General features: G+C 67.0%; 54 protein-coding genes (1 of these 54 cut by a window edge). 16 read left to right on the plus strand and 38 right to left on the minus strand.

From position 1 onward, the window contains the following. From CXQ91_RS10020 to CXQ91_RS10040, 5 genes are all read right to left on the minus strand, one after another. Positions 1-633, minus strand: the beginning of a protein-coding gene (locus CXQ91_RS10020) for a bifunctional PIG-L family deacetylase/class I SAM-dependent methyltransferase (RefSeq protein WP_104173778.1). It extends 735 nt beyond the left edge of the window; the window shows 633 of its 1,368 coding nt (coding positions 1-633); it begins with the start codon at positions 631-633; its stop codon lies off the left edge, out of view. Continuing rightward, entirely contained in the window at positions 627-1,673 is a 1,047-nt protein-coding gene (locus CXQ91_RS10025; RefSeq protein WP_104173911.1) for an acyl-CoA dehydrogenase family protein, read from the minus strand. Before CXQ91_RS10025 ends, CXQ91_RS10020 begins: the two co-directional genes overlap by 7 nt. A 158-nt stretch (positions 1,674-1,831) precedes the next feature. Further along, positions 1,832-2,311, minus strand: coding sequence for a Dps family protein (locus tag CXQ91_RS10030; protein WP_104173779.1), 480 nt, complete (start codon positions 2,309-2,311; stop codon positions 1,832-1,834). Positions 2,312-2,434: 123 nt separating this feature from the next. Further along, positions 2,435-3,112, minus strand: a complete 678-nt coding sequence (locus CXQ91_RS10035) for an O-methyltransferase (RefSeq protein ID WP_104173780.1) — start codon at positions 3,110-3,112, stop codon at positions 2,435-2,437. Positions 3,113-3,200: 88 nt separating this feature from the next. Further along, the gene (locus CXQ91_RS10040; protein WP_104173781.1) at positions 3,201-3,554 is read right to left on the minus strand and encodes a thiamine-binding protein; all 354 of its coding nucleotides are present in this window, start codon (positions 3,552-3,554) and stop codon (positions 3,201-3,203) included. Between the two features lie 112 nt (positions 3,555-3,666). On the opposite strand from CXQ91_RS10040, the gene CXQ91_RS10045 reads away from it, so the two are divergent. Then, the gene (locus CXQ91_RS10045; protein ID WP_104173782.1) at positions 3,667-4,302 is read left to right on the plus strand and encodes a TetR/AcrR family transcriptional regulator; all 636 of its coding nucleotides are present in this window, start codon (positions 3,667-3,669) and stop codon (positions 4,300-4,302) included. Here CXQ91_RS10045 and CXQ91_RS10050 read toward each other — a convergent pair. The 6 genes from CXQ91_RS10050 to CXQ91_RS10075 all read right to left on the minus strand — a co-directional run bounded on the left by CXQ91_RS10050 (position 4,285) and on the right by CXQ91_RS10075 (position 6,969). After that, positions 4,285-4,623 (minus strand): hypothetical protein, encoded by a 339-nt coding sequence (locus CXQ91_RS10050; RefSeq protein ID WP_104173783.1) that lies wholly within the window; start codon positions 4,621-4,623, stop codon positions 4,285-4,287. The genes CXQ91_RS10045 and CXQ91_RS10050 overlap by 18 nt on opposite strands. 13 nt (positions 4,624-4,636) lie before the next feature. Next, the gene (locus CXQ91_RS10055; protein WP_181038846.1) at positions 4,637-4,879 is read right to left on the minus strand and encodes an ANTAR domain-containing protein; all 243 of its coding nucleotides are present in this window, start codon (positions 4,877-4,879) and stop codon (positions 4,637-4,639) included. 101 nt (positions 4,880-4,980) lie between these two features. After that, positions 4,981-5,298, minus strand: a complete 318-nt coding sequence (locus tag CXQ91_RS10060; protein WP_146072321.1) for a hypothetical protein — start codon at positions 5,296-5,298, stop codon at positions 4,981-4,983. Positions 5,299-5,417: 119 nt separating this feature from the next. Then, complete coding sequence (locus tag CXQ91_RS10065) at positions 5,418-5,729, minus strand: AzlD domain-containing protein (protein WP_104173786.1); 312 nt, start codon at positions 5,727-5,729, stop codon at positions 5,418-5,420. Then, entirely contained in the window at positions 5,726-6,493 is a 768-nt protein-coding gene (locus CXQ91_RS10070; RefSeq protein WP_104173912.1) for an AzlC family ABC transporter permease, read from the minus strand. Before CXQ91_RS10070 ends, CXQ91_RS10065 begins: the two co-directional genes overlap by 4 nt. Then, entirely contained in the window at positions 6,490-6,969 is a 480-nt protein-coding gene (locus tag CXQ91_RS10075) for a hypothetical protein (RefSeq protein WP_104173787.1), read from the minus strand. Before CXQ91_RS10075 ends, CXQ91_RS10070 begins: the two co-directional genes overlap by 4 nt. Positions 6,970-7,074: 105 nt before the next feature. On the opposite strand from CXQ91_RS10075, the gene CXQ91_RS10080 reads away from it, so the two are divergent. Together CXQ91_RS10080 and CXQ91_RS10085 are read left to right on the plus strand one after the other, a co-directional pair. Then, complete coding sequence (locus CXQ91_RS10080; RefSeq protein WP_104173788.1) at positions 7,075-7,983, plus strand: ABC transporter ATP-binding protein; 909 nt, start codon at positions 7,075-7,077, stop codon at positions 7,981-7,983. Beyond that, complete coding sequence (locus CXQ91_RS10085) at positions 7,980-9,620, plus strand: ABC transporter permease (RefSeq protein ID WP_104173789.1); 1,641 nt, start codon at positions 7,980-7,982, stop codon at positions 9,618-9,620. Before CXQ91_RS10080 ends, CXQ91_RS10085 begins: the two co-directional genes overlap by 4 nt. Before the next feature lie 73 nt (positions 9,621-9,693). Here the strand turns inward: CXQ91_RS10085 and CXQ91_RS10090 are convergent, their stop codons facing one another. Continuing rightward, positions 9,694-10,593 (minus strand): glycerophosphodiester phosphodiesterase family protein, encoded by a 900-nt coding sequence (locus CXQ91_RS10090; RefSeq protein ID WP_104173790.1) that lies wholly within the window; start codon positions 10,591-10,593, stop codon positions 9,694-9,696. A 50-nt stretch (positions 10,594-10,643) separates the two neighbouring features. Between CXQ91_RS10090 and CXQ91_RS10095 the strand changes: the two genes are divergently transcribed. Further along, positions 10,644-11,984 (plus strand): DUF445 domain-containing protein, encoded by a 1,341-nt coding sequence (locus tag CXQ91_RS10095; RefSeq protein WP_104173791.1) that lies wholly within the window; start codon positions 10,644-10,646, stop codon positions 11,982-11,984. A 9-nt stretch (positions 11,985-11,993) separates the two neighbouring features. On the opposite strand, the gene CXQ91_RS10100 is transcribed toward CXQ91_RS10095, so the two are convergent. The 8 genes from CXQ91_RS10100 to CXQ91_RS10135 all read right to left on the minus strand — a co-directional run bounded on the left by CXQ91_RS10100 (position 11,994) and on the right by CXQ91_RS10135 (position 22,526). Next, a complete protein-coding gene (locus CXQ91_RS10100; protein ID WP_104173792.1) occupies positions 11,994-13,220 on the minus strand; it encodes a nitrate/nitrite transporter in 1,227 nt (408 codons plus the stop codon). A gap of 36 nt (positions 13,221-13,256) precedes the next feature. Next, positions 13,257-14,105 carry a respiratory nitrate reductase subunit gamma gene (gene narI / locus CXQ91_RS10105; RefSeq protein WP_104173793.1) on the minus strand — a complete coding sequence of 283 codons (849 nt, stop codon included), beginning with the start codon at positions 14,103-14,105 and terminating at the stop codon, positions 13,257-13,259. Between the two features lies 1 nt (position 14,106). Then, positions 14,107-14,727 carry a nitrate reductase molybdenum cofactor assembly chaperone gene (gene narJ / locus CXQ91_RS10110; RefSeq protein ID WP_104173794.1) on the minus strand — a complete coding sequence of 207 codons (621 nt, stop codon included), beginning with the start codon at positions 14,725-14,727 and terminating at the stop codon, positions 14,107-14,109. After that, positions 14,724-16,448: a nitrate reductase subunit beta gene (gene narH / locus CXQ91_RS10115; RefSeq protein ID WP_104173795.1), complete on the minus strand. Its 1,725-nt coding sequence runs from the start codon at positions 16,446-16,448 to the stop codon at positions 14,724-14,726. The genes narJ and narH overlap by 4 nt, the downstream gene beginning before the upstream one ends. Continuing rightward, positions 16,448-20,158, minus strand: a complete 3,711-nt coding sequence (locus CXQ91_RS10120) for a nitrate reductase subunit alpha (protein ID WP_104173796.1) — start codon at positions 20,156-20,158, stop codon at positions 16,448-16,450. Before CXQ91_RS10120 ends, narH begins: the two co-directional genes overlap by 1 nt. 146 nt (positions 20,159-20,304) lie before the next feature. Further along, the gene (locus CXQ91_RS10125; protein ID WP_104173797.1) at positions 20,305-21,054 is read right to left on the minus strand and encodes a LamB/YcsF family protein; all 750 of its coding nucleotides are present in this window, start codon (positions 21,052-21,054) and stop codon (positions 20,305-20,307) included. Then, positions 21,038-21,943, minus strand: coding sequence for a hypothetical protein (locus tag CXQ91_RS10130; RefSeq protein WP_104173798.1), 906 nt, complete (start codon positions 21,941-21,943; stop codon positions 21,038-21,040). Before CXQ91_RS10130 ends, CXQ91_RS10125 begins: the two co-directional genes overlap by 17 nt. Before the next feature lie 115 nt (positions 21,944-22,058). Further along, a complete protein-coding gene (locus tag CXQ91_RS10135; protein WP_258073923.1) occupies positions 22,059-22,526 on the minus strand; it encodes a hypothetical protein in 468 nt (155 codons plus the stop codon). Positions 22,527-22,622: 96 nt separating this feature from the next. Here CXQ91_RS10135 and CXQ91_RS10140 point away from each other — a divergent pair, with 96 nt between their 5' ends. Beyond that, positions 22,623-23,957: an MFS transporter gene (locus tag CXQ91_RS10140; RefSeq protein WP_104173799.1), complete on the plus strand. Its 1,335-nt coding sequence runs from the start codon at positions 22,623-22,625 to the stop codon at positions 23,955-23,957. Positions 23,958-24,000: 43 nt separating this feature from the next. Here the strand turns inward: CXQ91_RS10140 and CXQ91_RS10145 are convergent, their stop codons facing one another. The 6 genes from CXQ91_RS10145 to CXQ91_RS10170 all read right to left on the minus strand — a co-directional run bounded on the left by CXQ91_RS10145 (position 24,001) and on the right by CXQ91_RS10170 (position 31,103). After that, a complete protein-coding gene (locus CXQ91_RS10145) occupies positions 24,001-26,376 on the minus strand; it encodes a glycoside hydrolase family 65 protein (RefSeq protein WP_104173800.1) in 2,376 nt (791 codons plus the stop codon). Positions 26,377-26,431: 55 nt separating this feature from the next. Continuing rightward, entirely contained in the window at positions 26,432-27,220 is a 789-nt protein-coding gene (locus CXQ91_RS10150) for an HAD family phosphatase (RefSeq protein ID WP_258073924.1), read from the minus strand. A gap of 143 nt (positions 27,221-27,363) precedes the next feature. Further along, positions 27,364-28,374, minus strand: coding sequence for a LacI family DNA-binding transcriptional regulator (locus CXQ91_RS10155; RefSeq protein WP_258073925.1), 1,011 nt, complete (start codon positions 28,372-28,374; stop codon positions 27,364-27,366). A 175-nt stretch (positions 28,375-28,549) separates the two neighbouring features. Then, positions 28,550-29,167 carry an alpha/beta hydrolase gene (locus tag CXQ91_RS10160; RefSeq protein WP_104173802.1) on the minus strand — a complete coding sequence of 206 codons (618 nt, stop codon included), beginning with the start codon at positions 29,165-29,167 and terminating at the stop codon, positions 28,550-28,552. A gap of 71 nt (positions 29,168-29,238) precedes the next feature. Further along, complete coding sequence (locus CXQ91_RS10165; RefSeq protein ID WP_104173803.1) at positions 29,239-30,459, minus strand: beta-ketoacyl synthase; 1,221 nt, start codon at positions 30,457-30,459, stop codon at positions 29,239-29,241. Between the two features lie 140 nt (positions 30,460-30,599). After that, positions 30,600-31,103, minus strand: coding sequence for a MarR family transcriptional regulator (locus CXQ91_RS10170; RefSeq protein WP_104173804.1), 504 nt, complete (start codon positions 31,101-31,103; stop codon positions 30,600-30,602). Positions 31,104-31,222: 119 nt separating this feature from the next. Here CXQ91_RS10170 and CXQ91_RS10175 point away from each other — a divergent pair, with 119 nt between their 5' ends. From CXQ91_RS10175 to CXQ91_RS10210, 8 genes are all read left to right on the plus strand, one after another. Further along, a complete protein-coding gene (locus CXQ91_RS10175) occupies positions 31,223-32,449 on the plus strand; it encodes an NAD(P)/FAD-dependent oxidoreductase (protein WP_219816510.1) in 1,227 nt (408 codons plus the stop codon). A gap of 114 nt (positions 32,450-32,563) precedes the next feature. Next, the gene (locus tag CXQ91_RS10180) at positions 32,564-32,821 is read left to right on the plus strand and encodes a DUF6458 family protein (RefSeq protein WP_104173806.1); all 258 of its coding nucleotides are present in this window, start codon (positions 32,564-32,566) and stop codon (positions 32,819-32,821) included. Positions 32,822-33,083: 262 nt separating this feature from the next. Then, positions 33,084-33,893, plus strand: a complete 810-nt coding sequence (locus CXQ91_RS10185; protein WP_104173807.1) for a DeoR/GlpR family DNA-binding transcription regulator — start codon at positions 33,084-33,086, stop codon at positions 33,891-33,893. Next, the gene (locus CXQ91_RS10190) at positions 33,890-34,888 is read left to right on the plus strand and encodes a 1-phosphofructokinase family hexose kinase (RefSeq protein ID WP_104173808.1); all 999 of its coding nucleotides are present in this window, start codon (positions 33,890-33,892) and stop codon (positions 34,886-34,888) included. Before CXQ91_RS10185 ends, CXQ91_RS10190 begins: the two co-directional genes overlap by 4 nt. 2 nt (positions 34,889-34,890) lie before the next feature. Beyond that, positions 34,891-36,936, plus strand: coding sequence for a fructose-specific PTS transporter subunit EIIC (locus CXQ91_RS10195; RefSeq protein ID WP_104173809.1), 2,046 nt, complete (start codon positions 34,891-34,893; stop codon positions 36,934-36,936). A 54-nt stretch (positions 36,937-36,990) separates the two neighbouring features. After that, positions 36,991-37,269 (plus strand): HPr family phosphocarrier protein, encoded by a 279-nt coding sequence (locus tag CXQ91_RS10200; protein WP_028270626.1) that lies wholly within the window; start codon positions 36,991-36,993, stop codon positions 37,267-37,269. Positions 37,270-37,574: 305 nt separating this feature from the next. Beyond that, positions 37,575-38,198, plus strand: coding sequence for an SRPBCC family protein (locus CXQ91_RS10205; RefSeq protein ID WP_104173810.1), 624 nt, complete (start codon positions 37,575-37,577; stop codon positions 38,196-38,198). Positions 38,199-38,200: 2 nt separating this feature from the next. Then, positions 38,201-38,467 carry a Rho termination factor N-terminal domain-containing protein gene (locus tag CXQ91_RS10210; RefSeq protein WP_104173811.1) on the plus strand — a complete coding sequence of 89 codons (267 nt, stop codon included), beginning with the start codon at positions 38,201-38,203 and terminating at the stop codon, positions 38,465-38,467. A gap of 113 nt (positions 38,468-38,580) precedes the next feature. Here CXQ91_RS10210 and CXQ91_RS10215 read toward each other — a convergent pair whose 3' ends face one another. Next, the gene (locus tag CXQ91_RS10215; protein WP_104173812.1) at positions 38,581-39,612 is read right to left on the minus strand and encodes a Ku protein; all 1,032 of its coding nucleotides are present in this window, start codon (positions 39,610-39,612) and stop codon (positions 38,581-38,583) included. A 40-nt stretch (positions 39,613-39,652) separates the two neighbouring features. Here CXQ91_RS10215 and CXQ91_RS10220 point away from each other — a divergent pair, with 40 nt between their 5' ends. Further along, on the plus strand, positions 39,653-42,247 hold the full coding sequence (locus CXQ91_RS10220; RefSeq protein ID WP_104173813.1) for an ATP-dependent DNA ligase: 2,595 nt from the start codon (positions 39,653-39,655) through the stop codon (positions 42,245-42,247). A 105-nt stretch (positions 42,248-42,352) separates the two neighbouring features. Here CXQ91_RS10220 and CXQ91_RS10225 read toward each other — a convergent pair whose 3' ends face one another. Further along, positions 42,353-42,607 (minus strand): hypothetical protein, encoded by a 255-nt coding sequence (locus CXQ91_RS10225; RefSeq protein WP_104173814.1) that lies wholly within the window; start codon positions 42,605-42,607, stop codon positions 42,353-42,355. A gap of 74 nt (positions 42,608-42,681) precedes the next feature. Next, on the minus strand, positions 42,682-42,903 hold the full coding sequence (locus CXQ91_RS10230; RefSeq protein WP_104173815.1) for a hypothetical protein: 222 nt from the start codon (positions 42,901-42,903) through the stop codon (positions 42,682-42,684). 580 nt (positions 42,904-43,483) lie between these two features. Between CXQ91_RS10230 and CXQ91_RS10235 the strand changes: the two genes are divergently transcribed. Next, positions 43,484-45,076: an MFS transporter gene (locus CXQ91_RS10235; RefSeq protein WP_104173816.1), complete on the plus strand. Its 1,593-nt coding sequence runs from the start codon at positions 43,484-43,486 to the stop codon at positions 45,074-45,076. A 136-nt stretch (positions 45,077-45,212) separates the two neighbouring features. Beyond that, positions 45,213-46,268, plus strand: a complete 1,056-nt coding sequence (locus tag CXQ91_RS10240; protein WP_104173817.1) for an FUSC family protein — start codon at positions 45,213-45,215, stop codon at positions 46,266-46,268. Positions 46,269-46,279: 11 nt separating this feature from the next. Here the strand turns inward: CXQ91_RS10240 and CXQ91_RS10245 are convergent, their stop codons facing one another. From CXQ91_RS10245 to CXQ91_RS10285, 9 genes are all read right to left on the minus strand, one after another. Continuing rightward, entirely contained in the window at positions 46,280-47,056 is a 777-nt protein-coding gene (locus CXQ91_RS10245; RefSeq protein ID WP_104173818.1) for an SDR family oxidoreductase, read from the minus strand. A gap of 60 nt (positions 47,057-47,116) precedes the next feature. Beyond that, positions 47,117-48,970 (minus strand): IucA/IucC family siderophore biosynthesis protein, encoded by a 1,854-nt coding sequence (locus CXQ91_RS10250; RefSeq protein ID WP_104173819.1) that lies wholly within the window; start codon positions 48,968-48,970, stop codon positions 47,117-47,119. After that, positions 48,967-49,530 (minus strand): GNAT family N-acetyltransferase, encoded by a 564-nt coding sequence (locus tag CXQ91_RS10255; protein WP_104173820.1) that lies wholly within the window; start codon positions 49,528-49,530, stop codon positions 48,967-48,969. Before CXQ91_RS10255 ends, CXQ91_RS10250 begins: the two co-directional genes overlap by 4 nt. Further along, positions 49,527-50,957, minus strand: coding sequence for a lysine N(6)-hydroxylase/L-ornithine N(5)-oxygenase family protein (locus CXQ91_RS10260; protein ID WP_258073926.1), 1,431 nt, complete (start codon positions 50,955-50,957; stop codon positions 49,527-49,529). Before CXQ91_RS10260 ends, CXQ91_RS10255 begins: the two co-directional genes overlap by 4 nt. Further along, on the minus strand, positions 50,954-52,543 hold the full coding sequence (locus CXQ91_RS10265; protein ID WP_374953646.1) for a pyridoxal phosphate-dependent decarboxylase family protein: 1,590 nt from the start codon (positions 52,541-52,543) through the stop codon (positions 50,954-50,956). Before CXQ91_RS10265 ends, CXQ91_RS10260 begins: the two co-directional genes overlap by 4 nt. Before the next feature lie 181 nt (positions 52,544-52,724). Beyond that, positions 52,725-53,156, minus strand: coding sequence for an ATP-binding protein (locus CXQ91_RS10270; protein WP_104173821.1), 432 nt, complete (start codon positions 53,154-53,156; stop codon positions 52,725-52,727). Beyond that, positions 53,156-53,485 (minus strand): STAS domain-containing protein, encoded by a 330-nt coding sequence (locus tag CXQ91_RS10275; protein WP_104173822.1) that lies wholly within the window; start codon positions 53,483-53,485, stop codon positions 53,156-53,158. Before CXQ91_RS10275 ends, CXQ91_RS10270 begins: the two co-directional genes overlap by 1 nt. After that, a complete protein-coding gene (locus tag CXQ91_RS10280) occupies positions 53,482-55,452 on the minus strand; it encodes a glycosyltransferase family 2 protein (RefSeq protein WP_104173823.1) in 1,971 nt (656 codons plus the stop codon). Before CXQ91_RS10280 ends, CXQ91_RS10275 begins: the two co-directional genes overlap by 4 nt. A gap of 180 nt (positions 55,453-55,632) precedes the next feature. Next, positions 55,633-56,316: a hypothetical protein gene (locus CXQ91_RS10285; RefSeq protein ID WP_146072322.1), complete on the minus strand. Its 684-nt coding sequence runs from the start codon at positions 56,314-56,316 to the stop codon at positions 55,633-55,635. Positions 56,317-56,328 lie beyond the last annotated feature (12 nt).

The following is a 56,328-nucleotide window of genomic DNA, read 5'->3' on the forward strand; positions in this document are numbered from 1 at the left end:
GGCCCGCTGCTCGTCCGGCGTCAGCGGCACCCGGACCCATGACTGCCAGGCCTTGTCCGCAGGTGATGCCCACAGCCAGTACCAGACAGGATATTCCAGCAGTCCGTGGCCATCTTCCGCCGCCACTTCCGCGGCCACCGACCCCAGGGCATCGTGGTCCGCGTGGCCGTCGGCGCGGTAGGGCGCCACGATGGCCACCTGATTCGCCGGGCGTCCTGAAGCTGCAATCGCCTCCCGCACGGCGGCGGCGATCCGGTGACGGTCGGCGGCAAGCTGCCCGTCCGCAAGCTGCAGGAACCGCCAGGAAGCGGGCGGTACCAATTCGGACATGGCCGCCCCGAACTCACCGAGCCTGACGGCGGCAAGCTGTTCCGGCGTCGTCGTCCGCGACTCCGGGTGCGACGCCTCCCCCGCAGTACACAGCAGGACGTTTACTGCCGCACCGGCAGCGTGCAGCCGGGACAGCAATCCGCCGGCGCCCAGGGTTTCATCGTCCGGATGCGCTGCCAGCACAATGAAGGTCATGGCCGCGAGTTCGCCCGCATCGAGGGGAAGCTCCGGGAGGACGGCCAGTCCGCTGGCTTCCCACTCAGACTCCGCCGTGCCGGCATCCGCGTGCGAGAAGGTCACCATGACCGGTCCCCTTTCAGCGTCAGGGCGCCCAGCTGGGCGTCGTCCCGCATCGCATGGTGCTGGCGGATATAGAGCGACAGGTCCGCCATGCGTTTTCCGTACGCTTCGTTGAAGGCCAGGGGGCCCGGCCCCAGGTTCTGCGCCACCAGGGCCTGGACGCGTTCGACGGCGGCGGCAACTGTCCCGCGGACGCGCAGGGCTTCGCTCCACGCGCCGGAGCCGGACAGTCCGCCGGAGTCGATCCGCTCCGCCGTCCGCGCGAGGTAGCCGGAAAGGGACGTGATGATCCTGTCAGTTTCGCCCAGATGGGCCAGCGCGATCTGGTCCGGCTCCCGCCCTTTGTCCGCGGCGGCTGCCAGCGCGGAGCTGAAGTCCCGTGCCACGGCCACGGCCCCGCCGAACCAGCAGGCCGCAACACCCATGCCGCCCCAGGCGAAACCGGGACGCTGGAAGTACCACCCCGGTCCACCCACCGGAACGGCGCTGGCCCCGTCGAAGTGCACCGTGCCGCTGGGGATTTCGCGCAGGCCCCTGCTGGTCCACTGCGGGGTATCGCAGGAAACCCCCGGGGCGTGCAGGCTGACGGCGAAGGCGGCCCTGCCGCCTGACTCCGTTCCCGCCGTTGTTCCCGCGCTGCCGCCGCCTCCGCGGGCAACATGCGCGGTCACGACGGCGCCGTCCAGTTGGGCAGCGAGCGAGCACCACGGCTTGGAACCGTTCAGGACGTACGCCCCGGCGCCGTCCGCCACTGCCTCGAGCCGCAGCCCGGGGCCCTCGGCGGCAAACACGCCCCAGGCTGCGTTCGCAGCGTCAGGGACCAGGGCGCCTGCCTGGGACAGAATGGCCACGGCGTCAAGGTGCGGTTCGAGCACCCGGCCTGCCGCCACGTCCACGGCGGTCACCGATGCCAGCAGTTCCCACAGCCGGGCGGTGCTGCCCTCGCCCGGCCGGGGCGCTGTCCGCCCGAGGTCCCGCGCCAGGGCCAGCAGCGCCGGGACATCCCCTACGGCTTCGCGCACTGAACCAAGCAACGGTGCCATGGCGCCTAGCTGGTCCGGCGTGGAACTGATCCGCACCGCCTGCGGTCCCGCCGGAATTTCGCTCCGGCCCGTTAGGCCGCCGTCCCGGCCAGGCCTGCCGGAATCGTGCCTGTCGGAATCATGCCTGTCGGAATCCATTCCGCTCGCCGTTGCGGGTTTCAGTCTTCGTCCGGAGCCGTGACGGAGGCCGCCGGAGTCATGGTTTCGGCGTTCACCATCCAGGCCAACTGCTCCAGGCGGGCAATACCGGCGTGGAGGAGGTCGGCGCTGGTGGGATCTTCCTCGTCAACCTCGTCGTGGACGTCGCGCATGGTCTTCACGGTGCGCTCCAGCCGTGCCGTAATCAGCTTGACGGCGTCCTTAGTGGACGTGAGTCCCCCGGGGAACTGTTCGAGCCGGGTGTCCGAGGACACCGTGGTGCTGCGACCGTCGGGCAGTGCGTGCAGGGCGCGCATCCGCTCGGCCGTCTCGTCCGCAAACAGGCGGACGCTGGTGACGATTTCGTCGAGCTGGAGGTGGAGGTCGCGGAAGTTGGTTCCCACGATGTTCCAGTGCGCCTGTTTGCCCTGGACGTGAAGTTCGATCAGGTCCGTTAGGACCATCTGGAGATTGGCGGCTAGGGTCGGTGAAGCCTTCATTTCTTCCTCCACTGCAGGCGAAGCGGGACGGGTCCGTCCGGCATTAGCTTATTCTAAGCATACTTACCATCTGGAGGAGTCCGCTTCCCCCAGGACGGAAACTGCCGGCGCCCCTCCGCGACGTCAGCGCACCACGGCCAGCGCGAAGCCGTCCCAGCCCTTTGACCCCACGGTCTGCATGACCGTCCCGTCAAGGCGCGGATCCTCCCCCATCATTTCCAGGGCGCTGATAATTCCCGGCGCGTTGATCTCGTCCATGGACGGATCGAGCAGCGCGCCCTCCCACACCACGTTGTCCATCACGATGGCGGTGCCCGGCCGGCCCAGCCTGACGGCCCAGTCGAGGTACTGCGGGTTGTTTTCCTTGTCCGCATCAATGAACACAAAATCGAAGGGACCGCGGCCGTCATCCAGAAGCTGCGGGAGCGTGTCCAGCGCGGCTCCCACGCGGATGTCCACTTTGTGCCCGACGCCCGCAGCGTCAACGTTCGCGCGTGCCACCAGGGCATGTTTGGGGAGGTATTCGCACGTGACCAGCTCGCCGTCGTCGGGCAGTCCCTGTGCCATCCAGATGGTGCTGAAGCCGGCCAGCGTGCCGATCTCCAAGACCCGCCGGGCGCCTGACAGCTGCACGAGCAGCTTGAGCAGCTTCCCGGCGTTGGGCGCCACTTCGATGGGCGGCATCCCGGCCTCGAGGGCGGACGCTACCGCCCGCTTGAGCGGGCTGCCGGGGCGGACCACGACGTCGGACAGGAACTCTTCGACGGCCACCCACTGGGGTTCTGGCTTGTGCTCAATCATGGGCCCAGTCTGGCAGTCGCCGCTCCTCCGTGGGAAGCCTCACGGCAAGCGCCCTCGCCCGGCAGCGCGGGAGCGGTAACTGGTTGTACTAGCCCCCGACGTTGGTGATGGCGTTTTCCAGCCGCTCCACTTTGCCGGTGAGTTCACCGGAATACCCCGGGCGGATGTCGGCCTTGATGACCAGCGAGACGCGGCTGCCGAAGCGGCCCACGGCTTCAGTTGCCTGCTTGACGACGGCGAACACCTCATCCCACTCACCCTCGATGGTGGTGAACATGGAATCCGTGTGGTTCGGCAGTCCGGAGTCCCGGACGATTTTGACGGCGGCAGCGACGGCGTCGTGAACGGAAGCGTCAGCGGACGCACCGCTGGCCGGGGCGGCCGAATCCCCGGCCGGGTGGGCGGGCTGACCGGACGGTGCAACTGAGAATGCGAGCAACATGGACCCAGTCTGCCACAGCGGAATTGGTCGATACATACGTCACATACGAGTACATTCGCCGCTACCAATCAGTAACCCGGGCGCTCAGCCGCAGCGTTGCTAACCTTGAAAAATGAACCTCGCAGTGGAACGCAAGCCCCTCCGTGCGGATGCTGCGCGCAACGTGGACAAGATCATTACGTCCGCCCGCAAGTGCTTCCGTGAGTACGGCCCGGAAGTACCGCTGCAGACCATCGCCGTCACAGCCGGCGTTGGGCCCGCCACCCTCTTCCGGAACTTCGCGGACAAGGAGCAGCTGGTACTCGCCGCGCTCAACCGTCAGCTCCGCCTCATGGTGGACCCGGTGATCGATGACGCCCTGGCCGGACCTGACGCCGCCGCGGGACTCTTCCGCGTGATCGATGCGCTGATGGCGGCCGCCAGCGAGGATGCCAACCTGCTCGGAGCCGTGGCCGGCCGCCGCGGCCTGCTGACCGGAATCACCGGCAGCCTCTTTGAGTCGGTGGCTGTCCTGCTGGGCCGCGGCCAGGGTCAGGGGACCCTACGCACCGACATCTCCATGACCGACGTGATCCGCCTGCTGGCCATGCTGATCGGCGTGGTGGACACCATGGAACCCGGGTCGGACGCCTGGCGGCGTCCCGTGGCGCTGGTGGAGGACGCCATCCGCACCGAACGGCCGCACCGGGCTTTGCCTCCCCAGTCGCCGCTGCCCGGGACGGCATTCGATTCAGTCGTCCTGCCCTGATTCATCCTCCGGCCGGTCCGTGTCTTCGTGCTGCCGGTCTTCGTACACCCGGCCGGCGTCTTCTGAGCCCCGGCTGTAAGGCGCCCTGCCGTCGGGTGCATTGATCTCGTCCAGCCGCTCATTCAGGGCATGGGCCAGGATGTCCCGCTGCAGGGACGGCAGCGCGATGGCACCGTGGATGTACGCCTCAACCTCAAACTGTCCTGCGATTCCGCCGATGCTGAAATACCTCAGCCACAGTTCTTCAATCCCCAACTCGGCATTCCGGAGCATCTCTTCGAACCGAAGCCGCTGCTCATCCTCGTCCTTGCCCAGGGCCAAAGCGCACCCCCGCTCACCGCGGCTGCCGGGTGGAGGACATCAGCTCGGCGGAGACGTCGCGCAGCGACTTCCTCGCACGCCGTGACTCCATCAGGAGGTCCTGCATGGCCGTGTCCTCATCCAGGCCGTGCCGGGCCATCAGGATTCCCTTGGCAACGGCGATGATTTCGCGGTGCGCGAGGGTGCGCTTGGGCCGGCAGCCTTCTGGATTCTCGTCGAAAAGACTCGTCTCGGGGCCGCGGCCCGCGGTTGTCACGGTCCGCCGGTCACGCAGAACCGGATCGACGCAACAACGGGGCCTCCCCACGGGCCGATAACGTCACTGGAACTGATTCCTTCGGTGCGGCCTGGCCCTCGCTAGTCGGCGGGCTTCTCCCCGGGCTCCGGCGCGGCGTCCCCCGCGGGAGCAGCCTCCGCTTCAGTATCTTCTCCGCGGGAGTCCTCACTGCGTGGTTCGTCCTTGGCAGCTGATTCCTTCAGATGGGCCTGCACATGGGCCTCGTGCAGCTGATCCGCTTCCTGCAGGTGCTGCTGGAGCTTCTCCTCAGCGTCCCTGCGGCGCCGGGACATCTCGCGCATCTCACGGGTGGACTCCGACCCGGCCGAGGGCACATATGTCCTTGTTTGGGGGTCTTTGTTGGCAGCAGGAACTACGGGCGCTTGTTCTTCGCTCATGTTCGAATCCTCCCACAGCAGGTTCAACGCCACTAGGGCCTAATGGCCGTCGCCATCCTTGCCGGCCCCCGCTGCGGCGGAATGCGGCGTTGATTCCGGGTCCGCCACATACGCCCGGATCAGCTCCACCCCAGCAGCCGCAGCCCGGCGGCCGCTCCCGCCCCGGCCAGGACCACCACAAGGAAGGGAGCCCGGAGCCACAACGCGATTCCTGCCGCGGCCAGGGCGCCCATCCGGGCGTCGAAGGCCAGCGCCTGGCCGGATGCCACCGCGTTCACGATGGTGAGCGAAGCCAGCAGGCCGATGGTCATGGTGCCCGCGATCCGGGACATCCGAGGGTTGCGAAGCAGGCTGGCCGGGACCAAATAGCCCAGGAGTTTCCAGGCGTAACCAAGGAGGCAGGCAAGCAACAGCCACATCCAAAGGTTCATTTTGCGTCATCTCCCGAACGGGGAACACCGGGGTGGGGATGACTGTGCGGGTGATGGTGCCCGGCATAGGGGTCCACATCGGGCTCCAGGCCTTCGTCGCTGCGGCCGTGGCTGAACCAGCCGATCGCGGCCGCCACTACCGCGGCGATCAGGATGGGAACGCCTCCGGGCACGAACGGTACGGCGAGGACGGTGGCCAGGGCGCACACCACGGCGATGGCCACCGGCTCGCGGCCTTTGAGCCGCGGCCACAGCAGGCCGAGGAAGGCAGCCACGGCGGCGCCGTCGAGCCCCCACTGCTTGGGGTCCCCTAACGCGCTGCCCGCAAGCGCCCCCACTGCAGTGAACACGTTCCAGAGCACAAAGATGCCGATCCCCGCGGTCCAGAATCCCCGCTTCTGCTCGTCAGGATCGGTCTGCCCGGTGCTCGTGGCGGTTGATTCGTCGATGGTGACATGGGCGGCGGCGAACTTGCGCCACCCGCGCGGCTGCAGCAGCGCGTTGAGCTGCATGCCGTAGATGCCGTTGCGCATGCCCAGGAGCGTGGCCGCGCCCATGGCGGCGACCCCGGACCCGCCGCCGGCCACCACGCCGATGAACGCGAACTGCGAACCGCCGCTGAAGAGAAGCAGGCTCAGCGCCATGGTCTGCCAGAAATCAAGCCCGGACGTGACGCCGAGCGCCCCGAACGAGATCCCGTACAGCCCGGTGGCGATGCTGATGGAAAGCCCCACGCGCACGGCCGGGGACTGAAGCAGTTTCATGGCCACAGGCCGGCAACACGTCCGGCGGCGGGCCACCGCAAGGCCGGCTTCCGCAGGCTCCAGGCCCAGAGGATCAGCGGGACCTGCAGCGGGAACCGCGCGGTGTGCACCTTCCGCTGCCCGGGCGTTCCGGCCGGGCCGTAGGCGCGGCGCAGGGCATCGGCATGTCCGGCAAGGAACACCGTGAACATCGCGGTGACGGCGCCCGCGGCGCCTTTGCGGGTGGCCGGGATCAGGAGTCCGACGGCGGCGCCCGCCTCAAGCAGGCCGCTGAGCGCCACCCATTCATCGCGGGTCATGACGGCGAACGGGCCGTTGGGCCGGTCGCCGGAGTCCTCGCGGCACAGGAAATCGGGAACCACCTGGTGGAAGAACGCGGGGTCGCGGAAGTGCTTCATCGCACTCGTCAGCAGGAGTGCGCTCATGGCGGCCGCTGAGAGGGTCTGGGTGGCCCGGCCGGACCAGGTGAAAGGCATGGATCCATGCAACCACAGCCGCTGACGAGCCCGGTAACCGCTGCCCCGCAAGGACAGGACTTTCCGCCCGAGTCAGGACCGGCAACCGGGCGTAGCTTATTGACTATGAGCAGCGTGGTGGAAATGACCGGCGTCGTGAAACGCTTCGGGAGCGTCACTGCCCTCGACGGCCTCGATTTCAGTGTGGCGGAGGGCGAGGTGCACGGCTTCCTGGGTCCCAACGGGTCCGGCAAGTCCACCACATTGCGGCTGCTGCTGGGCATGCTGCGTGCCAACTCGGGGTCTATCCGGGTGCTGGGCCTGGATCCCTGGCACGATGTTGCCACGCTGCACCGCCGGCTGGCGTATGTACCAGGGGACGTTGCGATATGGCCGAACCTGACCGGCGGGGAGGTGATCGACCTGCTGGGCCGGCTCCAAGGCGGACAGGACCGCGCCCGGCGGGACCTGCTGCTGCAGACTTTCGACCTTGACCCCACGAAAAAGTCGCGCACCTACTCCAAGGGCAACCGGCAAAAGGTTGCCCTTGTCGCGGCCCTGGCCACGGACGCCGAGCTCTTCCTCCTGGACGAGCCCACCAGCGGCCTGGACCCGTTGATGGAGGATGCCTTCCGCGGATGCGTCCGTGAGCTGCGCGGGCAGGGCCGCACGGTCCTGCTGAGCAGCCACATCCTGAGCGAGGCCGAGGCCCTCTCGGACCGGGTCAGCATCATCCGCGCAGGCCGGGTGGTGGAGTCCGGGCCGCTCGCGCAGCTGCGGCACCTTACGCGGACGGCCGTCACGGCCGACGTCGCACGCGTGCCCCCCGGCCTGGACCTCCTTCCCGGCGTCCACGACGTTGTGGTGACGGACCACCGGGTGACCGCCCAGGTGGACCCCGCCGGGCTGGCACCGTTCCTGCAGGCCCTGACGGCCGCGGGGCTGGAGGCGCTGACCAGCCAGCCGCCCACCCTGGAGGATTTGTTCCTGCGCCACTACGGCCCGGCAGGATCGTTCGAATCGGCCCGGCTATGAGCAGGACGCTCGCCCGCAGCAGGACGGGCACCGGGGCCGGGAGGCTGGCCGGGACGTTGGCCGGGACCGGCGTCCTGGTGCGGCTCGGCCTGCGGCGGGACCGTTGGCTGCTCCCGCTCTGGATAGCGGGCTTCGCCCTCATGGCCTACTCGACGGCGGCGGCCGGTGCCGAGCTGTACCCCGATGCGGCCAACCGTGTGGCGGCCTCCACGGCCTTGAACGCCACGGCATCCATGGTGGCGCTCTTTGGCCGGATATACGATCCGGCCTCGCTCGGCGCCCTTTCCCTCATCAAATACACGGCCTTTATGACGGCCATCCTTGCGGTCCTCATGGTGGTCCTCACCATCCGGCACACGCGGGGGGACGAGGAAAGCGGGCGACTGGAACTCCTTGGCGGCGGCCGGCTGGGACGCGACGCGCCGCTGGTGTCCGCGCTGGCCATCAGCTTTGCAACCAGCATCCTGACCGGGCTGCTTTCGGCGGGCGCGCTCGCCGTCGGCGGTTTGCCGGGCAGCGGGTCACTCGCCTTCGGTCTGGGCTGGGCAGCTACGGGGATGGCATACAGCGCGGTGGCTGCCGTGGCGGCCCAACTGACGGCGAGCGCCCGTGCCGCGACGGGGTTCAGCATCGGGGTCATCGCCGTGACCTACGGGCTGCGGGCGGTGGGCGACCTCGCCGAACCCGGCCCATCGGTGTGGTCCTGGCTTTCACCGATCGGATGGAACCAGCAAATCCGGGCCTACGCCGGGGACCACTGGTGGGTGCTTTCGCTGCCCCTGACGCTGTGCGCTGCGCTGGTTCCCGTCGCGTTCTTCCTGCGGTCGCAGCGCGACCTCGGCGCCGGCCTCCGCGATGAGCGGCCCGGCCCCGCACGCGGCCACCTTTCCGGCGTCCTGGCGCTCGCCGTGCGGCTGCAATACCGCGTCCTTGCGGCGTGGTGTGTGGCGTTCGTCCTTTTCGGCGTAGTGATCGGCTCGCTGGTTGGCAATGTGGCGGACTTCCTGAGTTCGCCCGGCGCCCAGGACCTGATGCGGGCGCTGGGCGGTCCCCAGGCCCTGACCGATGCGTTCCTCGCCGCCGAGATCAGCATCATGGGAGTCACCGCGGCCGCGTATGGCATCTCCGCGGCCAACCACCTCCGCAGCGAGGAGGCCGCCGGGCACACCGAGGCCCTGCTGGGAACTGCCACCACACGCATCCGCTGGGCCAGCAGCCATTATGCCGTGGCCTTGGCCGGCGTTGCGCTTCTGCAGCTTCTGACCGGCGTCTCCATCGGCATCGGCGCCGCGTCCGCCGTCAATGACGCGGAGCTGGTGGCCCGGTCCGCCGTGGCGGCCCTTGCCCAGATTCCGGCCGCCTGGGTACTGACCAGTGCCGCACTGGCGGTGTTCGGCTGGGTGCCCCGGATGGCAGGGGGTGTGTGGGTACTCCTGCTGGGACTCATTGCCCTAGGTGAATTCGGAGTGCTCTGGAACGCTCCGGAATGGCTGATGGACCTCTCGCCGTTCCGGCATACCCCACTGCTTCCGGTGGACGCTGAGGCGGTTCCGGCGCTCGTGGCCCTCACGGCGGCCGCGGCACTGCTCGGTGCGCTGGGCTACGCCGGCTGGCGGCGCCGCGATCTTGCAGCCTGAGGGCTACTTGGGCCTGAGTGGTACTGCGGCCTGAACGGTACTGCGGCCTGGCTGATCCGGAGCGGCATCCGGTTCAGCTGACGGGGTGGCTGCTTTCCGAGAGCTGGGCCAGCACCTGTGCCGGCCGGTTGGTGGTGATCTCGTGGATCCCCAGCTCCTGGCACAGCTGCACGTCCTGTTCCGAGTCCACGGTCCACACCCTGAACCTGCGGCCGGATTCCAGCCATCGGCGGACGGCGCGGGCATGCCGGCGGACATAGTCGATGCCCGGTCCGGCCAGCCTGACTTCGCAGTCGTTCAGGATCCGCTCGCCTTCCACCTGCGCCGCCCGCATGACGTTCGCTACGGCCCCGCCTGTGATGAGGCCCAGGCCCAGTTCCTCGCGGACTTCGTCCACGGTGATGTCGTCCACCAGCTGGCAGATGAACTCGGCGGGAACGGTCGCGAGCAGGTGCTTCACGGAGTCCGGGCTGAAGCTCATGAAGGAGACACTGACGTTGTCCACCTTGGACGTCTGCGGATCCCAGCCCTCGGAGGCCAGCACCTCGAGCACCCGGTCCTCCAACGCCAGCAGGTAGGGGCTGGGATGTTTTAGTTCAATGGCGAGCCCGATTTCCCGGCCCGCCGCCCGGAGGATGTCCAGCAGATCCGGCAGCGTCAGCAGCTGATCGAACTTCCCGCCGTACCCGAGCGGAATCCGGGCGCCCTTCCACGAGGAAAAATCCAGCAGCCGCAGTTCATCGAGGGTCCGGTCGGCCACGGGGCCGGTGCCGTCCGAGGTGCGGTCCAGGTTCGCGTCATGCAGCAGGACAACGTGCTGGTCCCGGCTGAGGTGGACGTCGCATTCCACCCCGTCGGCGCCCTCCGCAATGGCCTGGAGGTAAGCGGCCCGGGTGTGCTCCGCGAAGGCGGCACTGGAACCGCGGTGGGCGTAGACCAGCGGCCGGGTTGAAGCGGACTCGTCGGTAGTCATGGTGACACGTTAGCGGACACCCGCCACGGATGCGGGGCTAGGCTGGGCACATGCAGGTGAACAGTGAACAAACCACCCGTCCCGCTGCAACGCGCCCGGCGCATGCGGGCCCACCCGCTACCGGTGCCGCCGTCGTCGATCCCGGGCTGGGCGGTGACGCCGAAAAAGCCGCTGCGCTGCGCAAGATGAAGCTGCTGGCTCTGGGACTGCTGATCGTGATGGCAGTGATTTTCGTCTTTGCCTTCGCCCTGCAGAAGCAGTACCCGTGGCTGGAGTACGTGCGGGCCGCGGCGGAGGGCGGCATGGTGGGCGCCCTGGCGGACTGGTTCGCCGTGACGGCCCTGTTCAAATACCCCATGGGCATCAAGATCCCGCACACCGCCATCATCCCGCGCCGCAAGGACCAGATCGGCGCGTCGCTGGGCGAGTTCGTGGAGACCAACTTCCTGTCCGAGCAGGTGGTCCAGGAAAAGCTCGCCTCCGTGGACATCGCCCGGAAGGTGGGCGCCTGGCTGTCCGGTCCGGGCGGCCCCGAGCGCGTGGCCAAGGAAGGTGCCGCCGTGATCCGCGGCGCGTTCAAGGTATTGAACGACGACGACGTCCAGGCAGTGATCGAGAGCATGGTCCGCAAGCACCTGCTCGCTCCGCCGTGGGGGCCGCCGGTGGGCAGGCTCGCCGAGCGGATCTTCGCCGACGGTCACCACCACACGCTGGTGGACCTTCTGGTGGACAGGACGGTCGACTGGGTCAGGGACAACCACGAGACAGTCAGCAGGCTGGTTTCGGACCGGTCCCCGCAGTGGGTCCCGCAGTTCGTGGACGGGCTGGTGGGAGACAAGGTCTACGTGGAAATCCTCAAATTCACCAAGGCGGTCCAGGCCGATCCGCAGCACCAGGTCCGGCAGTCCATCGACACGTACCTGACCGAACTGGCACAGGACCTCCAGCACGACCCCGTGATGATCGCCCGGGCAGAAGGCATCAAGGCCCAGGTGCTGGGCGACCCCGAGGTGCGCGAGCTGGCATCCCGCACGTGGGGCACCATCAAGGCGGCGCTGCTCGGCGCCGTCGACGATCCGCACAGCGAACTGACCGTGAAGTTCAAGGCGGCCGTGCATGACTTCGGCACCCGGCTCGTAGTGGACCCCGAACTGGCAGGCAAGGTCAACGCGTGGATCGGCGACGCCGCTGGCTACCTCGTGAAAACCTACCGCTCGGACATCGCCGGCGTCATCACCGAGACCGTGGCCCGCTGGGATGCCGAGGAGACCTCACGGAAGATTGAGTTGCAGGTGGGCAAGGACCTGCAGTTCATCCGGATCAACGGCACGGTGGTGGGCGCCCTGGCCGGCCTGGCGATTTTCGCGGCGGCGCACCTGGCCTTCGGCTAAACGGAACAGCTACACCGGCACGGCCTTTGCCTTGGTCCGTCCCTGCACCGCGAACACCGTGAACGCCAGCGCCACGAGCGCGGTGACCACAAGCAGCAGCAACCCGATCGAATAGCTGTGCGTCGCGGCGTCGTACGTTGCGCCCATGACCAGCGGCGGGAAGTAGCCGCCCAGGCCCCCGGCTGCACTGACCACTCCGCTGATGCTGCCCACCTTGCCTGGCGGGGCCAGGACGCCGACCCAGGCGAAAACGCCGCCCGCGCCCAGCCCCAGGGCCGCCGCCATGGCGACGAACGTCAGGCCGGCGGGGACTTCGCCGTCGGGCTGCAGGTTCACCACCCAGGCGAGCACCGCGACGCCGGCGAGCGAGGTGACCACGACGGGTTTGGGGCCCACCTTGTCCGCGAGCACACCGCCGACCGGCCTGGCAAGCACCGCGGCGAGGGCGAACCCGGCTGTGCGGGCGCCGGCACCAGCGGGGTCGAAGCTGTAAACATCCCGCAGGTAGGTGGGCAGGTAGGTGGCGAAGGAAACGAAGCCGCCGAAGACGACGGCGTACAGGAAGCACATCTTCCACGTGACCGGGGTGCGGGCCGCGTCGATGAGCTTAGGCAGCACGGGGTCGTCATTACGGGTCCAGCCCGGAGACTCTTTCATGAGGAACCAGATGAGCGCAGCCATGACGGCCAGGAGCCCGGCGATCAGCACGTGCGTCTGAAAGTAGCCGATCCAATTAACGAGGCGTGGATTGAGGAAAGCAGCGAGCGCCGTCCCGCCCATGCCCGCGCCGAAGACCCCGGTGGCGAAGCCGCGCCGGGACGGCTCGTACCAGGCGCTGACAAAAGGGATCCCGACGGCGAAGACCGTTCCGGCGACCCCCAGCAGCAGGCCGGCGCCCAGCACCACCGCGAAGGAACTCAGGGTGCCCCCGATGGCCACGAGGAGGATCGGGAGGATGGTGGCCAGGAGGACAAACGTGAACATGGCGCGGCCGCCGTACCTGTCCGTCAGCGTTCCGACGACGATCCGCCCCAGTGATCCGACGAACACCGGCATGGCTACGAGCACGCCGGTTGTGGCCGGGTTGAGCTGGAGGTTCTGCGTGTAGAACGAGCCCAACGTGGCCACGGAGTTCCATGCCCAGAAGCACACCACGGAGGCTGAGGTGGCGAGCACCAGGTTGAGGGTCCGGCCAGCGGTGGCGGCGGATACGGACGGGGATGCTGCTCCGGCCACGGTGTTCTCCTCTCTGTTCTGTGATCCCGGTGCGGCTCAGCGGTTCCGGGTGTCCCGGTCACGCGTCCCGACCGCGGACCAGCCGCGGCGCGCCGCCGTCCCTGAGGTCCGCGCGGGGGAGGCGCCGGCTCGGCTCCCGGTGCGGTCCCTGTCCCTGTCCCTGTCCCTGTCCCGGGAGCGGTAGACGATATACGGCCGGAAGAGGTAATGCAGCGGCGCCGTGAAGGCGTGGACCAACCGGGTAAAGGGCCAGATGACGAACAATGCCATGCCCACAAGGGTGTGCAGGTGGAAGGAGAACGGCGCCGCTGCCATGGCCGCGATGTCCGGCTGGAAGATGAAGAGGGAGCGGAACCACGGGGCCACCGTTTCGCGGTAGTTGTGGCCGTGCTCGCCTTCGAAAACGCTGGCCAGCGTGGTCCACAGGCCGAACACGATCGCGGCGGTCAGCACCACGTACATGGTCTTGTCGTTCTTGGTGGTGGCCATGAACACCGGCCCGGTGGTGCGGCGGCGGTAGATCAGCAGGAGGATCCCGCCGAGGGTCCCGACGCCGGCGACCCCGCCCACAAGCAATGCGTTGAGGTGGTAGAACTCCTGGCTCATCCCCACGGCCTGGGTCCAGGCCATCGGGATGACAAGGCCGAAGAAATGCCCGGCAATCACGGCAAGCAGGCCGAAGTGGAACAGCGGGGAGGCGATCCGCAGCAGCCTGGATTCGTAGAGCTGCGACGACCGCGTGGTCCAGCCGAACTGGTCGTACTTGTAGCGCCACACCAGTCCGCCCACCAGCACCACCATCATGACGTACGGCAGGGCTCCCCAGAGCAGGATGTCCAGGGCGGTGATGGCAGGTACGGCGGTGTCCTCCGGCGAAGGATTCATCTCAGGCCCCCTTCACGGGCAGCAGGCGCGGATCGTACGGGTCCAGCCCCACGGCTTCGGTGGGCGGCCCGTAGCCGGCCATCCGCATGACGGCCTGCTCGTCCGCCGGGGACTTCCCCGGAAGCGTGGCGCAGATGGCCTGCAGGATACGAGCATGCGGGAGCTCGTCCCGGAGCAGCCCGAAGCGGAGCATCTCCAGGCTCGCCCGGAAACGGGTCAGCAACCCGCGGCCGGCCGCGAGGTCCACCACGGCGGCATATTCCAGGACCATCGGCAGGTAGTCGGGCAGTTCCCCGTGGGTGTCCACCAGAATGTCGCTTTGCCGGTACGTCTTCTTGAAGTTGCCCAGCACCTCGCCGCGGCGCCGGGTATCCCCGTCCGTCCAATAGGACAGGTGCAGGGCGTGGCGCTTGCCGAGGTCGAACTCGCGCACATAGTGGGCCTGGATCTCCATGGGCGGCGTGGACTCCAGCCGGTCCAGGACTTCCGCGAAATCCGCCACGGCCCCGGGGTACTCGGCCAGCGCGGCGCGCATCAGCGGCACCCGGCCGATCAGTTCCTCATCCGGGTAGGACAGGCACCAGGCCGCCGCCAGGTAGACGACCTGCTGGCGCCGCGTCACGGTTGTCCCCCGGCCGGCGCGGTCTCCGCGGGGCCGCCGGGTTTCACGGGTGGTGGTTTCACGGGTAATGGTTTCTCGGGAAAGAGCCCGTCCGGAGCACCCGTGCCGTCCCAGTTCAGCAGGTTCACCCTGCCGCGCAGAGTGGTTTCGCCAGGCGCCGAGCCGGAGGTCTGCCGGTCCCGCAGGGCGTTGAAGGTTTCCACCGCCACCGGAACGGGCTTGCCGCTGGCTTCTCCGAACGGCGAGGAATCCTGCATGCCCGGGCCGCCGTCGAAGTCCAGCGAGCAGCCCATCTCCTCGAGGTCGTGGGCCTGTTCCACGTGGGCCTTGGGGATGACGTAGCGCTCCTCGTATTTGGCGATCGCCATCAGCCGGTACATCTCGTACATCGTCTGCCCGTCCATGCCCACGGCTTCCGGGATGGAGTCGTCGGGGTCGTTGCCCATGCTGATGCCACGCATGTAGGAGCGCATGGCCGCGAGTTTCTTCAGCACCGCGGTGACCCTGTCGGCGTCCCCTGCCGTGAAGAGCTCAGCGAGGTATTCCACCGGGATCCGCAGCGCATCGATGGCGCCGAAAAGGTTGCCGGCGTCCTCGCCGTCGTGGCCCTGGTCGCGCAGCAGATCCACCACAGGGGACAGCGGCGGCACGTACCAGACCATCGGCATGGTCCGGTATTCGGGGTGCAGCGGCAGGGCCACCTTGTACACCTTGGCAAGGGCGTAGACCGGCGAGCGCCGGGCGGCGTCGATCCAGTCCTCGGGGATGCCCTCGGCCCGGGCCTCGGCTTGGACGGCGGGATCGTTCGGATCCAGCAGGACATCCATCTGGGCGTCGTAAAGCTCCTGGGGGTCCGTGACGGACGCCGCCGCGGTGACGGCGTCGGCGTCGTACAGGAACAACCCCAGATACCGCAGCCGCCCCACACAGGTCTCCGAGCACACTGTCGGGAGCCCCACCTCCACCCGCGGGTAGCAGAAGGTGCACTTCTCGGCCTTGCCGGTCTTGTGGTTGAAGTAGATCTTCTTGTACGGGCAGCCGGTGACGCATTGGCGCCAGCCGCGGCACTTGTCCTGGTCCACCAGGACAATCCCGTCCTCCACCCGCTTGTAGATGGCACCGGAGGGGCAGGAAGCCATGCAGGACGGGTTCAGGCAGTGCTCGCAGATCCGCGGGAGATAGAACATAAAGGTCTGCTCGTACGCGAACTTGATTTTGTCCTCGGACTCGCGGCGGACCTTCTCCACGATCGGGTCCAGGTGGCCGTATTCGGTGGAGCCGCCCAGGTCGTCGTCCCAGTTCGCGGACCAGGTGATCTTGGTGTCCTCGCCGGTGATCAGGGACTTGGGCCGTGCCACCGGGAAATCGTCGCCCAGCGGCGCGTCCACCAGGGTCTTGTAGTCATAGGTCCACGGCTCGTAATAGTCCTTGAGCTCGGGCTGGACCGGGCTGGCGAAGATCCCCAGCAGCTTCTTCACCCGGCCGCCGGCCTTGAGCACCAGCTTGCCGCGCTTGTTCAGCTCCCAGCCGCCCTGCCACTTCTCCTGGTCCTCGTAGCGGCGCGGGTATCCCTGCCCGGGCCGGGTTTCGACGTTGTTGAACCAGACGTATTCGGTGCCCGCACGGTTGGTCCAGGCCTGTTTGCAGGTCACGGAGCAGGTGTGGCAGCCGATGCATTTGTCCAGGTTCATGACCATGCCCATTTGAGCCATGACACGCATCAGTACTGCACCTCCTGTGAACGACGTCGGACGGTGGCAACCATGTCGCGCTGGTTTCCGGTGGGGCCAAGGTAGTTGAACGCGTAGGCCAGCTGGGCGTAGCCGCCGATCAGGTGCGAGGGTTTGACCAGCAGCCGGGTCACGGAGTTGTGGATGCCGCCGCGCCTTCCCGTGGCCTCGGACTTCGGCACATCGATGGTGCGTTCCTGCGCGTGGTGGACGTAGACCACGCCGGCGGGCATCCGGTGGCTGACGATCGCCCGGGCCACGAGGACGCCGTTGATGTTTACGCACTCCACCCAGTCGTTGTCCCTGACCTGGATGGCGGCCGCGTCGGCGGGACTCATCCAGACCGTGGGCCCGCCGCGGGACAGCGAGAGCATCAGCAGGTTGTCCTGGTATTCGGAGTGGATGGACCACTTGGAGTGCGGGGTCAGGTAGCGGACCACCACTTCCATGGCCCCGTCCTGGCCGAGCTTCGGTTCCCCGAAGAGGCGGTGCATGTCCAGGGGCGGCCGGTAGATCGGCAGGGCCTCGCCGATGTCGATCATCCAGTCGTGGTCCAGGAAGAAGTGCATCCGCCCGGTCAGCGTGTGCCAGGGTTTGAGCCGTTCGACGTTGATGGTGAAGGGGGCGTAGCGCCGCCCGCCCGTTTCGGAGCCGGACCATTCCGGGGAGGTGATCACCGGGACGGGGCCGGCCTGGGTCTGGGCGAAGGTGATGAATTTTTCCTCGGAGCCCTCCGACAGGTCCGCGAGTTTCCGGCCGGTGCGGATTTCCAGGTCCTTGAAGCCCTGCACCGACAGCGCGCCGTTGGTGGTGCCGGAGAAAGCCAGGATGGCCTCGGCCATTTTCGCGTCGGTGTCGATCGCGGGGCGGCCGTCCGCGGCGCCGCCGAGCATCACGCCGTTGGAGCGGCTGAGCCGCTGCAACGGGCCGGCGAGTTTGTAGGTGACGTTCTTGACCGTGAAGCCCAGCTTGTCAGCCAGCGGCCCGACGGCGGCGAGCTTGTCAGCGATGGCTGTGTAGTCCCGCTCCACGACGGAAAAGATGGGCATGTTCTGCCCCGGCACCGCGGGGATTGACGTGTCCCGCCAGTCCCGGACGATCCCGCCGGGCTGGGCGAGCTGGCCGGGAGTGTCGTGCTGCAGCGGCACGCTGACCAGGTCCCGGCGCACACCCAGGTGGGTTTTGGCCATCCGGGAGAACTCCTCGGCCAGCAGGTGGAACATGTCGAAATCCGTCTTGGTCTCCCAGGGCGGATCGATCGCAGGAGTGAAGGCGTGCACGAACGGATGCATGTCGGTGGAGGACAGGTCGTGCTTTTCGTACCAGGTGGCAGCCGGGAACACGACGTCGGACAGCAGCGTCGTGGAGGTCATCCGGAAGTCCGCGGAGACCAGCAGGTCCAGCTTCCCTTCGGGCGCCTGGTCGTGCCATTTCACGTCCCGGGGTTTGAGGCCTTCGGCGTGGTCCTTGCCCAGAACGTTGTTGTGCGTGCCCAGCAGGTTGCGGAGGAAGTACTCGTTGCCCTTGGCGGAGGAGCCGAACAGGTTGGAGCGCCACAGCACGAGGGTCCGCGGCCAGTTCTCCGGGGCATCCACGTCCTCGATCGCCGGGGTCAGGGTGCGGTTCTTGAGCGCGTCCGCGATGTAGCTCGGGGTGTCCTTCGCGGTGCCGGCGGCGACCGCGGCCTCCGCCTCGTCGGCGAGGTCCAGGGGGTTCCGGTCGAACTGCGGATAGAACGGCATCCAGCCGAGCCGCGCGGACTGGGCCAGCGCGTCCGCGGTGTGCATGCCGTCCAGGGCTCCGGTGGAGAGCGGGGATTTCAGCGCGTCCGCGGAGTAGCCGTCCTGGCGCCACTGGTCCGTGTGCATGTACCAGTAGCCGGTGCCGATCATGGTCCGCGGCGGCCGGGACCAGTCCAGGGCATTCGCCAGGGACACCCAACCGGTGGCGGGCCGCGTTTTTTCCTGGCCAACGTAGTGCGCCCAGCCGCCCCCGTTGCGGCCCATGCAGCCGGTCAGCATCACAAGGGCCAGCACCGCCCGGTAGGTCGTGTCGCCGTGGAACCACTGGCAGATCCCAGCGCCCATGATGATCATCGAACGGCCCTTGGACTCTTCGGCGTTGCGGGCAAACTCGCGGGCCACCCGGATGCAGGCCTGCGCGGGGACGGACGTGATCTCCTCCTGCCAGGCCGGTGTGTAGGGCGTCGAAGCGTCGTCGTAACCTGTGGCCCACTCCCCCGGGAGCCCTTCGCGGCCGACGCCGTACTGAGCCAGCATCAGGTCGAACACGGTGGTGACCAGCTGGCCTTCGACCTCGAGGACCGGCACTCCGCGCCTCAGCACGCTGCCGGCCCCGTTGGCGTCCTCGAAGCACGGCAGCAGGATCTCCGCGCTTTCCCCGGAGACCTCGCGCAGCGACAATGCAGGCTCGATCCCCTCGAGGTCCAGGTTCCATTTGCCCTCGCCGCTGCCGGAGTAGCGGAAGCCCATGGAGCCGTTGGGCACCGCGGGGAGGCCGGTCTTCTTGTCGAACAGCACGGTGCGGAACGCCGCGTCCTCGGCCCCGGACTCGGCCGGGAGGTCCTTGGCGGTGAGGAATTTCGACGGCGTGAGGGAACCGTCGTCGCGCCGTTCCAGCCGGACCAGGAACGGCAGGTCGGTGTACTGGCGGACGTAGTCGGAGAAGAACGGAACCTCGCGGTCGACGAAGAACTCCTTGAGCATGACGTGCCCCATGGCCATGGCCAGCGCGGCGTCCGTCCCGGCCTGGGCAGGGAGCCATTCGTCGGCGAACTTCGTATTGTCCGCGTAATCCGGGCTGACCGTGACCACCTTGGTGCCGCGGTATCGCACCTCGGCCATCCAATGCGCGTCCGGGGTCCGGGTGACGGGGACGTTGGAGCCCCACATCATGAGGTAGCCCGCGTCCCACCAGTCACCCGATTCCGGGACGTCGGTCTGGTCCCCGAAGACCTGCGGGCTGGCCACGGGCAGGTCCGCGTACCAGTCGTAGAAGGACGTCATCACCCCGCCGATCAGCTGGATGAAGCGGGTCCCGACGGCGTGCGAAACCATCGACATCGCGGGGATCGGCGAGAAGCCGGCACAGCGGTCCGGCCCGTAGGCCTTGATGGTGTTGACGTGCGCGGCGGCGGCGATTTCGATGGCTTCCTGCCAAGACACGCGGACCAGGCCGCCCTTGCCGCGGGCCTGCTGGTAGCGGCGGCGGCGTTCCGGGTCCCCCACGATGTCGGCGAAGGCCAGCACCGGGTCGCCCAGCCGGGCCTTGGCTTCGCGGTACATTTCGACGAGGACGCCCCGGGCGTAGGGGAAACGGACCCGGGTGGGCGAGTAGGTGTACCAGGAGAACGCCGCCCCGCGCGGGCAGCCTCTCGGCTCGTATTCCGGACTGTCCGGACCCACGGAGGGATAGTCCGTCTGCTGGGATTCCCAAGTGATGATGCCGTCCTTGACGTACACCTTCCAGGAACAGGAGCCCGTGCAGTTCACCCCGTGCGTGGAGCGGACCACCTTGTCGTGGCTCCACCGGTCACGGTAGAAGATGTCGCCCTTGCGGCCGCCCTCCCGGAACACCGCCCTGCCGTCGTCGGTCTGGTCCCATTTCGTGAAGAAACGCCCCAGCTTCAACATTGCATCTGATGCGGGTCCATCTAACCCCGCATGGGGTCCGGCAGCCATGCCCTCAAGCTTGGGTGCGTCTTCGAGCCGGTGATAGGGCCGAACGGCACTAGAACTGCTCCGGCGCCCTTGGGGGCGCGAACTGGCAGCTAATGACCCCAGATCAGGGATTTGGCGTCATTAGCTGCCAGTTCGCGCTTGTAAGGCTAGGCGAAGGCTTCCAGCTCCACGCCGGCTGCTTCCAGCGCCTTCCGGACGGCCGTTGCCGTCTCGATGGAGCCTGGCGTGTCACCGTGCAGGCACAGCGAATGCGGCTGGAGCCTGATCACGGTCCCGTCCACGGCTTCCACTTCACCATGCACGGCGAGGCGGACGGCGCGCTCGGCGATCTCCCCGGCGTCCTCCAGCAGCGCGCCGTCCTGCGAGCGCGGCACCAGTGTTCCGTCCGGCAGGTAGGCGCGGTCCGCGAAGGCCTCGTGGAACACGGGGTGGCCGGCCTCCGCAGCGAAGGACAGGAGCGCGGACCCCTGGTGGCCCAGGATGGGCAGCCCGGGATCGTACGCATGGATGGCGGCGATGACGGCGGAGGCCTGTTCGGCGTCATGCACCGTGCGGTCGTAGAGCGCGCCGTGGGCCTTCACGAAGTCCACGGATGCCCCGACGGCGTGCGCAACGCCGTCGAGCGCGCCGAGCTGGTACAGCACCGCCCCGAAGAGGTCGTCGAAGGTCATGTCAATGGACCGGAGGCCAAAGCCTGCAAGATCCGGGTACCCGACGTGGGCACCCACGCGGACATCAAGTTCAAAGGCCGCCCGGCAGGTGTCCAGCATGGTGACGGGGTCCCCGGCGTGCAGGCCGCAGGCCACGCTGGCGCTGGTGATAAGCGGGAACATGGCGGCGTCGTCCCCCATGGTCCAGGAGCCGAAGGCCTCCCCCAGGTCAGCGTTCAGATCCAAGGAATCCGCCTTTCAGGGTTGAGTCCCCACCGGGGGTGTTTGTGCCGGTGGGGTTGTCCCCGGCGGAGTCGATTGCGGCCGGCACGCCGGCGCTGCTGCCGGGCGTGTTGCCCTGCGTCGGGTTGCCGGGGGTGCCGGCGGTCAGTTCGCCGGGAATCGTATCCGGCATCGGGCCAAAGGCCTCCTTGGCGCTGGCGACGACGGCGCGTCCCATCACGCGGTTGCCCACACCGCCCACCACGGCTCCGACGCCGAACGGCAGCGCCCGGCCCAGCAGCGCCGTCCCCTGCCGCTGCAGCAGGTTGCGGAGGAATGCCCGCTGGATGCGGTCCCGCACCGAGCCGAAGCCGGGGAATGACGTCTTGCGGGCGAACGCGGAACCCCAGGCGTCCGTGGGGCCCTTGCCCCGGCCGGCGGCCTGGCCGCTGAGGCTTCCGAGGAGGGCAGTCCCTTCCTCGCCCAGCATGATGGCCATGACCAGCGTGCTGGCCTTCTCGGGATCAACCATGCGGATGCCGTGCAGCTCGGCCAGGGACGTGGCGTACAGTGCGGTGGCTTCGAGGAAACCGATGGTGGCTGCCGCGGAAAGGCCCAACGCAGCAACCGTGCCAACGCCCGGAATGACGGCCGTGCCGCCCACGAGGGCGCCGCCGCCGGTCACGGCGAACAGGTAGTCGCGTTCCAGCTTGTCCGCCAGTTGCCCGGCAGTGGCCCGCGGGTGCCTGCGCTGCAGCCGCCGGAGGTTGGCCAGCACCAGCGGGCGCTGGACTTCAACGGCCCGCAGCAGCATGCTGTGCAGTCCTGGCTTTGGCTTGCCTTGGGAGTCGAACACCGCCTTGTGGGCGGTTTTTTGTGCAATCTTCATTGCCGGGTTCTTCCGCATGGCCATCGTCACCTTTCCTGGAACGGGAACAGCCGCCGGTGCCATCAGGGATGGCAACAGTGGTTACTCCGTGCGGGGACAGCTCGTGGCTGCCACTCACCCTTAACACTAGGCCACGCCGCTACATCACCCAGGATTCGGCCACGGCAATATACGCGGACGACGACGGCCCCCGGGGTCCCGGATACACCGCCGGTGAGCCGGGCCATTCCACCCCGAACTCCGACAGCCGACCGGCGCTGCACGGAAGGTATACGTTGCTCAGGGCAGCGCCGCTTTCACCGAGCTGGAAATCCGGCGCCGAGAACTGGCGGCGGTCCAGGACGCCGCTGATCTCCAGCTCCGCCTTCCGCCCCACGGCCCGGAAGCCGCGCCCGATGTCCAGTTCGACGTCGAACTCGTCCTGGGTGTGGGTGATTTCAGTCAGCGGGAAGCGGGCGGCTTCCGGAAAATAACGGGTCAGTTCACTGGCCAGGTTCTCGGCGAAGTAACCATTGGTGCCGTAGCTCCGCCAGCCTTGGCGTGTGGCGATCAGCAGGGCAGCGCCAGCCCCGGGTTGTTGCCGATGTATGCCATGCTGCGGCGCCACGTGCCGGCCGGACTGTTCCCCATGGGCAGAGCCTAGCCCGGCGGGGGCCAACCGTAGCGGCGGCGCGGCCGGACGGAGCAGGCCTAGACTAGCCCTATGCCCGCCCCCAGAGCCCTCCGGCCCTTTGTGCACCGTGAGTACCGCGTGCTGATCGCGGCGCTGGCCGTTTCGATTTTCGGTTCCGGAATGTGGGCCGTTGCCATGGTCTACCAGGTCATCCAGCTCGGCGGCGGCCCGCTGGAACTGTCCCTCGTTGCCACTGCGGGCAGCGTGGGGTTGGTGGCATTCGTCCTGGCCGGCGGGATCGCCGCGGACCGCGTGCCCCAGCGGCTCCTGATCATCGCCGTCGAAGGCACCAACCTCGCCGTGATCGCCGGCATCAGCGGGCTGGCGCTGGCGGGCTGGCTGCAGCTGTGGCACCTGGCGATCGGCGCTTTCGTGCTGGGCGTGGGGGCGGCTTTCTTCTTCCCGGCCTACTCGGCCATCCTGCCCAGGATTCTGCCGCGGGAGGACCTGCTGGCGGCCAACGGCATGGAGGGGACCATGAGGCCCATCCTGCAACAGGCAGCCGGTCCCGCCGTCGCCGGTATCCTGGTGGCCGCGCTGTCCCCCTCGCACGCCGTCACGGGTGTGGCGGCATGCCACCTGCTCGCCTTCATCATCCTCAATTTCCTCGGCCAGCACGCCCTGGACGCCCCCGGCGCCGACGGCGGGACCGCCCCGGAACGGGCCAAGACATCCTTCTTCCACGACCTCCGCGAAGGTGTCAGCTACACCGTCCGCACGCCCTGGCTGCTGTGGACACTGCTCTGGGCATGCATCTCGGTGCTGTTCCTGATCGGGCCCATCGAGGTGCTGCTGCCGTTCGTCGTCCGCGACCAACTGGGCGGCGATTCCCGCATGTTCGGTTTCCTGCTGGCTGTGATGGGCGTGGGCGGGGCGGGCGCTTCCCTGGCCACGGCCTCCTTCCCGCTGCCACGCCGCTACCTCACGGTGATGATGGTCTCGTGGGGTGCCGGCAGCCTGCCGCTCGCCGCCATCGGGATCATGGACAGCTTCTGGATGGTTGCGGCGGCGCTGTTTATCTTCGGGGCCACCGGCGGCCTCGGAATGGTCATCTGGGGGACGCTCCTACAGCGCCGCGTCCCCCCGCACTTGCTGGGCCGCGTCTCCAGCCTGGACTTCTTCGTGTCCCTGGCCCTGATGCCCATCTCCATGGCCCTGGCCGGACCCGCCGCGGCAGTGGTGCCCACGTGGGTGATCTTCCTGGTGGCCGGCGGCGTGTGCCCCATCATGGCGGTGGTGGCCATGATCGTTGCCCGGATGCCGTCCGACGAGCTCTCGCATCCGCTGGACAGCAGTTCAGAAAATCCGGCGCCCGTGGACAGCCCTTCGCCGGCGGACAGCCCGAATTCCGTGGACAGCCCCTAGGCGGGCTGTCCACGGTCCGGCCACGGGATTGCTCCGGCCGCTTCTAGCTCTGGCCCGCGTACGTGTGGGCGCGGACGATCGGGATGGACGACGTCGGCAGGCCGCTCGGGAAAACGGTGGGCTCCGGGGCGCCGACGGGGGCCAGCGGCACCCGGGCAACGTCGCTGCCCACGGTGAGAATATCGCCGCGGACGTTGACGTCCAGGGGTTCGCCCTCCCGGATGCTGAGGCCGATGGACCCCTGCTCCAGCTCAACCAACAGCCGGCGTCCCTGCACCTTGAGGTGGAAGGACAGCCCCTCCCATTCGACAGGCAGCCTCGGGTCGAAGTACGGAACGTCGCCCTGGTCGCGAAGGCCCGCAAAGCCGCTGACCAGCGAACTCCAGACGCCGCCGGTGGAGGCGATGTGCACGCCGTCGATGGTGTTGCCGTGGGTGTCGTCGAGGTCGATGAAGAGCGCGTGGGTGAAGTGGTCCAGCGCGGCCTTCCCGTAGCCCACCTCGGCGGCCATGATTCCCTGGACGCAGGCGGACAGGGTGGAGTCGCCGGTAGTGATCGGATCGTAGAAGTCGAACGCCCGCCGCTTTTCCTCGGCCGTGAAGTCCTGCCACTGCAGGAACATCGCCAGCACGGTATCTGCCTGCTTCAGCACCTGGTGCCGGTAGATCACCAGCGGGTGGTAGTTCAGCAGCAGCGGGTACTTGGACCGGGGCGTAGTCCAGTCCCACGGCTCCAGCGTCATGAAGTCGTTGTCCTGCGAAAACACCTCGAGGTCTTCGTCGTAGGGCAACTGCATCCGGTTGGCGGCCTGCTCCCAGAGCTCGCGTTCGGCGTCGTCGATCCCCGGGTGGTCAAGCGCCGCCGCGGCGCGCAGGTTGAACCGGGCCATGACGTTTGTGTAGAGGTTGTCGTTGACCACGGCCGTATACTCGTCCGGGCCGGTTACGCCGTGGATGTGAAAGAGCCCGTCCTTGCCGAAGAAGCCGAGGGAGACCCACATCCGGGCGGTTTCGATCAGCAGCTCCGAGCCCATCCCGTGGTTGAAGTCCGCGTCGCCGCTGGCCCACATGTACCTGTTGGTGGCGAAAGCGACGGCGGCGGCGATGTGGAACTGCGCGGTGCCGGCGGCGTAGTAGGCGCTGGCTTCGAGCCCGTTGATGGTGCGCCACGGGAATAGCGCGCCGTCCACGCTGAGTTCCTTGGCGCGCACCTTGGCGTCAGGCAGCATGTCGTGCCGGAACTCCAGCACCTGGCGCGCGTTGTCCGGGTTGGTGTAAGTCAGGTACGGCATCAGGTACACCTCCTGGTCCCAGAAGTAGTGCCCGTCGTAGCCGGAGCCGCTGACACCCTTGGCCGGGATGCCGGCAACGTCCGCGCGGGCGGTGGCCTGGGCCAGCTGGAAAAGGTTCCAGCGGATGGCCTGCTGCAGCTCGGGCTGGCCTCCCACCACGATGTCCGTGGTGGCCCAGTAGTCCCGGAAATACGTCTCGCTCTCGGCGAAGATGGCGCTGACGGGCTGCAGGGCGCTCTCGGCCGCTTCGGAGGGATCCTGCGCCGACCCGCCGTCTACTGCTCCCTCGCGGAAGGCCCGCGCCACGGCGTAACTGGCGCTCTTCTCCAGGCGGAAGGGCCGGTCCTCGCTCACGGCCAGGACGTACCGGACGCTGCTGTCATCCTGGTCCACCAGGGTCTCGAAAGGCTGCACTTCGGCCGACGTCCAGTGGTCCACGGCCAGGCCAACACGCTGACGTGACTCCGCGGCTTCCCAGGACAGGCGCAGTGAGCCGTCGCCGCCGTCGAGCCGTACCGGCAGCAGGACGCGCCCGGCGTGCCGTCCGGCGCGCCGCGGATCGTGCGTGGAGTGGTCTTCCACCGGCTGGTCCTGGCGGTTGATCACCGAGGATGTCACATCCGCGTACACGTCCCGGTCCGGCGCCACTTCGAGGGTGACGCCCATGGTGCCGCGGGACTGGTAGCCCACGGCCCGGCGCTCCGTGGTGGTCACGGTGGCGCCGGAACGGCACTCCCAGGTGATCCGGCATTCGTAGATCCCGGTGGCGAAGTCCACGGACCGGCGGTAGTCCAGGACCGTAGATTCGCTGAGGCTCAGCGTCTCGCCGTCGATGATCACCGTGAAGTTGTTGACGTCGGGGATGTAGAGGATCCGCTGGCCCGTGCGGGCGAAACCGAAGGCATTCTCTGCGTGCTTGATGTCCCAGGTTTCGTGGAAGCCGTTGATGAAGCTGCCGGGAAGGTCTGCGTCCGCGGCGGCCCAGTGGGCGCCGCGGATGCCGAGATGGCCGTTGCCCAGGCTGAAGAGCGTCTCCAGGGTTCCGGCGTTTCCGGGCAGGTGGACGGTCTCCACGAGCTGCCAGGGGTCGTTCGGGAAACGGGCGCGGTCAGAGGTGATGAGTGCCATGGCTGTTGGGGTTCCTTTTGGCGTTGTGCAGGTTCGGGGGTGGGGGCTGGCCGGGTTAGAGGAGTTCGTTCAGGTCGTCGACCACGAGTGTGGCGCCGGCGTCCAGCAGCGTCTGGCGGCCGGCTCCCCTGTCCACGCCGATCACCGAGTGGAAGCTTCCGGCGCTTCCGGCCTGGACGCCGGACACGGCGTCCTCCACCACGACGCACTCGTCGCTGGGCAGGTCCAGCAGCTGCGCGGCGTACTCGTACGTCGCGGGGCTGGGCTTGCCGGGCAGGCCTGCGGCCGCTGCCACGACGCCGTCCACCACCACCGGGAAGTGGTCCGCCAGTCCCGCTGCCAGCAGTACCGCCGGGGCGTTCCGTGAGGAGGAGACGACGGCGACCTTGAGCCCCAGCGCCTCCGCGGCTGCCAGGAAGCGCACCGAGCCTTCGTACGGTGCCACGCCGCCGGATTCGACGATGTCGTTGAAAACCTTGTTCTTGCGGTTGCCGAGGCCATGGACCGTGTCGTTCGCCGGGTCGTCATCCGCAGGGCCCTCGGGCAGCACAATGCTGCGCGACGCGAGGAAGTCCCGGACGCCGTCGAACCGGGGCTTGCCGTCGATGTGGTCGAAGTAGTCGCTTTCGCGGTAGCCGTCCGCTCCGGGAACAGCCTGCAAGTAGCCGTCGAAAAGCTCCTGCCATGCGCGCTCGTGGACGATCGCCGTGGGGGTGAGCACGCCGTCGAGGTCGAAGAGGATGGCGGAAGCGCCGGTCCAGCCGCGGCTGCTGCCGTTGCCGGCAGTGGTGTCGCCTGCGGCGGTGCTGTTGCCTGCGGCGGTGCTGTTGGAGAGCTCAGTCATGCGGTACTCGGTGTCCTTTCAGACGGGGTGCAGGGGACGTGCGTGGATACTGCCGGGTTTGGTACGGAGCGGACCGTCCGGCGACGGCCGGAGGGCGGAGTCGGGCGTCGATGCCCGGGAATGCATGTGCTTGGCGTTTACGCTCAGCGTTTTCGTCGCGTGCTCTTGCGTTCAATCAGCTTGGTATCCAGCACATGGCTGGCGGGGGCGGTCAGCGGCCCCGGACGTTGGAGTCCCTCAATCAGCAGGTTGGCTGCAAAGGCGCCCTGATCGGCTACCGGCTGGGCCATTGTGCTCAGGCCCAGGAACCAGCTCATCTGATGATCGTCTATTCCTATGATGGACACGTTTTTGGGCGCTGACAAACCGAGGTCCCGTAAAGCCATGAGGGCGCCGAAGGCCGTCTCGTCGCAACCGGCAAAGATCGCGGAGGGCATTCGGCGGTTTTCGATGAGCTCCGTCATGGCCCGGCGGCCGCCTTCAATGCTCGAGCCGGCGTCCATCACCAGGTCAGGATCAACGGTCAGGTCATGCTCGGCAAGGGCGCGCCGGAAGCCGTTAAGGCGGTCCGTGGCCGTGACCACCGAGCGTGCTCCGGGTTCGCGTCCGGACAGGATGGCCAGGTCCCAATGGCCAAGCCCCAGCAGGTGGTTGGTGGCTTTCCAGGCCGCGTCCTCGTTGTCGATGCCCACGTTGTCCCAGGGGACGTTATGCATGCCCACGCTCGCAACGGCCAGCCCGGAGGAGGCCAGGGCTTCGATTTCGTCGTCGCCGAGGGCGATGTTGAGGAGCAGGACGCCGTCCACGCGCTGGGACAGGCCGTCCAGGTCTCCGAACACCTTGCGGTGCACGCTCGGGGTGTTCCGCAGGCTGATGAGGACGGTGTCGAAGCCGCTGTCCTCGAAGACTTCCTCGGCCGCTTCGACGGCCTGGGCGAAGAACCAGACGGTCGCAGTGGGCGCGATGATGGCTACGGACCCCGTGATCCCGCCGGCCAGGCGCGACGCCGCGGAGGATGCCTTGTAGCCGAGCTTCGTGGCGGCATCCGCCACCTTCAGCTGGGCGGTTTCGGAAACGTTGGGGAGCCCGCGCAGCGCACGGGAAACGGTACAGATGGACAGCCCAGACAATGCGGCAACGTCCTGAATGGTCACGCGCGGTGCTTTAGCCATGCAACACGGGCTCAGCCCTTTCTTCTCCTGAAGTCCTGGGCCCGGTACATGGCCGAAGAAGAGTGTAAGCGCTTACAAATTTAGCGCGCAACTGGTTTTTCTTCTGTGTTCGGATTCTTACGGAAATCCCTAGGCAGGGACGGCTGTAACTCGCGCCTTAGCGCAGCACGTAGTGGCGCAGGAAGGCGCCCACATCCACCATCTCGGCCTTGGAAATGGTGTGGCCCATGCCCGGGTAGGTCCGTGCCGTCACCTGCGTGTTGCGCCCCAGCCATTCTTGGGTGTACTCAACGGCGTCGTCATTGATGACCAGGTCGGCCTTGTCCCGGCCCCAGAAGAACGGCGGTTTGGTGTCGAACGATTCGCTCATGGCCAGCAGTTCGTTGTCCAGGACGAATCCGGAAAGGCCCACGACGGCCCGGAAGTCGTGCGGCCGCAGCCGCAGCAGCGTGCTGGCCATGGCCATGCCCTGCGAGAAGCCCAGCAGGCTGACGCTGCTGTGCTGCCCCCTGACCGAGTTGATCCAGTCGAACACCTTGTTGCTGACGGAAATGACGTCTGCGAAGTCATGGGTCAGGAAATAGTCCAGCAGGAACCAGCCGTAGTCGTCGCCGATCACCTTGGGTGCGCGAAGGGCAGCGCAGGTGAAATCGGGCGGCAACAGGCCGAAGAGGTCCGACATGCGCACCTCGTCCGTTCCGTAACCGTGCATCATCACCAGCAGCGGCGTTCCGGCGCGCTGGTTCTCCGGCTTGGACCACACGACTGTCTCCATCGGAACAGCCTAACTTTGCCGGCGGGGCTCACGAGGCGGGGCTCACCTGGCGGAACTCAGCCCGGTGGAACTCAGCCCGCCGTGATCACCAGGGTGGTGCTGTGGCCACCGAATCCGAACGCGTTGGAAATGCCGGCCTTCGCCGCCAGTCCCCCGATTGTCTCCGAAACGATGTTGAGGTGGATGTCCGGATCCGGGTTTTCAAGGTTGAGGGTCCCGGGGACTGTGCCCGTACGCAACGCCTGGATGGTGACGATGGCACCCAGCGCTCCGGCCCCGCCCAGCAGGTGCCCGGTGAGGGATTTGGTGGACGTGACGGGAACGGAACGCCCGACGACGGCGCCGATGGCCTCCGCTTCGAGCCGGTCCCCTACAGGGGTGGACGTGGCGTGGGCGTGGACGAACCCGATGTCATCTCCGGTGAGGCCGGCGGCGGCAATGGCCTTCTGCAGGACACGGCGCTGCATGACGGGGTCTGCCGCCACGATGTCCACGGCGTCTGAGGTGACGGCGCTGCCGGCGATGACGCCGAGGATTTCGGCTCCGCGGGAACGGGCATGGTCTTCGCGTTCCAGCACCACGATCCCGGCGCCCTCGGCCATGACAAAGCCGTCGCGGTCCCGGTCGAAGGGGCGGGATGCGGCCTGCGGGCTGTCGTTGCGGGTGGAGAGCGCCCTGATCTGCGCGAAACCGCTGATGGTCAGCCCGTTGATGCAGGAGTCCACCCCGCCGGCGATCACTACGTCGGCGGCGCCGCTCCGGATCATGTCGGCTGCCTGGGAAATGGCTTCAGCCCCGGAGGCGCAGGCGCTGACGGGCGTCCGCGCCCCGCCGCGGGCTCCAACATCAATCGAGACCCAGGCAGAGGGACCGTTGGTCATGATCCGGGTGAGGGTGTGCGGGGAAACCCTGCGCGGTCCCTTCCCGTCCAGCGTCCGGGTCTGCTCCAGCGTGGTGTCCAGGCCTCCGTAACCGGAGCCGATCACGACGGCGAGCCGTTCCGGGTCAGTTTCCGGCCGGCCGGCATGTGCCCATGCCTCGCGGGCAGCGATGAGGGCAAGGTGGCCGCAACGGTCCATCCTCTTGTACTCCAAAGTGGACAGCAGCGAGGGAACATCGGCGGTGACGCGTCCCGCCATACGGACAGGCAGCCCGCCGGCCCAGTCGTCGTCGAGGGCCGAGATTCCGGAGCGTCCGGCCAGCAGCGCAGACCAGGTATCGCCGGCCGTCGAGCCGACCGGAGTGACGGCTCCCAGCCCTGTAACCACAACCGTGGGGGAAACTTCAGACATCGGTAACCATATTTCTGTGAGTACGCCGGGAGATGCGTGGCGTCCGCCAAAGGGGGGACCCACGGAGGAGCCGGGATGGGCTCCACGTACCCACCAAGGCTAATGGCCCACGCAGCAGCCGCCGCGCTGCAGCCGGGTTGTTACGCCGGGCCCGGCACCTGGTCGATGCTTGACGCCTGGCCCAGCCGGCCTGCAGCTTCCTGTTGGATCCGGGCCGCCCTGCTGGAAAAATCGGCGATCACCCGGAGTTCATCATCGCTGTAGCCCTCAAGTAATGCCGCCAGTCCCGCCATGAAATCCGCGAAATGCGGGGCTGCCGCGGCCGGCTGGTCGCCCACCAACTCGATGAGGACTTTGCGTTTGTCCTCGGCATGGCGGACCCGTTTGGCCACTCCCTTCCTCTCCAGCCTCTGCATGAGCCCCGTGACGGAGGCCGGCGCCAGCCCGGAGTGCTCGCCAAATTCCCCGGCCGTCATGGGGCCGAACCGCAGCAGGATGTCGACCGCCTTGCCTTCGGTCGCCGACAGCCCACGGAGTTCGGAGAGCTTGGCATGGAACATAACCGACGCCGTGGACAGCTCCCTGCCTGAGTCGTAGACGGCTTGCAGCAATGCTTCGCGTTGACTCATCCGGGCTTGGTCCATAGTCCGAGGTTAACAAAGTCTTTCGCCAAACCGAAAGGATTGACTCTTAGTGACCCTGGGAATATATTTCTTTCGAGCGAACGAAATAATTTACGGAGGTATCCCAGATGTTGCATTGCATGGTTATCGGCTCCGGAATCGCAGGGCTTGCAACAGCCCTCTCCCTTACCAAGGCAGGCCACACCGCCGTCGTCTACGAGGCCTACGGCGCCGCGTCTGACGGCGTCGGCGGCTTCCTCACCCTCGCTGTCAACGGCTTCGACGCACTGGAGACCCTCGGCCTCAAACAAGGCGCCAGAGAACTCGGCTTCAGCACCCCGACGATGTCCATGCACCTGGGCAGCACCGGGCGGCATCTGGCCGACTTCGACTACGGCGGCTCGCTGCCGGATGGGACCACCGCCCGGACACTGACCCGCTCCGAGCTATACGGGCTGCTGCGGACGGAGGCCGCGAGGCGGGGCGTCCGCATCGAACACGGAAAGCGCCTCGCATCGGTGGAAGAGGCGGCAGAGTCAGTCACCGCCGTGTTTGCAGACGGCACGTCCGCCAGAGGCGACCTGCTGGTCGGGGCGGACGGGCTGCGCTCGGCTGTCCGCACCGTGATTGACCCCACCGCCCCCGAACCCCGCAGTATTCCCCTGCTCAACACCGGCGGAATTGTCCCGGCAGGAATGCTTCCGGAAGGGACGGTCTTTCCCGAAACCGGACGAATGAAGATGGTCTTCGGCAAGAGGTGCTTCTACTGCTACATGCGTGATCCCCAGGGGCGGACGTGGTGGTTCGCCAACCCGCTGCAGCGGTCCTCGGAGGACCCTTCGCAGCTTTCACCGGCCGAACTGAAGAACTGGCTGGCCGGTCTGGCTTCCGGTGACCGCACGCCGATGGCGGCCATCATCGCAGCCACAAGCGACATCATCCGGCCCTACCGCACCTACGATTTCCCCAGCATCCCCCGCTGGTACCGCGGCCGCATGGTGCTGGTGGGGGACGCTGCCCATGCCGCCTCTCCGTCGTCCGGGCAGGGTGCTTCGATGGCGATCGAGGACGCAGTGACACTCGGGCGCGCCCTTCTCGGCGCCACTGCCCGGCCCGACACGGCCGCCCTCGAACAGGCCTTCGGCCGCTATGAGCGCGAGCGCCGCGCAAGGGCAGAGGCAGTGGTGGAGTGGGGAAGGCGCAACGCAGCTCCGAAGGTCCGGGGGCAGTTCAAGCGGGTCTTCGAGGACCTCATGCTCAGGGCCGTGTTCCGCTCGCTGTCCCGGAAGGCCGCGGATAACTTCGACTGGGTCTACGGCCATCACATTGAGTGGGAATCAGCGCCGAGCGCGGACTTCCAACACTAAAACGGACACCCCTGCCCGGTTCATTGAATCAGCAGGGGGCGGCCTGTAGCCTGTCGCTAGACAGCATGCTGATCAAGTTTGCCCGCACGTCCCCCGGACAGCTAGGAGCAAGTCATGAGAATCGGTTCCTCCATTTTCCTTATCGCCATCGGTGCCATCCTGGCGTGGGCCATTACCCCCGGCCTGGTCCCCTACGTGGACCAGACCCTGATCGGCTACATCCTGATGGCCGTCGGCGTCATAGGCCTGATCGCCTCACTGGTCCTGGCATCGCCCGGCCGCAGCCGCCGGGTGAGTGAAACCCGGTCGGTGGTGGACCCGAACACGGGCGAACGCATCGTCCGCAACGAGAGCCGGGACGGCGGCATCTAGCCATGACCCTCCGGCCGCCACTGTCCACGGACACAGGCGAACCGCAAGTGAACATCCCGGAAGCCGGGCCAGACCATCACGGTCCGGCCCGGCTTCCGGCTTTCCCAAAGAAACCCATCTGCGTTCATGTTGTTTTCATTGACAAACCAACATGAACAAAGATAAAGTCAAACAATTCAACATCATGTGATGGCAGTCACTGGAAGCCGGTCCTGAAGCCAGCCCCGGAACTACCTGCAGTCTTTTACGCAACGGAGGGTAAGTGTTCGCCGAGGAGCGCCAACAGCTGATCGCGGGTCTAGTCGCCGAAAGCGGCCGGGCCAGCGTCACCGCCCTTGCCGAGCGCTTCAACATCACCACCGAGACCGTCCGGCGCGACCTTGCCGCGCTGGAGTCAGCCGGTACCGTCCGCCGGGTCCACGGCGGCGCGGTCGCCCCGGACCGGATCAGCACCACCGAGGAAAGCATCCTGGAACGGACCGTGCAGCGGCAGCCGGAAAAACTGCGCATTGCCGAGGCCGCCCTGGCGTTCATCCCGCAAAACCCGGCCGGCAGCATCCTGGTGGACGCCGGCTCGACCACCGAAGCCCTGGCGGACCTGATCGCTCTGCGCCTCTCCGACCCCTCCGCTGCCCCGGACTCCGGTTCGGAAAACGAACTCGTGGTCATCACGCATGCGATCCCCATCGCCGCGAAACTCGCCGGCGAGCCGGGCATCGCCCTCCATCTCCTGGGCGGCAGGGTCCGCGGACTCACCCAGGCTGCCGTAGGGCAGTCCACCGTGGAGGCAGCCCACCGGATCCGTCCGGACATTGCCTTCATCGGCGCCAACGGAGTTCACTCGGCCTTCGGGCTGAGCACGCCCGATCCTGAAGAAGCAGCCGTCAAGGCTGCCTTCGTCCAATCGGCACGCCGCATCGTGGTGCTGGCCGATTCGTCCAAGCTGGATGCGGAAACGCTGGTCCAGTTCGCCTCGTTGAAAGATCTGGACACCTTGATTACAGACAGTGAACCCAGCCCGGAACTCGCAGCGGCGCTTGCTGACGCCGGCGTTGACGTGGTGATCGCATGATTGTCACCCTCACCGCGAACCCGAGCCTTGACCGCACCGTGTCACTGCCCTCGCCGCTGCTGCGCGGCGAGGTGCAGCGGGCGACCTCCGTCAGCCAGGAGTCCGGCGGGAAGGGTGTTAACGTCTCCCGCGCACTGGTGGCCTCCGGCCTGGAGACAGTGGCCGTCCTCCCCGGCGGCGACTCCGATCCCGTCCTGGCGGGTCTCCGTGACAGCGGCGTTCCCTTCGCCGCCCTCGCCATCCACGAACCGCTGCGCACCAACGTGGCACTGACGGAGCCTGACGGCGTCACCACCAAGATCAACGAACCCGGCCCGGTATTGAGCGAAGACCAGCAGGAGGCCCTGATCGGGCTGCTGCTGGAGCGCTCCCGCGGTGCCAGCTGGGTTGTCCTCGCCGGCTCGCTCCCACCCGGGGTCCCGGCCGATTTCTATGCCACCGTCACCCGGCGGCTCCGCTCCACAAACGCCGGCAACGGCACACAGCAGTCGACCCCGCGCATCGCCGTCGACTCGTCCGGCGCACCGCTGGCCGCCGCCCTCTCGGGCGACGCGTCAGGCATGCCGGACCTCCTTAAGCCCAACGCCGAAGAACTGGCTGAACTGGCTGCCGCAGCCGGTTTCGCTACGGCGTCCACCGCTGACGAACTTGAAGCGGATCCGGAGGCTGCCGCGGCAGCCGCCGCCGCCGTCGTGCGTTCCGGTGTAGGTGCCGTGCTGGCAACGCTCGGTTCCAAGGGTGCGGTACTTGTGACGTCCGACGGCGCGTGGCTGGCCACGCATCCGCCGGTCAAAGCGGTCAGCACAGTCGGCGCGGGCGATTCGTCCCTTGCCGGCTACCTGCTCGCCTCCAGCCTGGGCGCCGCCCCGGCCGACTGCCTCCGTCAGGCCGTGGCACATGGTGCCGCCGCCGCCTCCCTGCCGGGCTCCACAGTTCCGGCGGTCCACCAAACCACCCCTGATGCCGTAACCATCACGGCCCTCCGGAAGGACTGACAGTGACTCAGCTCATTACTACTGAACTGGTCGAGCTCGACCAGAACCTGGGCAACTCGCCCGAGGACGTGATCCGCCATCTGGCCGGCAGGGTCGCCGCCAACGGCCGCGCCACCGAAGTGGAAGGCCTCTTCACCGACGCCTTTGCCCGCGAGCAGAAGACGGCCACCGGTGTTCCCGGCGGCATCGCCATTCCGCACTGCCGCTCTGCAGCAGTGACCGTGCCCACCCTGGCCATGGCCCGCCTGTCGCAGTCCGTGGACTTCGGCGCCAAGGACGGCCCGGCGGACCTGATCTTCTTCATCGCGGCCCCCGAAGGCGCGGACCAGGAGCACCTTAAGCTGCTCTCCAAGCTGGCCCGCTCGCTGATCAAAAAGGACTTCACGGCAGCCCTCCGGGCCGCCGGCACCAAAGCCGAAATCGTCGAACTGGTGGACGGCGCCCTGGCCGACAAGCCCGCGGCCGCAGCGGAGCCCGCAGCCGCGGCAGCACCGTCCGCCGGTGCCGCCACCGGCGCACGTTCAGGCGGCCCCAAGCGCCTCGTGGCCGTGACGGCCTGCCCGACGGGCATCGCCCACACCTACATGGCGGCCGATTCGCTGGTTGCCGCCGCCAAGGAAGTCGGGGTGGACCTCCAGGTGGAAACCCAGGGTTCCTCCGGCGCCAAGCCGCTGGACCCCGCAGTCATCGCTGCCGCCGACGCCGTGATCTTCGCGGTGGACGTGGACGTCCGCGGCAAGGAACGTTTTGCCGGCAAGCCGGTCATCAATGCACCCGTCAAGCGCGGCATCGACGAGCCGGACAAGATGGTCCAGGAAGCGCTGGCCGCGGCTGACAACCCCAACGCCCGCCGCGTACCGCACTACGGCGCCGAGGAGCAGGCCGAGACCGAAGCCACCGAAAAGGGCGAGCACATCGGCCAGAAGCTGAAGAAGGCTCTCCTCACGGGCGTCAGCTACATGATTCCGTTCGTGGCCGGCGGCGGCCTGCTGATCGCCCTGGGCTTCCTGATGGGCGGTTACCTGATCACCCAGTTCGCGGACGCGATCGTGGTGGACAACAGCATCTTCAACCTGCCCACCGAATACCCTGAGAACGCCTGGGGCCCGCTCGGCGCGTACCTCGGCGCCGTGCTGTTCAAGATCGGTGCCCTCTCGCTCGGCTTCCTGGTGCCGGCCCTGGCCGGCTACATCGCCTACGCAATCGCCGACCGGCCGGGCATCGCACCGGGTTTCGTTGCCGGCGCCGTTGCAGGGTTCATGGGCGCAGGCTTCCTCGGCGGCATCGTCGGCGGTCTCCTCGCCGGTTACATCGCGCACGTCATCGGCCAAATTCAAGTGGCCCGCTGGCTGCGCGGCCTGATGCCCGTGGTGATCATCCCGCTGGCTGCTTCCATCGTGGCCTCAGGCCTGATGTTCCTGATCCTGGGCGCTCCGATCGTCGCCATCACCGTTGGACTGAACTCATTCCTGTCCGGCCTGACCGGTGCCAGCGCCATCGCCCTCGGCATCATCCTCGGCCTCATGATGTGCTTCGACCTCGGCGGTCCGGTTAACAAGGTTGCCTACGCCTTCGCCGTCGCCGGCCTGGGTGCCGCAACGCTGGACAACCAGGCACCGTGGCAGATCATGGCAGCCGTCATGGCCTCCGGCATGGTTCCGCCGCTGGCCATGGCCCTCGCGTCCACGGTCCTCGACAAGAAGCGCTTCAGCCTGGCCGAGCGCGAGAACGGCAAGGCCGCCTGGCTGCTGGGCGCATCCTTCATCTCCGAAGGTGCCATCCCGTTCGCCGCTGCCGACCCGCTCCGGGTCATCCCGGCCAGCATGCTGGGCGGCGCAGTGACCGGCGCCATCTCCATGGCGGCGGGCGTAGGTTCGAAGGCCCCGCACGGCGGCATCTTCGTCTTCTTCGCCATCGACAACTTCCTGATGTTTGTTGTCTCGATCCTCGTCGGAACGGTCGTCACTGCCTTGGCAGTCATCGCCCTCAAGCGCTGGGCCGTCCGCAAGTCAGTTGATACCGTGGAGCCGGTTCCAGTAACTGTCTGACCCGGTTCGGTATTTCCCAACCATCTGTCTCGACCTGATATCCAAGGAGCACAAATGTTCGAACGCACCGCCACCATCGCCAGCCGCGTCGGCCTGCATGCCCGCCCGGCCGCCATCTTTGCCGAGGCCGCCGGCGAGTACCCGCACGAGATCACGATCGCCCGCCAGGGCGAACCGGCCGACGAGGCCATGGACGCAGCCAGCATCCTGTCCCTCATGAGCCTGGGCGCATCGCACGGTGATGTTGTGGTCCTGCGTGCCGAGGGCGACGGCGCCGACACCGCCCTGGACCACCTGGTCCAGATCCTGGAAACCGATCACGACGCCGAGTAGCAGCACGACGACGACCGCTTAGGTCAGCGTCAGGCGGCCGGCCCGCTGCGCCACAGTAAGTCCCGTATTCCGGGCACGTGGCGCGCGGGCCGGCCGCTGCAGTTAACCTCCAGTTGCCTCTTAAGCCGGTTTGCCGGCTCCTAAGTCCTCTTCCGGCTCCCCTTCCGCGTCCACGGCATGGATCACTAAGCCGCCTTAGTAAGTTCCTTGTTTTTGCCGGATGGCCCTACTAGCGTGGAAAACGTGGCGACACACCGTTCAAGACCGCATTCGGAGCCGTACCCGGACTGAAAGAGGATGAGACAGTGGCTACCCTGCAGGAAACCATCGAGGTGGATGTTCCTGTGTCCACCGCCTACAACCAGTGGACGCAGTTCGAATCGTTCCCGGAGTTCATGCGGGGCGTGGAGTCCGTGGAACAGATCGACGAGACGTCCCTTCATTTCCGGACGGACATCGCCGGAGTCAGGCGCGAGTACAACGCCCAGATCACCGAACAACTGCCGGACCGCCGCATCGCCTGGGTCAGCACGGACAAACCGCGCAACTCCGGCGAGGTTTCCTTCGAACCCCTAGGGCCGGAGCAGACTCGCGTCACCGTGGCGCTGGAATGGGAACCCGAGGGATTGGTGGAGAAGGCGGGCTCCGCCGTCCACGCGGACAGCCACCAGATCAGTGCCGACCTCAAGCGGTTCAAGCAGTTCATCGAAGAGCGCGGCATTGAAACCGGTGCCTGGCGTTCCGCCGTGGACGGCGGCGAAGTCGAAGAAACCGACGAAGAGGCCGGCTTCGCAGCCGGTGCACCGGCTGCGCACGCCCGAGCCGACGCACACCACGCGCAGTCGCCCCATACGCCCACGCCTTCGCCGCAGCGTCCGGCCGGTGTGGACCCTTTTATTGACGATACTGAACCATCGGATCCGAGCTGACCATGCCTGAGAAGAAGAACCCCAGCCTGAAAGATCCCGAACTGTACGAGGAACTCCGGGAGGATGGCGCGTCAAAGGAGAAAGCAGCGCGCATTTCCAACGCCGCGGCCAGGAAGGGCCGTTCGGCCGTGGGCCGCAAAGGCGGCAAGGCCGGCGACTATGAGGACTGGACGGTGGCTCAGCTGAAGTCCCGCGCCAAGGAGATCGGCCTTACCGGATACTCCGCCAAGAAGAAAAGCGAGCTGATTTCGGCTCTCAGAAACCACTGACCGCGGCCGCAATGGGTTACCGTACCGGCCGGCGCCGCGCCCGCCACCCCATTCCGCGCCAGTACGGTGGGATGCACTCCGTTGGGGGCCGCCGCCGCTGCGGTACGGCCGTGTCAGGCCTCCTTGCGCCGGCTCTTGGCCGGTTCCTTGGCTGCAGTCTCCTTCGCAGCAGGCTTTGTTGCCGTTCTGCTGGCAGTCTTCGTCGCCGTTGCCTTGCTGCCCGCCCCTTTTGCTGCGGTGGACCGGGTTGCTGCGGTGGACCGGGCCGGGGCCGCCTTCACCCGGGTTCCCTTCGCGGGAGCATCCTCGGCGCTGTCTGTTTTGGACGCGTCGCCTTTGGACGCATCGCCGGTGCCGCCGCCCCGCTTCTTTTCAAGGCTTCGCTTGAGAGCCTCCATCAGGTCGATCACTTCGCCGCTGCCGGCTTCGGCAGCCTCGACGCCGAACGTCTGTTCCGTGTCCAGGGACTCCCCCTGCTCGATCTTCGCGTCGATGAGTTTGCGGAGCTGCATCTGGTAATCGTCAGTGAACTGGCCTGGATCGAAGTCTCCGGCCATGGAGTCCACCAGCGCCGCGGACATCTCGCGCTCCTGGGCGGAGATGCGGACGGTTGCCTCGAGGGCGGGGAAGGCCGCTTCCCTGACTTCGTCGGACCACAGCAGGGACTGCAGCACCAGGACGTCATCCCGGATCCGCAGGGCGCCAAGCCGGGTCTTCTCCCGCAGGGCGAACTGGACCACGGCCACCCTGTCCGTATCCTCCAGCGCCCGGCGGAGGAGGACGTACGCCTTGGGCGACTTGGAGTCGGGTTCGAGGTAGTAGCTCTTCTCGAACATCATGGGATCGAGCTGCTCGGACGGGACAAACTGCACCACTTCGATCTCGTGGCTGCTCTCCGCCGGGATGGACTTGAGCTCATCCCGGGTGAGGACCACCGTGCGGCCGTCCTCCTCGTAGGCCTTGTCGATGTCCGCATAGTCCACGATCTCGCCGCACACTTCGCAGCGGCGCTGGTAGCGGATGCGCCCGCCGTCGGCGCCATGGACCTGGTGCAGCCCGATGTCGTGGTCCTCGGTGGCGCTGTAGACCTTGACCGGCACGTTGACCAGCCCAAATGCGATAGCGCCTTTCCAGATGGCTCTCATGGATCAAGTGAACATCAGAGTTGCCCGGAGGTGAAGACCTTTGGCAGGCAGTAGGGAACGTGTCCGGGTCCAGGGCCGCGAACTGGTGGTCACCAACCTGGACAAGGTGATGTACCCGGAGACGGGCACCACCAAGGCGGATGTCCTGGCGTACTACGCCGCAGTGGCCCCGGTGCTGATCCCTGCCGCGGCCAACCGGCCCGCCACCCGGAAGCGCTGGGTCAACGGTGTGGGCACTGCCGAGGCGCCGGGACAGATGTTCTTCCAGAAAAACCTGGAAGACTCCACCCCCGGCTGGATTCCGCGCGCTTCCATCCGCCATAAGGAGCGCAGCAACCAGTACCCCCTGGTCAACGACGCCGCCACCCTCACGTGGCTGGCCCAGATGGGGTCGCTGGAAATCCATGTCCCGCAATGGCGCGTCGATCCGCACGGGAATCCCATGTTCCCCGACCGGCTGGTGCTGGACCTGGATCCCGGGGAGGGCGCCGGCCTGGCTGAATGTGTGGAGGTGGCCCAGCTTGCACGCGCCATCCTCAAGGACGTGGGCCTGGATCCCGTTCCCGTGACAAGCGGCAGCAAGGGCATCCACCTCTACGCCGGCCTCGACGGCACGCAGAGCTCGGACCAGATTTCCGACTTCGCCCATGAACTTGCCCGTGCCCTGGAAGCGGACCACCCGGGCCTTGCCGTCAGCGACATGAAGAAGACGCTGCGCACCGGCAAAGTGCTGGTGGACTGGAGCCAGAACAATGCCGCCAAGACCACCATCGTGCCCTATTCGCTCCGGGGCCGGCTGAAGCCCACGGTGGCGGCCCCGCGGACGTGGCGTGAGCTGGCCTCGCCCGCCCTGAAGCAACTGGAATACCGCGAGATAATGCGGCGCGTGAAGGACGGCAAGGACCCCTTCGCGGCGGTGTCCGCCCACGGCGTTCACGTCCAAGGCCCTTCCAACGGCGGCGGCGCGGACAGCAGCAAATCCGGTGGCAGGTCCGGCAACACCAAGGCCGGCGGCGGAGCAGCCGACGGCGGACACGCGGATCCGCGGCTGGAGAAGTACCGCTCCATGCGGGACCCGGAAGGAACCCCTGAACCGTTCAGCGCGGACCGGCACCGGGCAGACCCGAACGCCGGCACCATCCGGGAGCGGTTTGTGATCCAGGAGCACCACGCCAGCCGGCTGCATTTCGACTTCCGGCTGGAGCGGGACGGCGTGCTGGTGTCCTGGGCGCTTCCGAAGGGGGTGCCCGTGAGCGGGGCGCAGAACCACCTGGCGGTCCAGACTGAGGACCATCCCATGGACTACCTCGACTTCGAGGGCACCATCCCCAAAGGCCAGTACGGCGCCGGGACCGTCACCGTCTGGGACCACGGCTACTACGAATGCGACAAGTGGATCGCAGGCAAGGAAGTCATCGCCACGCTGACAGGGGCCGACGGGGGCGGCCTGGGTGGAACAAAGAGGTTTGCGCTGATCCGGACCAGCCGGGACAGCGACGCCCCGCAGGGCACCGAACAGTCCCAGTGGCTCATTCACCTGATGGACCGCAAGGCGCACGGAGCCCCGGCAAAACAAGCTGTTCCGGCAAGGAAGGAACAGGACGGGACGCAGCAGGCTTCCACTGCCCCCCGGCCTCCGGCACAGACTGCGGCACCATCTGCCGCCCCGGATTTCGTGCCGGATTTCTCGCCGATGCTCGCCGGCGCCGGGACGGCTGCCGATCTTCGCGGCCTGGACTGGCAGTTCGAACTGAAGTGGGACGGCATCCGGGCCATCATCATCGGCGATGAGGACAGGATCCGGCTGATCAGCCGCAACGGAAACGACGTGTCCGCAAGCTACCCGGAACTGACGGACCGCAAGTGCTGGCCGGAGCAGAGTTTCACCGCCGACGGCGAGATCGTCGCCGTCGGGCCTTCCGGGCGGCCCGATTTCGGGCTGCTGCAGACACGGATGAAGCTGACCAAGGCAGCCGATGTCGCCAAGGCGCGGGCCGCCACGCCGGTCCGGCTGATGGTGTTCGACCTGCTGTCCGACGGCGGCGAGGACCTCCGCCGGATGCCGTTGCGGAAGCGGCGGGCGCGCCTGGATGAACTGGGCTGGCCGGCAGGCTGCCCGGTGCACCTGTCCGAGGTGCTCGACCACGAGGTGGAGGACCTTCTGGCGAGCGCCAGGGAACTGGGACTTGAAGGGATCATGGCCAAGCGCATTGACGGCCGGTACGTCAGCGGCGAGCGCAGCAAGTCCTGGCTGAAGCTGAAGTTCGAACGCACGCAGGAAGTGCTGGTGGGCGGCTGGCGTCCCGGCAAGGGGTCACGGCAAGGCTCCGTGGGGTCGTTGCTGGTGGGGATCCCCGAGGGCGGCAAGCTGCGGTACGTGGGACGCGTGGGCAGCGGCTTCAGCGACCGTGAGTTGAACGAACTGCGGCTGCAGATGGATTCCCTGTCCAGGAAGACCTCCCCGTTCACCGAGGTACCCGCCGCCGACGCCTCGGACGCGCACTGGGTGACACCCGGCCTGGTGGGCGAGGTGACGTTCGGGGACTGGACCGGGGCCGGGAAGCTGCGGCATCCGGTGTGGCGGGGCTGGCGCCTGGACAAGAATGCGGACGACGTCGTGGCAGAGTCCGGCTGACACCTGGGACGCGCCTGGGCGCGGAAATGCCCTGACGCCCACCTCCTGCAGGGTGGGCGTCAGGGCATGGCGGGGATCGCCGGAAGTGCGTCCGGTCCCGTGTCCTTAGTCGTGGTGCGGAAGCTGGGGCCGGCTGGTCCGGTGGATAGCTCCCACCGCAGTCTCGTGATCGCGGCCATGCAGGGTAGCGCGGTCCTTCGGGTGCTTGTGCTTTCCGCTTCCGTCCGGCCACTTGGGGCCATTAGCCGAGGCCGGGACCGCGGCGGGCTCCGTTTCAGGAGCCGGCACCTCGTCCATGGAATCAGCCAAGTGGCTGGCCAGTTCCGGCTCGAGCTGTCCCCCAGGATTTTTCTCAGCCATTGTGCTCTTCCTTTCCGCGTTGAAATGAAGTGTCCACCAATACTAGGTCTGCAGGAACTGCTTGTCTGCAGGAACTACCAGCGGACTTTTTTCTCGGCAGGGCCTTGCTTGCCGCTTGCGTGCGTGGGTTTGTGGCCGTGCGAAACGCTCTTCGAAACGGCGCCTCCACGGGATTTGCTGGCCAGCATTTCCCGCTGGGCGTCCGTCAGCTTGGACTTGATGCCCCCGGCCGCCGGCGCCCCAGCCTTGGGGTCAGTTGCGGGCTCGGCGTTCTGGCTGTTGGTTTTGTCGGTCATGGAAGCTCTCCTTGTGGGACGGAATCGGGTGGCGGTGATGAGATGCGGACGCACACGCTGGAAGATCGCGGTGGAGAGATCGCGACGACGGGGTCGCCAGGAGGGATCAATGCGGGCGTACGCCTCGACTAGCGCGGATGGCTGGCGAATACAGCAGGCGGGACAGGCCAGCAGGTACAACCGCTGACGGCCGCGGGCCTATCCAAAGATCAGTGTTCCCATGGCTCAACCTTAGACAGTGATCCGGTCCGTTGGAAACCCCCGTTTTGGATGGATTCCTGTACCGCCCGAACGCGGCCTGCCTCCGGGTGCAGGGGCCGGATTCCGGCGCATTTTGGCGTTTTTTCGGCCTGCCGGCGGAAAAGGTTTGGTAACGACGCCCGGCACCGCCGGATTTCCAGTGCTGGCGCGGTGAAACGGCGCAAAACAAATTCGGCTTTGGAGCCGAATACGGCCCTGAAACGCGGGATCATACGCCACTGAACTCGGAAACGCCATGGAAATCGCGTAAAATTGAAAGCCTGCCCGGAGCGGGGCAGCTACAAGTCGCAAGCAAATGACCTCCACAGGAGCAGCCCAAATGCCCAAAGACCGAAGCATGACCGACTCTTCAGCAGGCGTGAACAACGCCCGCGGGACCAACAATATTTTGACTGAGGGCGTTACGCCCCAAAGCGCCAAGAAGCCGAGGCTGTTGCCTCGCCGCAGGCTCAAAGTCTCCGACATCAACGTCGTCAACAAGCCGATGCTTAAGAAGGCACTCGGCGGAACCATCGTGGGTAACACCATGGAATGGTACGACGTCGGCGTGTTCGGCTACCTGATCACCACCATGGGACCGGTGTTCCTGCCTGAGGCTGACAAGTCCGTGCAGACCCTGTTCCTGCTGGGAACCTTCGCCGCCACCTTTATCGCCCGTCCGCTGGGCGGAGTCATCTTCGGCTGGCTCGGCGACAAGATCGGACGCCAGAAGGTCCTCGCCGCCACGCTGATGCTGATGGCCGCCAGTACTTTCGCCGTCGGCCTGCTGCCCGGCTATGCGCAGATCGGCATGTGGGCCGCGGCCCTGCTGGTGCTGCTCAAGCTGGTCCAAGGTTTCTCCACCGGCGGTGAGTACGCCGGTGCCACCACCTTTGTGAGCGAATACGCCCCGGACAAGCGCCGCGGCTTCTTCGCCAGCTTCCTGGACATGGGCAGCTACCTCGGCTTCGCCCTCGGCGCCGCCCTCGTCTCCGTGCTGCAGCTGACCCTGGGTCAGGGCGCCATGGAGGAGTGGGGCTGGAGGATCCCGTTCCTGGTTGCCGGCCCGCTCGGCCTGATCGCGGTCTACTTCCGTAGCAAGATTGAGGAATCCCCGCAGTTCCAGGCCACCCTGGATGCCCAGGAGAGCCTCGCCAAGGACGCAACCGCCTCGGACACCGCAGCCTCCAAGGGCCCGGTGGGCATCGTGAAGGCGTACTGGCGCTCCCTCATCGTCGCGATGATCCTGGTTGCCGCCGCGAACACCGCCGGCTACGCACTGACCTCCTACATGCCGACGTACCTGACGGAGTCCAAGGGCTACGACGAGGTGCACGGCACTCTGCTGACCATCCCCGTCCTGGTCATCATGAGCCTCTGCATCCCGCTGACCGGCAAGCTCTCCGACCGGATCGGCCGCCGCCCCGTGCTGTGGATCGGTGCCATCAGTACCGTCTTCCTGGCCACCCCTGCGTTCCTCCTGATCGGCGTCGGTGAAGTCTGGTCCACGCTGGCCGGCCTTTCCCTGATTGCTTTCCCGGTGACGTTCTACGTGGCGAACCTGGCTTCGGCGCTGCCGGCACAGTTCCCGACTGCCAGCCGTTACGGTGCCATGGGCATCGCCTACAACTTCTCGGTGGCAATCTTCGGCGGAACCACGCCGTTCATCGTGGCAGCACTGATCACGGCCACGGGCAACGACATGATGCCCGCGTACTACCTGATGGCCACCTCTGCCATCGGCGCCGTCGCGATCTACTTCCTGAAGGAATCGGCCAACCGACCGCTGCCGGGTTCCATGCCCAGCGTGGACACCAAGGCTGAAGCCCATGAGCTCGTGGCCACCCAGGATGAGAACCCGCTGATCGATCTGGATGACATGCCTTTCGAGGATCAGGCCCCGGAGCCCGAAAAGGTTCCGGCCAGGGTCTGACCGACCTTGTAGTCCAGACCCCCGCCCGGTGAGGCCTGCCTTGCACGATGTTCCTTTGTGACAGCGTGCAAAGCAGGCCTCTCGCGCGTCTGGCAGACTTTTTGACGGCAGCAAGCACAGAAGAAGGGAGGTACGCATGATCGACGCCGGCATGCGGCATCTCCGCGCCCTGCATCGGCTTGGCCCCGCCAACAACGATCACCTATCAGCGCTGCGCGTCGCCGTGAGTGTGGCGGTTCCGTCATTGGCCCTCCTCTTCCTGGGCCGCCCTGAGCTGATCATCTACGCCGTCTTCGGCGCCCTGACCGGGATGTACGGACGGTCCGAGCCCCACCAGCTCCGCCTCGTGCACCAGGCGCAGGCCGCACTCGTCCTGCTCAGCGGGGTTGGCGTGGGCATCTTCCTGTCCGTCAACCACCTCCATTCGTGGTGGCTGGTGGGAGTGGAGGCCGTACTGGCCGGCGTTGGCTCGGTGTTCTCCGACAGGGTGAACCTGAAGCCCAACGGTCCGTTCTTCGGCATCCTTGCCCTGGGCGCCTGCGCATCCGTCCCCACGACGGTCCCCTGGTTCGCGGCGCTACTCATCGCCGCCGCCTCCGCTGCGTTTTCATTAGTTATAGGGTTTGGCGGCTGGGTCCGCGGCCGCAGGTGGCAGCCCGGAGCGGCCCGGACTGCGGTACCCCTGCGCGGACCGCGCAGGCAGGCTGCCATGATCCACGCGGCACGATACGTCGGGGCCGTGGGAGCCGCCGGCGCCATCGGCGTCCTGAGCGGCAGCGGCCACCCGCACTGGGCCATGGCCGCCGCCGCGGTTCCCCTCGCCGGGGCCGACCTGCCCAGCAGCGTGCACCGCGGGCTCCACCGCATCATGGGGACTTTCCTCGGGCTGGTACTGGTCGCCGTCGTGCTTCTGCCGGCCCCGTGGGCCCCGCTACAGGTCTTCCCGGGGGCGGAAGCCGCCGTGCTGGCGTTGCTGGTGATCATTTTCCAGTTCACCACTGAGCTTTTCATGACCCGGCATTATGGCCTGGCCATGGTGTCCTTCACTCCCGTGATTCTGCTCATGACGCAGCTTGCTGCTCCGGCGGATCCGTACGTCCTCATCACTGAACGGGCCGTGGAAACGGTTGTCGGAGCGGTGGTCGGCATTCTGGTCATTGTGCTGGTCCGGCGGCGGCGCCGGATTAACTGAGCCCGTGTCCCCTACTTCGCGGGCCTCTTCGCCGGACCTGAGGTGAACCGCGCCGGCAGCATGCGCGAAACGCCGGCCACTATCTTGTACCGCTTCGTGGGGATGGAAACGGCCCGGCCGCGGTCGTTGTCCGCCAGCCCCTCCCGGACCACCCGTTCGGCGGACAGCCACAGCCAGCGCGGGGCCGTCGTTTTGTCCATGCCCATGCGGTCATGGAATTCGGTGTGGGTGAAACCGGGGCACACCGCCGTGACTTTCACTCCGCTGCCGGCATAGGCCAGGTTGGCCCAGCGACTGAAGGTCACCTGCCAGGCCTTCGCCGCCGAGTAGCTCCCCCGGTTGGCAAAGGCGGCGACGCTGGCCACATTGATGATCCTGCCTGAATGGCGCGCCAGCATGCCCTGCAGGGCCGCGTGGCACAGTTCCATGGGCGTTTGGACATGCAGCCGCAGGTGCCTGCGTTCCTCCTCCAGGCTGTTCTTATCGAAAGGCTTCAGCAGCCCGATCCCGGCGTTGTTGACCAGGATTTCCACCGGCCGCGACGCGTCGGACAGGCGTTCGACGACGGCGGCCACCCCGGCGTCGTCCGTCAGGTCCGCGGGAAGCACCTCAGCGGTGATGCTGTAGTTGTTCTCGAGTTCGTGCGCGGCGGCCCGCAGCCGTTCCCTGTCGCGGGCGACCAGCACCAGATGGTGGCCCTGCTCTGCCAGCTGGCGGGCAAATTCGGCGCCAAGGCCAGCCGTGGCGCCGGTGATCAGGGCTGTGGGTCCGGGAACTTGTTCCGTCATGGCAAGATCCTAGCCGGGCGGGCCCGTCCGCGCTGCTGGCGGGCCCGCCGGTCGGGCATCCTAGGCGAATTTCGCCAGCGGGTTCTCCAGCCTGCCGGCCATCTGCAGGCCTCCGGACGGGTCCGTGAGGTCCAGCATCTGCTGGTTGTTGCGCAGCTGCAGCCTGTTGAGGCAGGAGAACTGGAAGTCCGGCGCGAACAGATCGTGGCGGGCAAACTGGTCCGCCAGTTCCGGGTGCTCTGCCTGGTAACCGTGAACGGCCGCAGCCGCGATGCGCCAGAATTCGTCGCCGCTGAGCACGCCGTCCTCCTCCAGGAGGGCGCCGAGGAAGCGGAAAATGCAGTCGAACACATCGGTGAAGATGGCCAGCACCTTCTCCCCGTCGGGAATGTCGACCTTGATCCGGGACACGGCCTCCGGCAGGTCAAGCCTGTCCCCCATCACGACGATTTCCTCGGCGATGTCCTTCATGACCGCCCGGACCGGCACACCGTTTTCCAGGACCAGGATCACGTTCTCGCCGTGCGGCATGAACGCCAGCTCATAGCGGTACAGGCAGTGCACCAGCGGGACGAGGTACGCCTCGAAATACCGTCGCAGCCACTCCCCGGCCTGCAGGCCGGACTGTTCGATCAGCGCTGACACCATGGGATTGCCCGCCGCGTCGACGTGCAGGAGCGAGGCCATGGTGGCCAGCTGCTGTCCGTCCTCAAGCAGCTGCAGGGGACTTTCCCTCCACAGGGCGGACAGCATCTTGCGGTACGGGGAACCCTTCGCGGATGCCGCTTCGTAATAGCCATTGTGGTACCCGATGGCAGCCACTTCGCGGATCATGGCGAGCCCTCGGTCCTGCAGGGCCTCGTCGCTGACGATCAGTTCCTGGAGCCAGTCGTTGATGGCCGGTGTTGCCTTCATGTACTCCGGCGACAGGCCGCGCATGAAGCCCATGTTCAGGACGGACATGGCCGTCTTCACGTAGGCCTTTTCTGGTGCGGCCGTGTTAAAAAAGGTCCGGATGGACTGCTGTGCCTGGTAGCTGTCCGCCCCGATCCCGAGGTGGACGATGTGCTGCTGGGCAATTTCGGCGGCAAAAGTCACCGTCAGCTTGTTCTCCCACTGCCACGGGTGCACCGGCATCAGGAAGTACCGGGCCGGGTCGAGGCCGAGCGCGCCGAGTTCGGCGTCGAAGTAGGCCAGGGCCCCCGCCCCCAGTTCGGCGTCCAGGTGGGCGGCATAGTCCAGCCCCTCGCTGGAGGTGAACACCGCCTTGCTCCGGTGGACCGCGATCCATTCCAGCTGCACGGAGGCGCCGGTTTCCGGAGCAAACGCACGGTAGTCGCTGATGCCGAAACCCAGCCGGCCGTTGTTTGCCACGAAACAGGGGTGGCCTTCGGTCATGCTGCGTTCAATGGCCTGGAAGTCCGTGGCGACGTCCGCTCCGCGGGTCACGCCGGCTGCCAGTTCAGCGGACGACGGCTGGCCCATCCACTGCTTGTACGCATGGCTGGAGAGCGTGCTGCTGATCTCCTCAAGGTACACCGGGAGCATCTCCTCCCGGATTCCCAGGGCGTCGCGGAATTCGGTGATGAACCGGAGCGCATCCAGCGGCGCGTCCTGGCCCCCGCGGCTGCAGCTGATGGAGGCGGCATCGACGGACCAGTGGTCGAGGTGCAGGACCCTGGCCGAGAACCGGTATTCAACCGAGGCGTCAACGCTGAGCACCCGGTATTCGTGGCCTGTACTCCCGGACGGGTCCCCTGCGCTGGTCCGTTCCGGGCTGAGGATCCGCTCGTGGGAGAACTCGGCGAGCGCCTTGCGGACCAGGTGCCGGTTGGCGGCCGCCCAGCGTTCCGGCGTCAGATGGGTTGCGGCGGTGCCTGCGGTCAGGACGGATTCAAGTTCAGCGGTGGTCATAGCGATGCTCCCTGGTGGATCGGGGATGAGTGTAGGGCTGCGCGGGCCGAGTGGAAGGCCTCACGGGTGCAGAAGCTGAGGAGCGCCTGCTTGTCCGGAAGGGTCACTTCCCCGGCGGGCTGGAAACCCAGCCGCGCGTTGAGGACATGGATTTTGTGGTTCCGGGCGTCGGGCTCAACAACCACGCGCTCCACCTTGTCCTTGGCGAAGAGCCTGTCCAGGACTGTTTCCATCACGGCGGCGGTGTAGCCGGTCCGCGGCGGGCCGTCCGGCGGGGCGACGAGGAGGTGCATCCCAATGTCCCCCGGCTGGACGGCGTACAGGCCCGCCAGCGGCGACAGCACCGGAAGGTACTCCTCCATCAGGAAGGCGGGGACGCCGTCGTCGAGCCCCAGCAGCGCGTGGTGATGCCCACTGGACTGGATTTTGGAGTATTCCTCCACAACGTCGTCAACGGTGGCGGACTGCATCCCCCAGAAGGCGGCGTACGGCCGGGTCACCCAGCTGTGGAGGAGTTGCGCGTCGGCCTCCGGGTCGAGGCAGCGGAAGGTGAAACTCACGCGTGCACCCCAGCTGATTCGCCGAAAGCCGCTTCGCGGACGCCGGGTTCGCGGACGCCGGCCGGGAACTCCGGCTGCTCCTGCACGCCGAACTCCTGGAACGCGATACTGCGCTCCACGGGATAGACCTCGCGCCCGGCGATCTCGCGCAGGATGCACGAGTTGCGATACGCCGCCATGCCCAGGTCCGGCGTGACGAAGCCGTGGGTGTGGAGCTCGGCGTTCTGGACGAAGATCTCGCCGGGTTCGACGCCGGTGCTGTAGTTGCGTTCGACGGCGAACCTGCCGGTGCTGTCCCGTGCGATCCGGTCCTGCACGCCGGCAAGGAATTCCGGCTCGCGGTAGCCGTAGCCGGTGGCAAGCACCACGGCTTCGGTGTCCAGCGAGTAGTCAGCGCCCTGTTCCTCGTGCCGCAGCGCCAGGGTGTGGGACCCGGCTGCCGGGTCCCACGATGCCCCGGTGAGCGCCGAGTGCGTCAGCAGCCGGGTGTCCACGATCCCGGAGAGGCTCTTGGCGTACAACAGATCGTAGATGGCATCGATGAGCTCGGAGTTGATGCCCTTGTACAGGTTTTTCTGGCTCTTGATGAGGCCGTCGCGCTGTTCCTGCGGGAGCCCATGAAAGTAGTCCACGTATTCCGGCGACGTCATTTCCAGGGTGAGCTTGGTGTACTCCAGCGGGAAGAACCGGCCGGACCGGGTGACCCAGTTGAGCTGGTACCCGTGGACGTCGATCTCCTGCAGCAGCTCGTAGTAGATTTCCGCGGCGCTCTGGCCGCTGCCCACGATGGTGATGCTCCGCTGCTTCTGCAGTTCAGCCTTCCTCGACAGGTAATCGGCATTGTGGAGGACAAGTCCCCCTCTGTCGTTGGCCGCCGCGTCCATGATGCCGTCACAGGCCGCGGGCACGTAGGGCGACGTTCCGGTGCCAAGCACCAGCCGCCGCGCGCGCAGCACCTCGGACCCCGCGGGACCGTCCACGGACAGTGTGTACACACCGTCGTCGTACGTGATCTCCCGGACGTCCGTGCCGAACCGCACCGAATCGAGCTGGCCGGCCACCCACTGGCAGTACTGGTTGTACTCGGCGCGCAGCGGGTAGAAGTTTTCCCGGATGTAGAAGCGGTAGAGCCGGCCGGTCTGCTTGAGGAAGTTCAGGAACGAATACGGGGACGTGGGGTCCGCCAGCGTCACGAGGTCGGCCATAAACGGGACCTGCAGGTGGGCCGGTTCCAGCATCATCCCGGGGTGCCAGTCGAACGAGTCGCGGCGTTCCAGGAACACCGCATCCAGACCGTCCACCGGCTCGGTGAGCGCGGCGAGCCCCAGGTTGAAGGGCCCGACGCCGATTCCGGCGAAGTCGTAAATGCGGCCCGCGCTGGCGGTGCCGGTGCCGGCTGCAGCAGTGTTGGAATTGGCGGCGCTCACGCTGCGGCCTCCTGTCCGGCAAGCAGGGCTGCGCCGGTGCCGCGGAGCAGGCTGATGATCGTGTTGATGTCTTCAGGTGTGGCCTCGGCGTTCAACAGCGTGAACTTCAGGTAGTGCCGGCCCTCCACCTTGGTGCCGGCCACCACGGCCGCACCCGAGGCAAACACGGCTGCCCTGATGGCGGGATTGAGGGTGTCCGCCGCATCCTCGTCCAGGCGGGTACCGTCCGCCAGGACCGGGCGGTAGCGGAACACCAGCGTGCTGAGCTGCGGTTTGGCAACGAGCTCAAAGTCGGGGTCCGCGTCCAGTGCCTGCCCGGTACGGGCGGCAAGGTCGATCGCTTCGTCCAGCAGGGCACCCACCGCGTCCGCTCCCATGATCCGCAGGGTGAGCCAGAGCTTGAGGGCATCAAAGCGGCGGGTGGTCTGGATGCTCTTGTCCACCTGGTTGGGGATGTCCGCCAGCGCGGCGCTCTCCGGGTTGAGGTAGTCCGCATAATAGGTCACGTGCCGCAGCATGGCCCGGTCCCGCACCAGCAGGGCACTGGAGCTGACGGGCTGGAAGAAGGTCTTGTGGAAGTCCACGGTGACCGAGTCGGCCAGGCCGATCCCGTCCAGCCGGTGCCCGTAGCGGCCGGAAACCATGAGCCCGCCGCCGTAGGCGGCGTCGACGTGGAACCACGCCCCGTACGCCCTGGCGAGGGCGGCCAGCTCCGCGAGCGGATCCACCGCGCCGAAATCCGTTGTCCCGGCGGTTCCCACCACGGCCATGGGGACAAGCCCGGAACTGGCGGTCTCCGCGAGCGCGGCGGCCAGGGCGGTGGGGTCCATGCGATGGTCCGGCCCGTACGCGACCGGCACGACGGCGTCGTAGCCCAGGCCCAGCATGGACGCGGACTTGCGGATGCTGAAGTGGCTGTCCTCGGAGGAGAAAATCCTCAGTTTGTCCAGCAGCCCGGGCAGCCGGAGGGTTTCATTGCCGGGAAGCTTCCGCAGCCCGGCCACCGCGTGGTTGCGGGCAATGAGCAGCGCCTGGAAGTTGGACTGGCTGCCGCCTGACGTGAAGACGCCGTCCGCCGCATCGCCGAGGGACAGCCGCTCCGCCGTCCAGTCGATGAGCCGGCGCTCGATCATGGTGGCACCCGCGCTCTGGTCCCAGGTGTCCATGGACGAATTCACCGCGGAGAGGATGCTCTCCCCCACCAGCGCCGGAATGACCACGGGGCAGTTCAGGTGGGCGGCGTACTTCGCGTCGTGGAAGTAGACGGCGTCCTGCAGGTAAACCTCTTCGAGTTCCGCCAGCGCGGCAGCAGTGTCCGGCAGCGGGCGGTCCAGGTCAACGGCGCCGACGCGTGCTTTGAGTTCCTCGGGCCCGACGCCGGTAAACGGCTTGGTGGTCCGCTCCAGCTTGGTGGCCACGGCATTGACGCCCTGGAGCACCTGCGCCACGTAGCGGGGTGCGTTGCGGGAGTTGAACAGGTGGTTGGTGGCGGAGAGGGCAAGCTCCACCCGGGAGCCGAAATCATGCCCGGCAGCCGGGGCAGGCAGGTCCAGGATCTCATCATCCACACGGGGCAACAGCGTCACAGGTTTTCCTTTGGTAGGCGGTTGGAGGCGCGCTAACGTAGCAAGGCAAGCCTTACTTAGGTGAACCTTTTAGTCAAACTTTTGTGAGCTAATTGCTAATTTGGCGGAAATCCGGGGTTCTTGCGGCTCAAAGGAACGTCATTGACTGTCGCCCGGGCCTCGGCTGAGGCACAATATGCGGCTACTGGGGTGCGGTGGCCTCTGATTTGCGGCGGCAGAGCAGCGTCCACCGGTTCCCGTCGTCCTCCTTGGCATAGGAAAACTGGTCCAGTGCCACCTTGGCGAGGGCCAGCCCGCGTCCACTCGCGAAGAGGTCATCCGGCAGTTCGGCCCTGGACAGGTCTATGCCGGCCGGCCTGGCGTTGTCCGTGAATTCTGCATACAGCCGCTCCGGTTCGCATTCCACCGCTAGGACGAACCGCACCGGGTCGGTGCCGGACGGCCGCGAGTGCTCAATGATGTTGGACGCCACCTCAATCAGTGCGGTTTCGAACCTGATGCGGTCCATGAGTTCGATCCCGGGTTCGCCCTCCCAGAGCTCCCCGAGCAGGTCATGGACCAGCTCCAGGCTGTCGGGCACCGCCGCGGCACGCAGGCTGAACCGGCTGCCCATCAATAGGCCCCGTCCACGGAGGACACCGGCTGCAGCACCTTGTTGAGGTTGGTCATTTCGAGGACCGCGGTGATCTGCGCCGTGGGGTTGGCCAGCCGAAGGTCGCCGCCCGCCTGCCGGGTCTTTTTCAGGCCCGTAATCAGGGCACCGAGGCCGGACGAGTCAATGAAATCAGTACCGGCCAGGTCAACCACCAGCCGGACCGTGCCGTCACTGATGAGCGCATCGATGTTGGCGCCGAGGTGCGGCGCCGAGACCATGTTGAGCCGGCCGACCGGCCGGATCACGCCCACTCCGTTGGCCAGGGTCTCGTTGTTGAATTCGATCACGGATTTCCTTCTTTCTTTTTGGTGCTGTCCAGCCAGGCATCGTAGCCGGGGTAGCGAACGGCCTGGATGACCACGCTGAAGATCAGCAGGTCAAAGGCTATCCACACAAAATTGACGGAACTGCCCAGGAGGTCCCCCTGGCCCAGCAACAAACGGATGGCGCCCACCACGGCCGCCAGCACCAGGACAGCCATGGCGATCAGCTGGGGCCGGACCAGGTGCCACGGCAGCCGTTTGCGTGCCTGCAGCGTCTTGGGTGTGACCCGGAAATCCAGGTCCCTGCCCAGGAACACGTTCCCGAACGCGGAGGTAACGGACTTGATCCACGTGGGGAACAGCGCCAGCGAGTACTGCTGGCCGCGCCACGTCTTCACGCCCCGCCCCACCACGAGGAACAGGATCTGGTTGACCACCAGGAAGGGGATGAGCCGGAGGAAGAACTCGTTGCTCAGCGACTGCACGGGCAGGATCCCCAGGATGAGGTAGATGACCGGTGCCGCGATATAGGCCACGGCGGCGAAGCCGGCGAGGTAGCTCCACATGGTTGCCAGGTACATCAGCCGCTGGGCCAGGCCCAGCCCTCTTTGCAGCAGCGGGTTCTCCCGGAACATGACCTGCATGGTGCCCTGCGCCCACCGGAGCCGCTGGGTCAGCATCGAGTCGAGGTCCTCCGGGGCCAGGCCGTCAGCCAGCTTCTCGTGGTGGTAGGCAGATTCCCAGCCGAGGGAATGCAGCCGCATGCACGTGGCCATGTCCTCGGTGACGGAGATCGTGGCGAGCGGCATGACGGCCTGCGCCTCGCCGGCCTTCTCTGCGTTGACGGAATCGATCAGCACGCGGACGGTTTCCACCGCTCCCAGCGGGGACCAGTCCCGTTGCGACAGCCTGTCCAGGGCAACGTCGTCGACGACGGCGAGTGAACCGTCCACGTCGATGGTCCGGGACAGCCCCTCAATGGAGTTCAGCTCCGCGTGCAGCGCCGCGAAGTCTTCCGCCACCAGGTTCCGTGCCACTGTGTCCACCCGTTCCTGGAAACGGTAGGTGACGTCGGCGATGGCCTGCCCTTCGCTGAGCTCCCGCCGGACCTGCCGGAGGTCCGCCGCTACCGTGGACAGGGCGGCCGCCAGCCGTTCCTGCCCGGGGCCAAGCTGGCGCCTCGCCTTCGCCACGACCTTATCCGCCGTCCGGAGTGCCTTGTTCAGCGCCAGCTCGGTTTCCGAGACGTAGCGCATAACGCCCAGCTGCATCAGGGCTTCCCGGCGGATGATCGCGTTTGAACCGCAGAAGAAGGCGGCGTTCCAGCCGTCCTTCCCCTGCTGGATCGGCCCGTAGAACAGTGGCGCCTGGCTGCCCAGCGGATCGTGGGGCGGGACATTCACGAACACCTGGGGTGTTTGCACCAAGGCCATCTTGCGGTCGTTGAAATAACCGAGGGTGTGGTCAAGGATCCTGGGGTCCGGTACTTGGTCGGCATCCAGGATCAGCATGAACTCGCCGTCGGTGGCGAGCAGCGCGTTGTTGAGGTTGCCTGCCTTGGCGTGGCGCGGGCGGTTGGCCCAGTCCTCGGACCGGGTGATCCAGCCGATGCCTTCCGCTTCAGCGATGGCCCGCAGTTCGGCCCGGTTGCCGTCGTCCAGGATCCAGGTCCTGTGCGGGTACGCGATATTCCTGGCGGCCCGCGCCGTTCCCATCACGAGGTCCAGCGGCTCGTTGTAGGTAGTGATGAACACGTCCACCGTCAGGCCCGCAGGCGGTGGCGGCGGAGTGTCCCGTTGCCTGTAACGCCACATGGTGACGCCGAACAACAACGAGTCCAGCAGGGAGTAGGTCTCGGCCAGGACGAGCGGTACCGCGATCCACCAGGCGTCCCAGTTGACGGACACCATCCAGCGCCAAATGATGTAGTTCAGGCCCAGGATGGCCGTCGCCAGGACAATCAGCCGAATGGCAAGCTGCCGCGATGTCATAGCCCGGCTGTCCCCCTGGGTCCTGGTCGGTTCGGTCAGCCGCCCGGCGGGGATCCGACTCCAAAGTGAGACCAACGGAGCGGAATAGACGGACTGTCCTGAGTCAGTCCAACCTTATCCGCCCGCCGCGAAAACGGCTAAGGTCGGAGCGAAAGTGTCCGTCGAAAATGAGGCGGGCCGTCAGCCGGCGGCGACTTCCTCCTGCGACGGACCGTCAGGTTCCGTGAGGTGCCGCTGATGGAGCTCCTCCGCCGCCAGTTCGTACCAGGTATGGGCACCGAACGACGGGTTGCGGGTGTCCAAATGCCGGTACAGGGCATCGGCCAATTTGCTGAGGGCATCATCTGACATGGCCCGGACTGTTGAGGCGGGATCCATGTTCCCTTCGAGGTATTCGGACAGTTCCAGGCCGTTGATGGTGCGCTGCTCCCCGGCGGCTGCCAGGACTCCGTCGGGGTCGGGCCCTGGGGTGGTTTCGCCGTCCAGGAGGGCGTTGATCTCCCCGTCCAGGGCGGCCTCGTCGCCGCCTGACAGTCCGGCGTGCTCCAGGCAGATGGGCAATTCCGCGGGCTCGGCAAGTTTGAGGCGGAATGCCTCGGAATCGCCCGCCACGCCTCCGGGGTTTCCGTTGGCTTCAGCGGCGCTTCCGGCGATGTGGCGCAGGTACATCAGGACTTCGGGGTCCAGATGCGACGCACCGCAGAGGTCTGCCGTGATGTCCTGTTCCGGGGAAAGCCGGCGCGCGCGGCGCATGATGTGCAGCAGCACGGGGTAATTGGCTTGGGTCAGGCAGCCGGCGACTTCCAGGGTTACCCGTCCGGGATCAACATCCACACGGACCAGCACACGCAATTTATGGTTCAAGGCTTCTCCCAC

This window comes from Arthrobacter sp. Y81, assembly GCF_002929335.1.
GTDB lineage: Bacteria > Actinomycetota > Actinomycetes > Actinomycetales > Micrococcaceae > Arthrobacter.

What these genes read in the sequence shown, in the direction of transcription:
- CXQ91_RS10025 (WP_104173911.1), bottom strand. Translation starts at nt 1,673, where the DNA reads ATGGCACCGTTGCTTGGTTCAGTGCGCGAAGCCGTAGGGGATGTCCCG.
- CXQ91_RS10030 (WP_104173779.1), bottom strand. Translation starts at nt 2,311, where the DNA reads ATGAAGGCTTCACCGACCCTAGCCGCCAATCTCCAGATGGTCCTAACG.
- CXQ91_RS10035 (WP_104173780.1), bottom strand. Translation starts at nt 3,112, where the DNA reads ATGATTGAGCACAAGCCAGAACCCCAGTGGGTGGCCGTCGAAGAGTTC.
- CXQ91_RS10040 (WP_104173781.1), bottom strand. Translation starts at nt 3,554, where the DNA reads ATGTTGCTCGCATTCTCAGTTGCACCGTCCGGTCAGCCCGCCCACCCG.
- CXQ91_RS10045 (WP_104173782.1), top strand. Translation starts at nt 3,667, where the DNA reads ATGAACCTCGCAGTGGAACGCAAGCCCCTCCGTGCGGATGCTGCGCGC.
- CXQ91_RS10060 (WP_146072321.1), bottom strand. Translation starts at nt 5,298, where the DNA reads ATGAGCGAAGAACAAGCGCCCGTAGTTCCTGCTGCCAACAAAGACCCC.
- CXQ91_RS10065 (WP_104173786.1), bottom strand. Translation starts at nt 5,729, where the DNA reads ATGAACCTTTGGATGTGGCTGTTGCTTGCCTGCCTCCTTGGTTACGCC.
- CXQ91_RS10070 (WP_104173912.1), bottom strand. Translation starts at nt 6,493, where the DNA reads ATGAAACTGCTTCAGTCCCCGGCCGTGCGCGTGGGGCTTTCCATCAGC.
- CXQ91_RS10075 (WP_104173787.1), bottom strand. Translation starts at nt 6,969, where the DNA reads ATGCCTTTCACCTGGTCCGGCCGGGCCACCCAGACCCTCTCAGCGGCC.
- CXQ91_RS10080 (WP_104173788.1), top strand. Translation starts at nt 7,075, where the DNA reads ATGAGCAGCGTGGTGGAAATGACCGGCGTCGTGAAACGCTTCGGGAGC.
- CXQ91_RS10085 (WP_104173789.1), top strand. Translation starts at nt 7,980, where the DNA reads ATGAGCAGGACGCTCGCCCGCAGCAGGACGGGCACCGGGGCCGGGAGG.
- CXQ91_RS10090 (WP_104173790.1), bottom strand. Translation starts at nt 10,593, where the DNA reads ATGACTACCGACGAGTCCGCTTCAACCCGGCCGCTGGTCTACGCCCAC.
- CXQ91_RS10095 (WP_104173791.1), top strand. Translation starts at nt 10,644, where the DNA reads ATGCAGGTGAACAGTGAACAAACCACCCGTCCCGCTGCAACGCGCCCG.
- narI (WP_104173793.1), bottom strand. Translation starts at nt 14,105, where the DNA reads ATGAATCCTTCGCCGGAGGACACCGCCGTACCTGCCATCACCGCCCTG.
- narH (WP_104173795.1), bottom strand. Translation starts at nt 16,448, where the DNA reads ATGCGTGTCATGGCTCAAATGGGCATGGTCATGAACCTGGACAAATGC.
- CXQ91_RS10120 (WP_104173796.1), bottom strand. Translation starts at nt 20,158, where the DNA reads ATGGCTGCCGGACCCCATGCGGGGTTAGATGGACCCGCATCAGATGCA.
- CXQ91_RS10130 (WP_104173798.1), bottom strand. Translation starts at nt 21,943, where the DNA reads ATGGCCATGCGGAAGAACCCGGCAATGAAGATTGCACAAAAAACCGCC.
- CXQ91_RS10140 (WP_104173799.1), top strand. Translation starts at nt 22,623, where the DNA reads ATGCCCGCCCCCAGAGCCCTCCGGCCCTTTGTGCACCGTGAGTACCGC.
- CXQ91_RS10145 (WP_104173800.1), bottom strand. Translation starts at nt 26,376, where the DNA reads ATGGCACTCATCACCTCTGACCGCGCCCGTTTCCCGAACGACCCCTGG.
- CXQ91_RS10150 (WP_258073924.1), bottom strand. Translation starts at nt 27,220, where the DNA reads ATGACTGAGCTCTCCAACAGCACCGCCGCAGGCAACAGCACCGCCGCA.
- CXQ91_RS10160 (WP_104173802.1), bottom strand. Translation starts at nt 29,167, where the DNA reads ATGGAGACAGTCGTGTGGTCCAAGCCGGAGAACCAGCGCGCCGGAACG.
- CXQ91_RS10165 (WP_104173803.1), bottom strand. Translation starts at nt 30,459, where the DNA reads ATGTCTGAAGTTTCCCCCACGGTTGTGGTTACAGGGCTGGGAGCCGTC.
- CXQ91_RS10170 (WP_104173804.1), bottom strand. Translation starts at nt 31,103, where the DNA reads ATGGACCAAGCCCGGATGAGTCAACGCGAAGCATTGCTGCAAGCCGTC.
- CXQ91_RS10175 (WP_219816510.1), top strand. Translation starts at nt 31,223, where the DNA reads ATGGTTATCGGCTCCGGAATCGCAGGGCTTGCAACAGCCCTCTCCCTT.
- CXQ91_RS10180 (WP_104173806.1), top strand. Translation starts at nt 32,564, where the DNA reads ATGAGAATCGGTTCCTCCATTTTCCTTATCGCCATCGGTGCCATCCTG.
- CXQ91_RS10190 (WP_104173808.1), top strand. Translation starts at nt 33,890, where the DNA reads ATGATTGTCACCCTCACCGCGAACCCGAGCCTTGACCGCACCGTGTCA.
- CXQ91_RS10200 (WP_028270626.1), top strand. Translation starts at nt 36,991, where the DNA reads ATGTTCGAACGCACCGCCACCATCGCCAGCCGCGTCGGCCTGCATGCC.
- CXQ91_RS10210 (WP_104173811.1), top strand. Translation starts at nt 38,201, where the DNA reads ATGCCTGAGAAGAAGAACCCCAGCCTGAAAGATCCCGAACTGTACGAG.
- CXQ91_RS10215 (WP_104173812.1), bottom strand. Translation starts at nt 39,612, where the DNA reads ATGAGAGCCATCTGGAAAGGCGCTATCGCATTTGGGCTGGTCAACGTG.
- CXQ91_RS10225 (WP_104173814.1), bottom strand. Translation starts at nt 42,607, where the DNA reads ATGGCTGAGAAAAATCCTGGGGGACAGCTCGAGCCGGAACTGGCCAGC.
- CXQ91_RS10230 (WP_104173815.1), bottom strand. Translation starts at nt 42,903, where the DNA reads ATGACCGACAAAACCAACAGCCAGAACGCCGAGCCCGCAACTGACCCC.
- CXQ91_RS10235 (WP_104173816.1), top strand. Translation starts at nt 43,484, where the DNA reads ATGCCCAAAGACCGAAGCATGACCGACTCTTCAGCAGGCGTGAACAAC.
- CXQ91_RS10240 (WP_104173817.1), top strand. Translation starts at nt 45,213, where the DNA reads ATGATCGACGCCGGCATGCGGCATCTCCGCGCCCTGCATCGGCTTGGC.
- CXQ91_RS10245 (WP_104173818.1), bottom strand. Translation starts at nt 47,056, where the DNA reads ATGACGGAACAAGTTCCCGGACCCACAGCCCTGATCACCGGCGCCACG.
- CXQ91_RS10250 (WP_104173819.1), bottom strand. Translation starts at nt 48,970, where the DNA reads ATGACCACCGCTGAACTTGAATCCGTCCTGACCGCAGGCACCGCCGCA.
- CXQ91_RS10270 (WP_104173821.1), bottom strand. Translation starts at nt 53,156, where the DNA reads ATGGGCAGCCGGTTCAGCCTGCGTGCCGCGGCGGTGCCCGACAGCCTG.
- CXQ91_RS10280 (WP_104173823.1), bottom strand. Translation starts at nt 55,452, where the DNA reads ATGACATCGCGGCAGCTTGCCATTCGGCTGATTGTCCTGGCGACGGCC.